This window comes from Paenibacillus sp. 2003 (genome assembly GCF_031455635.1).
GTDB lineage: Bacteria > Bacillota > Bacilli > Paenibacillales > Paenibacillaceae > Paenibacillus > Paenibacillus amylolyticus_B.
Window position 1 is genome coordinate 1 of record NZ_JAVDTB010000009.1, and the last position, 57,671, is coordinate 57,671.

Below are 57,671 nucleotides of genomic sequence, written 5' to 3' on the forward strand. Positions count from 1 at the left end.
TCATCGGCGGCGTTGGCGTAGCACGTGGGTACTTGAACCGTCCGGAGCTGACGGAAGAGAAGTTCGTAGATAGTCCGTTTGTCGCGGGCGAGCGGTTGTACCGCACAGGAGACTTGGCGCGGTGGATGGAAGACGGCAACGTGGACTTCATCGGCCGAATCGACAACCAGGCGAAAATTCGGGGCTACCGGATCGAGACGGGTGAGATCGAGTCACAGCTGTTGCGGGTGGAAGGTGTGCGCGAAGCGGTGGTGCTGGTTCGAAGTGATGCGAACGGGCAGAAGGCGTTGTGTGCGTATTATAATACGCCGGAGACCGGCGCGGAGCTGTTAGTGAACGATCTGCGCAGTGCGCTGGCGCAGGAGCTGCCAGGTTACATGATCCCGTCGTACTTCGTGGAGCTGGAACGCCTGCCTCTGACGCCGAACGGGAAAATAGACCGGAAGGCGCTGCCAGCACCGGAAGGGGAAGCGGGAAGTGGAACGGAGTTTGTCGCACCGCGCAATGAGCTGGAAATGAAGCTGGCGGTGATTTGGCAGGAGGTGCTGGGGCTTACGAAGGAGATTGGCGTTTACGACAACTTCTTCGACATCGGCGGCCATTCCCTGCGAGCGACGTCATTGGCAGGCAAGGTATTTAAGGAACTAAACGTCAACCTCCCGCTGCGCGACGTATTCCATCACTCGACGATTGCGGCGATGGCCGATGTAATCGCCCGGATGGAACGGCGGGAGCATGAGGCTATTCCTCAAGCGGAAGAGAGAGAGTACTACCCCCTGTCCTCCGCGCAGAAACGGCTGTTTATTCAGCATACGCTGGATGGAGCGGATCAGCTTTACAACATGCCGGAACTGATGCAGGTGGAAGGCAAGTTTGATTTAGACCGCTTGGAAGCCGCATTGCGGAAACTGATAACACGGCATGAATCGCTGCGTACCGGTTTTGAAATGGTGAAGGGCGAAGCGGTTCAGCGGATTTACCCGCAGGTCGGTTTTGCTATTGAGCATCATCAAGCGGATCCAGAGGATGCAGCTCAAGTCGAGCAGATTGTCCGCAACTTCGTTCGTCCGTTTGATCTCGGCAAGCCGCCGCTGCTGCGCGCCGGAGTCATCGAACTGGAGCCGAAACGGTATATTCTCCTTTTCGATATGCACCATATTGTGTCGGACGGCGTATCGATGGCGATTGTGATGGATGAGTTCTCGAGTTTATACGCCGGGGAAGAACTGCCGCCACTACGCATTCAATATAAGGATTATGCCGTTTGGCAGCAGTCGGAGGACCACCGAGAGCGGATCGGACGGCAGGAAGCGTACTGGCTGCAAACCTTTGAAGGCGAGCTGCCGACGGGGGATCTGCCGATGGACTACGAACGTTCTACAGTTCGCAACTACGAAGGCGCGCATCTGGAGTTCGATGTCGAAGTTTCTCTCTCTGCGCGGCTGCGTGAATTGGCGGCCGAGCGTGAAAGCACGCTGTACATGGTACTGCTTGCGGCATATACTGTGCTGCTGTCCAAGTACAGCGGGCAGGAAGACTTAATTGTGGGCACCCCGGTGGCGGGAAGAACTAACGCTGATTTGGAGCCGGTCATCGGCATGTTCGTTAATACACTGGCGCTCCGCAATCGCCCGTCGGGCAACAAAACGTTCCTGTCCTACCTGGAAGAAGTCAAGGAAACGGCTCTGGGAGCTTTTGAGAATCAGGATTATCCATTCGAAGAGCTCGTGGAGCGTTTGAATGTGAAGCGGGAGCCGGGCCGCTTCCCACTGTTCGATGCCGTTTTCGACTTGCAAAATATCGAAGAACGAGACGCCGAACTGGAAGGGGTCAGTCTGAAGAATTACGAGCTTGACCATTTGGAGGAAGCGAAGTTTGATCTGACCCTGTTTATGTATGAAAACGAACGGGCGCTGAGCGGGGGCTTTTTCTACGCCACCAAGCTGTTCAAAGAAACGATGATCCGCACCTTAACCGAGGATTACCTGTGGGTGCTTTCTCAAATTGTGGAAAATCCACAACTTGAGCTAAGTCGGATTGAATGTCATAAACCGGCGGCTAGCGCAAAGAGTGCCGTCGATACGATCGAATTCGCGTTCTAATATTACAAGCGCGCCTCCGCCGTCAAGCGAAAGTGGTGCGCATCCCATGGAAGACGGCGAACAACTTGCAAGTCCGTAAATCAAGCCCGTAAACGCGCAGGCCGAAAGCAAGTTTTTTCGGATCTGCGCCGGGGCACACGGTCACTTCATTTTTAGGGGAGGTACGAATGAAATCTTTATTTGAAAAGGAAGAACGGTACTGGAGCAGCAAGTTTGACAACGATGACAGCCTGAGCTTCCTTCCCTACAGTCAATCCTCCAAATTATCTGCAGGTGGCGAAGCTGCGGCAGAGCCGGGCTTGCTTCACCATACCCTGCCGAGTGAGCTCTCGGAGAGAATTATTCGCCTCGCCAATGGTTCGGATCTGGCTTTGTACATGATTGTTTTGGCAGGAGTAAAAAGCCTGCTGTTCAAATATACCGGGCAGGATCAAGTACTGGTCGGCATGCCTTCTTATAGCGGGGACCCGGACGTGACTCAGCCGCCGCATGACATCCTGGTGATCAAAACGTTCGTAAGCAGCCAGACTACGCTGAAAACGCTGCTCGGGGGTATCAAAGCTTCCATCGGAGAGGCGCTGGAGCATCAGCATCTGCCTTTTCGGAAAATGGTGGAGCCGCTCCATCTGGACTATACAGGGGAAGGAGTCCCAGTCGTCAACACCGTCACATCCTTCGCCCCGATTCATCCTGAACCGCTGGGTAACCGGGTGGCGGCCGATACGGTTTTTCGATTCGACCGCCAAAACGACTCTATCGGGCTGGCAATAAGCTTTGACGGGAATCGATACGAGCGGGCATTTGTGGAACAGGCGGCCGACCACCTTGTTCGGCTTCTGTCCATGCTTGTATTTCAGCCGGATCTGGAGCTTGGACAAGCCGATGTGCTTTCCCCGGACGAGAGGGAGACGTTGCTGAATCGATTTAATGATACCGAAACCGGGTTTGAGCGGGGGAAAACGATTCACGGTTTGTTTGAAGAACAGGCGGAGCTTTACCCGGACAACGTGGCCGTTGTCATGAACGAACGGCAGCTGACCTACCGCGAGCTGAACGAGCGATCCAACCGGCTTGCGCACAAGCTGAGGGAGACGGGAGTTGAAGCGGACCAGCTGGTAGCGATTCTGGCCGAACGCTCACTCGATATGGTTGTCGGCATACTGGCGATTCTCAAAGCGGGCGGAGCCTACGTGCCTGTCGATCCCGACTACCCGGAGGAGCGCATCCGCTTCATGATCGAGGATTCGGGTGCACCGTTATTGCTGATTCAAAAGCATCTGCATGAGAAGACCGACTTCGCAGGGACGCGCCTTGAAATAGATGATTTCGTTTGGGGCGACAGCGGGGCGGACTCGGAAGGTGCGCTGGACGCTTCGAATCTGGAGCCAATTTCCGGGCCGGAGAACCTGGCATATGTCATCTACACGTCGGGAACGACCGGCAAACCAAAAGGCACGTTGATCGAGCATAAAAACGTTGTGCGCCTTCTGTTCAACGACAAGAACTTGTTCGACTTCGGGCGGTTCGACACGTGGACGCTGTTCCACTCGTTCTGCTTCGATTTCTCCGTCTGGGAAATGTACGGTGCACTGCTGTATGGAGGAAAGCTGGTTATCGTACCGCCGCTCACGGCGAAAAATCCGACCGATTTCCTGGCACTGCTAGGCCGCGAACAGGTCACGATTTTGAACCAGACGCCAACGTACTTCTATCAGCTGCTGCGTAAGGTCTTGGCGGATCATCCATATGATCTGCGGATTCGCAACGTCATTTTTGGCGGCGAAGCGCTCAGTCCACTTTTGCTCAAGGGTTTCAAGACGAAGTACCCGGAGACAAAGCTGATCAATATGTACGGCATTACCGAAACGACGGTTCACGTGACGTATAAGGAAATTACGTGGGTCGAAATGGAGGCGGCGAAGAGCAATATCGGCAAGCCGATCCCAACGCTGAGGGTGTACGTCCTGGATGAAAACCGTCGCCCAGTGCCGATTGGCGTAGCGGGCGAAATGTACGTAGCCGGGGAAGGGCTGGCGAGAGGATACCTGAACCGTCCGGATCTGACGGCGGAGAAGTTCGTTGATTCCCCGTTTGCGGAGGGGGAGAAACTGTACCGCTCAGGCGACTTGGCGGCCTGGTTGCCGGACGGCAACATCGAATACCTGGGCCGAATCGACCATCAGGTCAAAATTCGCGGGTACCGGATCGAGCTGGACGAAATCGAGACGCAGCTTCTGAACGCCCGGGGTGTGGAAGAAGCGGTTGTACTCGCCCGGGACGACGCGAACGGCCATAAGCAACTTGTTGCTTATTACGTCGCGGAAACAAAGCTGGCGGCGAATGAACTCAAGGAGCAGCTCGCCAAGCAGCTTCCGGGGTATATGATTCCTGCGCATCTTGTGCAGCTTTCGCAGATGCCGCTGACCGCGAACGGAAAAATCGACCGCAAAGCGCTGCCAGTGCCGGAGGAAGCTGCGGCCAGAGGAGCGAAATATGTTGCGCCGAGAACGCTGCTCGAGATGAAGATCGTCCGTGTCTGGCAGGATACACTTGGCATTCCACAGGTCGGCGTAAAGGATAATTTTTTTGAGCTGGGCGGCAATTCCTTAAGTCTGATGAGGCTTGTTCAAGCCGTTTACGATGAAACGGGCATCGAGATACCACTGAATCGCCAATTCCATAGTGTAACTGTTGAAGCCATGGCTTTTGGAGAGGAGGATCTGGGTCTGGATAAAGGGGGAGACTCCTTCATTAAGCTGAATAAAACAGGGGATCTAAACGTGTTCTGCTTCCCTCCAGGCAGCGGCTTCGGCATTGGTTACCGAGCGCTTGCAAGCAGGTTAGACGGCCGATTCGTACTTTACGGCATTGATTTTATCGACGATGTCATCGATTACGAGGCCATGCTGAACCGTTATGTGGATGAGATTGTTCGCATCCAGCCTGAAGGACCTTACGTGCTGCTGGGCTACTGCTTCGGAGGCAACCTGACGTTTGAGGTAGCCAAAACGATGGAAAGAAGAGGGTATTCCGTAACGGATGTGCTCATGGTGGACTCATGGATTAAGGACACACTCACGCCTTATGAAACGACTGAGAAAGAGCTTGAAGAAATGTTTGCGGATTTCGACGAAGAAGAGAAGGAATTAATGAGCAATCCACTCGTGCGGGAGCGTGTTCATCGGAAGATTAAAGCCACCTTGACGTACGAAGCGCAGCTTATTAATTCAGGCACGATAACTTCCCGGATTTACGAACTGATTGCGAAGGACAGCGAAGCGTTCCGCCTGGAGCACCAGTTGCCGTCCTGGCAGAGGGCAACGACGCAAGCTTACGCCGATTATCGGCTGGAGGGCGCACACGAGGAGTTACTGGAACTCGCGCGCGTGGACGAAACGGCCGTTGTCATCCGTGACATCTTAGTGCAAATCAAGCGGCAGATCAAAGCGGAGGCCGGGGTCCTGCATGGGAGCTGACCGGCAGAATTCTGTTCAAGAACAAGGCACAGCGGCGCCTTCCAAGCGCCGAACCGCTTATGCCACCTGGAAAGCGTTCCGCTGGCTGATGTCCTATGTAAGTCGTCACAAAGGCTGGATGATCGTCGGTATCCTGTCCGCAATTGCCGCCGCGGTTATTGAGATATGGACGGGACGTTTGGTCGAGCAGCTGACCACACAAGCCGAGAATGGGGCGGGGCCAATCGTTCTGCAAATCGTGTACACGGTCTTTGTGGTCATCTTGATCGGTGTGCCGGCGAAGTTTTTTATGAGCTTCGGTGTGGAGCGAAGCAGCGCCTCTGCGGTGCAGGATATCCGCAACCATGTCATGCGTCATATCGGTAAACTTCCGGTCCCCTATTTGGAAAAACAACACTCCGGCGACGTGTTGTCGCGGATCAACAACGATCTGCAGCTCATCCAGCAATTTATGATTCGGGACCTCGCCCAGTGGTTTTATCATCCGTTATTGTTTATCGGCTGTTTCGCTTATTTGATGTATCTCCAATGGGAGCTGATGCTGTACAGCCTGCTGTTATTTCCCATAGCACTGCTGGTTTCCCAATGGATCGGCAAGCAGTTGGAACAGTTGACGGAGGAAGCCCAGGCGAACATGGGCCGAATGAACGTCAACCTCCAGGATACGCTTGGAGGGATGCCTATTGTAAAAAGCTACCTATTATCCGGTATGTTATCTCGCTCCTACCAAGTGCTGCTGCAATTGACGGCTCAAAAAAAGCTAGCCGTGAAAAAGCGGGAAGCTTGGGTTAACCCGCTGCTTTCTACGCTGATGATCAGCCCGATCATTTTCGCCGTCAGTTACGGTAGCTATTTGATCTACAACGGGCAGCTAGGCGCTGGAGAACTGATTGCCTTCCTGTACTTGCTTAATCTGTGTCTGGAGCCGCTGGAGCATATTCCCGAGCTCATTACGCGCACGTTCGAAATGAGCGGTGCCCTGAGAAGGGTCTCCGAAATCGTCGAGCAGCCGACCGAAACGGAAAATGGCCGTTTGCTTCCAAAAGCAAACGCCGCCCCCATCCAGTTTCAGAACGTAACCTTCGGGTATGAAGAGAGTTCCCCGATTCTGCGGAATGTTAGCTTCTCGGTGCCGGAAGGCAAGACGATTGCGCTTGTCGGAGCAAGCGGCGGAGGGAAGAGTACGGTGTTTAAGCTGGTATGCGGCTTTTATCCACTTCCGGAGGATCAGGGCGAGATCCGCGTGTTTGGAAGCCTGATCCACGGTGCAGATCCGGAGCAGCTTCGGTCGCATTTTTCCGTGGTAACCCAAGATTCATATTTGTTTAGCGGTACAATCGCCGAAAATATCGGCTATGGGCGGGAAGAAGCGTCGATGGACGAGATTATCGAAGCTGCCAAAGCCGCTCAGGCTCATTCTTTCATTATGCAGCTTGAGGGTGGCTACCAGACGTATGTCGGAGAGCGCGGCGGCTTTTTGTCCGGTGGGCAACGCCAGCGCATTGCAATGGCCCGGGCTTTTCTGAAAGATGCTCCCGTTCTGCTGCTGGACGAGCCCACATCGGCTCTTGATCCGGAGTCGGAAAGCGCGGTTCAGGAAGCGCTGGGCATATTGATGAAGCAGAGAACGACAGTGGTTATTGCCCACCGGCTTTCTACGGTACAAAACGCCGATGAAATCTGGGTTATGGAACAAGGAAATATTGTCGAAAAGGGCACTCATGAACAATTGCTCGAGAGGAAGGGACTGTACGCCCAGTCGTACTACCAGGAATTTACCGAGTCTGCCGAACGCATGGAGGTGTCGTACACATGAAAAAGGGCGGAAGGCTATCGCAAGTGAAAGAACTCGGCTACTTGCTGACGTTTATGAACCGCAAGCGCAAAACCCAGTACGCGATTGGCCTTGCTGTAACGGCGCTCACCCAGACATTGTTTCTGATCGCCTTCAGCTTGGTCGTACATAACTTGGTTGATTTCGCCGTGTCCAGAGATACGTCCCTGATGGTGGAAGCTTTTATTATCTTGGGCGCGGCCTTGTTCCTGGAAAATATAATTTCTCCCTGGTTCATTTACTTATACCAGCGCAGTGTCGAGCTGACTGTGCTGAATATCCGCAAACGTCTTTATGACAAGCTGTGCCGGGTGCAGCCGAGATTCCTGGAGCAGACGCACCATGGGGACTTGCTGTCGCGGGTGAATAACGACGTAACGACCGTTGAGTTTACTTTCTCGCAGGTTTACTTCGTTTTGCTGCTTCAAGTTGTCTTTTGCATCGGCTCCATTGCCTCCATGGTGGTGATCGATTGGCGGTTTGCTGGCGTATCCTTCGTCATTCTGCTGCTGTCCTCTCTGGTCAGCTTGAAATTTGCACGGGATATCCGCGCTTTGTCCGAACAAGGCTTGCAAACGCTCGGTAAAATGACCGAAAAATTCAAAGATTTTATGGGCGGCATTCAAATTGTGAAGCTGTTCCGCATCCGCACGGTTTACGGCCAGTACGAGGCGTTGAACGAACAAATGACGCAAACGCTTCGGCAAACGGCGAAAAAGAACGGTATGCAGGCTGCGGTGAACCATTTTATCAGCTACGTCACGTTTTGCGGCATCATCGTCATCGGCAGTCTTCTTTATGCCTACGGAATGATGGGAATGGGAAGTGTCGCCGCTCTGGCAGTTTTGCAAGTGAATCTGACGCACGCCTTGTTGAACTTGGGGATGGTTCTGTCGATGACCCAAAATTCGCTCGCGGGCGCTCACCGGATTCAAGAGGTACTAAGCGAGGAAGAGGAACCGGAGCGTCTGGGATCTTCTCGTAGCGAGCTTGTATCGGAGGCTGCGGTGGAGTTTCGCGATGTGGAATTTTCCTATCAGGCGGATAAAAAGGTACTTGTCGATATGTCCATGCAAGTGTTTCCTGGTCAGGTTGCTGCGATCGTAGGAGCAAGCGGCAGCGGCAAAAGTACACTGATCAAGCTGTTGCTCGGCTTTTATCCTGTGGACAGCGGAGATATCCTGCTCCAGGGCAAACCGTTCGGCCATTACACGCTGGACGAAATCCGCAGGCTGATTGCATACGTTCCGCAGGAGCCGTTTTTGTTTACCGGCACGATTGAGGAAAACATCCGCTACGGCAACCCGGATGCAACGGATGAAGAAGTGGTTGAAGCGGCCAAAGCGGCGTACGCTCACCATTTCATTCAGGAACTTCCTGAACAGTATAAAACGCCGGTGGGAGAGAGGGGAGCGTCGTTGTCAGGCGGACAAAGGCAGCGAATTGCGATCGCCCGGGCGATTCTCAAAAACGCCCCAATTTTGCTGCTGGACGAAGCGACTTCTGCATTGGATAACGAATCCCAGCACTGGGTACAGCAAGCCCTGAACGTATTGATGAAGGGGCGGACCACCATTCTGATTGCCCACCGTCTCAGCACGGTGGAACATGCGGATTTGATTTCGGTCATGAATCAAGGAACCGTAGTGGAACGGGGCCGCCATCAGGACCTGCTGGCGCTCGGAGGTTATTACGCACGGCTGTACGGATAGACCCACTTTACGGCGGGCGGCTTCCTTCTGATATCCAGGTAAAAAGCCTATCTACAAACAATCTCTAATACGGGAGTGTGTCGATGTGAGAGATAATACGAACAAGCAATATGGATTAACGCAAGCCCAGCGCCGGATATGGTTCATGGAAATTATGAATCCGGGCACATCCATCACGATGCTTTCCGCGACCTACCAGATTACGGGCGAGATCGACACCAAGCTGCTGGAGCAAGCGGCGGCAGAGATTGTCAAAACCTATGACGCTTTCCGAATCCGCATTAGCGGGGATTTGCAAAATCCAACGCAGTGGTTCGAAGAGCCGGAGAATGTCCAAGCCAGGATAAGCCACCTCGAAATAGGCACGACCGAACAATTCTATGCTTGGGTGAAAGAAGTAACCGAAAAACCGGCCAGCGTGTTCGACGAACACCTCTACCAATTTACGATGATCCATTTTGCGAACGGCCAAGTATGGCTTAATTTGACTGTAAATCATATCATTGCCGATGGCTTGTCCGTCACTGCTTTGCTGCATGCGGTGATGGAAAAATACCTGGAACTGCGCAAAGGTATCTTCAACAGTTGTCAGGCCCCTTCCTATCTGGATTATATTTCAACTGAGCATGAATATGAGCAATCGCAGCGTTATCAAAAAGGCAAGGAATACTGGCTGACCAAGTACAACACTTTGCCTGAAACGAGCGGCATTAAATCGGTTCCGCCATTCTCGATTGGCAGCGAATCGAATAAACGTTCCATCACTTTGGATGGTTCCCGGTACGACCGCATTCTGGCTTTTAGCGAACAATATCAGGTCAGTTTATATACGTTATTTTTGTCCGCCATGTACGTCTTATTGTACAAGCTGACCGACAGCACCGATGTGCCGGTCGGAACGGTTTTTGCCAATCGCACTAGCAAGAAGGAAAAAGAAACGATCGGTATGTTCGTCAGCACCGTGGCTACGCGGATTAGTCTGAATCCAGATGGGTCCGTGCTTTCCTTGATCCAAACGGTTTCCAAGGAAAATACGGCGGATCTGCGGCATCAGAAATATCCTTATAACCAATTGATCCAGGATTTACGCGAACAACACGGCCGCAACGATCTTTCCGAGTTGTTCCGCACGTCTCTGGAATATCTGCCTTTGAAAATCGTGGAGTACGAAGAAATCAAGGTACGTCTGGAGGCTCACTTTGCTAGGCACGAGATGGACGATTTACTGCTGCGCTTCGACCATATGCTGAATGAAGGCCATGTCATTCTCCATGCTTCCTATCGTACCGGCCTGTTCGAGACGACCGAGATTGATCGCATTATGGAACAGTATGTAACCGTTTTGGACCAGTTTCTTGAGACTCCCGAACTGCGGGTACGCGAGATTTCTCTACTGGGCGATGAGGAGAGACGCCGAATTCTGGACGTGTTTAACCCGCCGGTGGCAGCACTGAGCGAGGGAATAGCGTTTCACCGGTATGTCGAAAAGTTTGCCCGAGACATTCCGGATCACCCGGCAGTTGTTTACATGGACAAAAAGCTGACCTACGGCGAATTGAACAAACGCGCCGAGCGGCTGGCTTCGCTCCTTCGTGAACAGGGCGTGGGAAGGGAGACGATTACGGGGATCTGGGCGGAGCGCTCGGTGGAACTGCTGGTCGGTGTGCTCGCCGTATGGAAAGCCGGCGGAGCTTATGTACCGCTGGACCCCGATTATCCGGCGGAGCGGATTGAGTACATGCTCAGCGATAGCGAAGCATCGGTGCTGCTTACGCAGCGTCATCTGTTGGAGGGGGCCGGAGGTTGGTTGGCCGATGGCCGGCTGAAGCTTCAAGCTGTCTATGCGATGGACGATGAACAGATGTATAACGGGGATACCTCAGCCGTGGAATTTGAATCTGCTGACAGTGCCCCGCAAGACTTGGCTTATGTGATTTACACCTCGGGTACGACGGGACGCCCAAAAGGCGTCATGATTGAGCATGGTAGTCTCATGAATACAGCGGATGCGTACCGCCGTGAGTACCGGTTGGATCAGTTCCCGGTGCGTCTGCTGCAACTGGCAAGCTTTTCGTTTGACGTGTTCGTTGGAGACATCGCGCGGACGCTGTATAACGGAGGCACGATGGTAATTGTGCCAAAGGAAGACCGGATTGATCCGAACCGCTTATACGGCTGGATTCGGGAGCAAAACATTACGGTATTTGAATCGACACCTGCGCTTATCCTGCCGTTCATGCAGCATATTTATGAAGAAGGGCTGGACGTCAGCTCCATGCAGTTGCTGATTACCAGCTCGGATGCTTGCAGTGTCACCGATTACCGATTGCTGCAGGAAAGATTCGGCGGACAATTCCGCATCATCAACAGCTATGGCGTTACCGAAGCGGCGATTGACAGCAGCTTTTACGATGAGCCGCTGGACAAGCTCCCATCGTCGGGTCATGTGCCGATCGGCAAAGCTTGGCTGAACGCCCGGTTTTACATTGTCGATGCAGGGTTAAAGCCGGTTCCTGTAGGGGTTCCGGGTGAGCTTGTCATCGGCGGCGCCGGGGTGGCGCGCGGGTATTGGAACCGTCTGGACCTGACCGTCGAGAAGTTTGCAGACAGCCCGTTTGTGCCTGGCGAACGTCTGTATCGGACAGGAGATTTGGCCCGCTGGCTGGAAGACGGCAACGTTGACTTCATTGGCCGGATCGACTATCAGGTGAAAATTCGCGGGTTCCGGATCGAACTCGGCGAAATTGAAACGGCCCTGCTGCGTCTTCCGGACGTCAAGCAGGCTGTGGTGACCGACCGTACGGATGAGCAGGGGCAAAAGTATCTGTGCGGCTACGTGGCAGGGGATGCTTCCCTGCAGCTGAGTGATCTGCTGTCCCAATTGAAGCAAGAGCTGCCGGCACATATGGTTCCGGCCCGGCTGGTGTCTCTTGATCAGCTTCCGCTCACACCGAACGGCAAGATTGACCGTAAAGCGCTGCCTGAACCGACCGGAGAGGTAGAAGCGGGCCGTGAGTATATGGCTCCACGCACAACACTGGAAACAAGACTTGCTCTTATTTGGCAGCAGGTGCTGGGTATTGCGCGAGTTGGAGTCCATGACGATTTCTTTGACCTGGGTGGTCATTCCTTGCGGGCCTCCGCGCTTGTTTCCAAGATTCGAAAAGAGCTGCAAGTCGAGGTTCCACTGCGGGACGTTTTCCGCTACACCACGATTGAACAGCTGGCCCAAAGAATCAGCGGTTTAAAGCAGCAGGAGACGTATGAGATTACAAAGGCGGCAGAGGCCGAGTATTATCCGGTTTCATCCGAGCAAAAGCGTCTGTACGTCCTGCGCCAGCTTGACGCGGCCGAGCGTAGCTACAATATGTCGGCGGCGCTTCTTCTCGAAGGCAAGCTGGACCGCACGCGCGTAGAGTACGCGTTCCGTGAGCTGATTCAGCGCCATGAGACGCTGCGTACCGGGATCGAGCAGGTTCAAGGCGAGCTTGTGCAGCACATCTATGACGAGGTGGAGTTTGCCGTAGATTATTTCCAGGTGAGCGAGCGAGAAGTGGACCAAGTGGTCGAAGCATACTATCACCCGTTTGATCTGACCAAGCCGCCACTTCTTCGCATTGGTCTGATCGAAGTCGCCAAGGATCGCCACATTCTGCTGTTCGATATGCACCATATCGTTTCGGATGGTATCTCGACAGCATTGCTTTTCGACGAGTTCAGCCGCCTGTATCGGGGTGAGGAGCTGGCTCCGTTGCATATTCAATACAAAGATTATGCCGTTTGGCAGCATTCCGAACCCTACGGGCAGTTGGTCGAGCCGCAGAAGGAGTACTGGCTGGAACAGCTGTCGGGCGAGCTACCTGTATTAGAACTGCCAACAGACTTCCCGCGGCCTGCGGTGCAAAGTTTTGATGGCCGGACCGTGAAGTTTGATATTGGGAAAGAGCGGACGGAGAAGCTGAAAGAACTGGCCGCACGGACGGGTACGACCCTGTACATGGTGCTGTTGTCTGCTTACTCGATCCTTATGCATAAATATTCGGGTCAGGAAGATCTGATCGTGGGAACGCCGATTGCTGGAAGAACGCAAGAAGAAGTGCAGCCGATCGTAGGGATGTTTATCAACACGCTGGCTATTCGCAGCCATCCGGAGCGTTCCAAGCCGTACCTTAAGTATCTGGAAGAAATCAAGGAAATCACGCTCGGGGCTTTTGAACACCAAAATTATTTGTTCGAAGATGTGTTGGAAAGCCTTCACATTCCGCGCGCGACTGGCCGGAATCCGCTCTTTGATACGTTCTTTTCCCTGCAAAATACGGAGAATGAGCAAATTGTCATCGAGGGGCTGGAGCAATCGTTTTATCCGTTGGAAAACCGAACGTCCAAGTTCGAGTTGCTTCTGGACATTTCGGAGCTGGATGGTCAGCTCGAATGCCGGTTGGAATACGCTACGGCTTTGTATAAACAGGAGACCGCGGAGCGGTTCGCCAGACATTATGACAAGCTGCTCGAAACTATCGCAACAGCGCCGGAAGGGGATATTGCTTCGCTGGAAATGCTAACGGAGCAGGAAATCCGTGAACTGGTGTGCGGTTTCAATGATTCGGAGGCAGACTACCCGCAGCAGACGATTCATGGCTTGTTCGAAGAGCAGGCGAAGCTTTACCCGGATAACGTGGCCGCCGTCATGAATGAGTGGCAGTTGACTTACCGCGAACTGAACGAGCGATCCAACCGCCTTGCACGTAAGCTGCGGGAGACAGGAGTCGAAGGGGATCAGTTGGTAGCGATTCTGGCCGAACGTTCGCTTGATATGGTCGTCGGCATTCTGGCGATTCTCAAAGCGGGTGGAGCCTACGTACCTGTCGATCCCGACTACCCGGAGGAGCGCATCCGCTTCATGATCGAAGATTCGGGCGCACCGTTATTGCTGATTCAAAAGCATTTGCATGAGAAGACCAACTTCGCAGGAACGCGCCTTGAATTGGACGATTTCGTTTGGGGCAACAAAGGGGCGGACTCCGCTGGTGAGCTGGACGCTTCGAATCTGGAGCCGATTTCCGGGCCGGGTAACTTGGCTTATGTCATCTACACATCGGGAACGACTGGCAAACCCAAAGGCACGTTGATTGAGCATAAAAACGTCGTGCGCCTTTTGTTCAACGACAAGAACCTGTTTGACTTTGGGCCGTCCGACACGTGGACGTTATTCCACTCGTTCTGCTTCGATTTCTCCGTCTGGGAGATGTACGGAGCACTTCTGAATGGAGGAAGGCTGGTTATCGTACCGCCACTTACGGCGAAAAATCCGGCCGAGTTCCTGGCACTGCTGAGCCGCGAACGGGTCACGATTTTGAACCAGACGCCAACATATTTCTACCAACTGCTGCGTGAGGTTTTAGCGGACCATCCGTACGATCTGCGGATTCGCAACGTCATCTTCGGCGGCGAAGCGCTCAGCCCGCTGTTGCTCAAGGGTTTTAAGACAAAGTACCCGGAGACAAAGCTGATCAATATGTACGGTATTACCGAAACGACGGTTCACGTGACGTATAAGGAAATTACATGGATCGAGATGGAGGCGGCGAAGAGTAATATCGGCAAGCCGATCCCTACGCTGAGCGTGTACGTCCTGGATGAAAACCGTCGTCCTGTTCCGATCGGCGTAGCAGGCGAAATGTACGTAGCCGGAGAGGGCCTGGCGAGGGGATACCTGAATCGCCCGGATTTGACGGCGGAAAAGTTCGTTGTTTCCCCGTTTGCGGAGGGGGAAAAACTGTATCGCTCAGGCGACTTGGCGGCCTGGCTGCCGGACGGCAACATTGAATACCTCGGCCGGATCGATCATCAGGTCAAAATCCGCGGGTACCGGATCGAGCTGGACGAAATTGAGACGCAGCTTCTGAACGTGGAGGGTGTGGAAGAAGCGGTGGTGCTCGCCCGTCAGGACAGTGGGGGCGAGAAGGCGCTTGTTGCCTACTTTGTGGCGGACCGGACGCTGACGGTTAGCGAAATGAGAACCTCGCTGGCCCAACAAATGCCGGGATATATGATCCCGTCGTACTTCGTGCAGCTGGAACGCATGCCGCTGACGTCCAACGGCAAAGTGGACCGCAAAGCACTGCCGGAGCCGCAAGGCGGCCTGCAAACGGGTGTCGAATACGTAGCCCCTCGTAACTTTACGGAGTCCCAGCTTGTGAAAATCTGGGAGGAAGTGCTGGGTTACTCCGGCATTGGAATTCTGGACAATTTCTTCGAGCTCGGAGGACATTCCTTGCGGGCAACAAACCTTGTCAGCAAGATTCGGAAGGAAATGAACGTTGAACTTCCGCTACGCGATGTGTTCCGCTATATGACGGTAGAATCGATGGCCGGGGCTATTGCCAGCTTGGAAGAATCAGAGCACAGCTCGATTCCAAAAGCGGAAGAGAGAGCGTACTATCCGGTTTCCTCTGCACAAAAAAGGCTGTACGTCCTGCATCAGCTGGATAGCTTGGAGCTGAATTATAACCTTCCAAGCGCCTTGCAATTGGAAGGGGCTTTGAACGAGGCCAAAGTAGAAGATGTGCTGACTACTTTGATGGCCCGGCACGATATGCTGCGCACCGGTTTTGAAATCGTAAATGGGGAGCCGATTCAACGTATTCATCCGCTCGTCGCTCTCAAGGTCGAGAAGATTCAAGCAAGCGAAAATCAGGTTGCAGCCATTCTTGAAGGCTTCCTTCAGCCTTTTGACTTGACCCAGCCGCCTTTGCTGCGCGCCCTGTTGATTGAATTGGAGAAAGAAAAATTCCTGCTCGCGCTGGATATGCATCACATTGCTTCCGACGGCCTTTCCATGGATGTGCTGCTGCGTGAATTCGTGCGGCTATACAATGGGGAAGAGCTGCCGGAGCTGCGGATTCAATACAAGGATTACGCCGTTTGGCAGCAATCCGAGGAACAGCGTCAACGCATCAAACGACAGGAGGAATACTGGCGCGGGGTATTCAGCTCCGAGCTTCCGGTTCTTGAGCTGCCTCTTGACTACTCCCGTCCAGCCGTTCAGCAGTTTGACGGTCAAACGCTCACGTTTACGCTAGATGCGGAGAAAGGCGAAGCTCTCAAACAGCTTGCCAGCGATTCGGGGGCAACGTTGTACATGCTTCTGCTGGCTGCGTACTCCGTATTGCTTCATAAATACGCGGGACAGGAAGATATAGTAGTCGGCACTCCGATTGCCGCTCGTTCTCACGCCGACTTGCAGCCGATTATCGGCATGTTTGTCAATACGCTGGCCCTTCGCTTGGGTCCGACGGCAGAGCGGACGTTCATGGATTACTTGCAGGAAGTGAAGGAAACGACACTTGGAGCCTACGAGCACCAGGATTATCCGTTTGAGGAACTGGTAGAAGCTCTTCAGGTGAGCCGGGATTTAAGCCGGAATCCGCTGTTTGACACCATGTTTTCTTTGCAAAAGCACGAAAGCCTGGATTTAATTCTTGAAGGCTTGCAATGGTCACTGTTTGACATCGAGGAAAAGACAGCAAAGTTTGATCTTAGCTTGGATATCGTGGAAGAGGGTAACGAGTTGGTTTGCAAGATCGAGTACGCTACCTCGTTGTTTAGACAGGACACGATGGTACGGCTGGCGGGTCATTACGAGCAGCTTTTGGCGTCGATCCTGGCTCAGCCGGGTGCGCGGATTTCGGATTTGGATATATTGACGGACAGCGAAAAGGATAATTTATTGGTCGGGTTTGACGTGTCGTCTTCGGCTCTTGTGAAGCAACCCGCCGTAGAGGGTACAGGTCTGGAAGCGGATGAGTCATGGAGAGAGAGAACGTTCCACGAGCTGTTCGAGGAGCAGGCGAAACGCGCTCCGGGAGCGCTAGCGGTTGTATACGAAGACAGCAAGCTGACATATGCGGAGCTGAATGCCAAAGCGAATCGTCTGGCGTATGTACTGCGGGCACGTGGGGTGAAACCGGAACAGGTGGTAGGCATTCTGGCCGGCCGTTCAGCCGAGCTGTTGATCGGGGTGCTCGCCGTATGGAAAGCTGGCGGTGCTTATGTACCGCTTGACCCCGACTATCCAGCGGAGCGGATCGAATATATGCTCGCGGATAGCGGGGCGTCGGTGCTGCTTACCCAGACCTGCCTGTTGGAGCAGGCGGAAACTTGGCGCTGCAATGGAGCTTTAACGCTGCAAACGGTGCTTGCACTTGATGACGCCGCGGCGTACAGCCTCGGAGCGGCGGAAACGGCTGTAGGCGTACAAGCTTTGGGCGAAGCGGGCGCGGAGGCGGAGGCTTTGGCGCAAGAGGCAACGGCTGCAGCCGAAACGTCCGTCACGGCAGAAGCTGAGCAGAACGTACAAGCGGCGGATCTCGCATCAAATCCGGCAAATGTGAACAAGCCAGGCGATCTGGCTTATGTCATCTACACCTCCGGTACGACAGGCCGTCCGAAGGGCGTGGCAGTGGAACACCGCAGCTTGGTGAACACGGCGGCGGGCTACCGGCGGGACTATCGTCTGGATCAGTTCCCGATCCGGCTGCTGCAACTTGCCAGTTTCTCGTTTGACGTGTTCGTTGGTGACATTGCACGGACGCTGTACAACGGTGGAACTATGGTCATCGTGCCGAAGGAAGACCGGATTGATCCAACCCGCCTCTATGGCTGGATTCGAGACTACGCCGTGACAGTGTTCGAATCAACTCCTGCGCTGGTTGTGCCGTTCATGGAGCATGTGTATACCGAGGGTCTGGACCTCAGCTCGATGCAGCTGCTGATCACAAGCTCGGATGCCTGCAGTGTAGCGGATTACCGCACCTTGCAGGAGCGCTTTGGCACGCAGTTCCGTATTATTAACAGCTACGGCGTAACGGAAGCGGCGATTGACTCCAGCTTCTATGACGAGCCGCTGGAGAAGTTGCCGAAAACCGGCAGCGTGCCGATCGGGAAAGCGTGGCTTAACGCCAGATTCTACATCGTGGATACAAATCTGAAGCCGGTGCCGATCGGGGTGCTCGGCGAGCTGGTTATCGGTGGAGCGGGTGTGGCCCGCGGTTACTTGAACCGCCCGGATTTAACGGCGGAGAAATTCGTAGATAGCCCGTTCACCGCTGGGGAGCGGTTGTACCGGACGGGTGATCTGGCACGCTGGATGCCTGACGGCAACGTAGATTTCATCGGCCGAATCGACAATCAGGTGAAAATTCGTGGTTATCGGATCGAGCTTGGTGAGATTGAAGCGGCCATGAAAAATGTTGCCGAGGTGCGGCAAGCGCTTGTCATCGACCGGACGGACGAGCAGGGGCAGAAATATCTGTGCGGATATGTCGTAATGGATTCCAGCTTCGATCTGGAAGGGCTTGTGGCCCATCTGGACGCCGTACTGCCTTCTCATATGGTGCCTTCGCGCATCATGCTTCTCGATCAATTGCCGCTTACACCGAACGGCAAGATCGACCGTAAAGCGTTGCCTGTGCCGGAAGGAAGCATTCGTGCCGAGGCTGCATACACGGCGCCGCGTACTCCTGCCGAGAAAGCACTCGCTTTGGTCTGGCAGTCAGTGTTAGGCGTGGATCAGGTTGGCACCATGGATAATTTCTTTGCGCTTGGTGGCGATTCAATTAAAGCTTTACAGGTATCTTCTCGTCTATTGCAGTCGGGGTACAAGCTGGTCATGAAAGATTTATTCCATTACCCGACGATTTCCGCCCTTAGTTTGCGGTTGCAAACAGCGGAGAGAACGGCAAGCCAGGCCGAAGTGACGGGAGAGGTTATCCTGACCCCGATTCAGCGCTGGTTCTTTGAACAAAATCCGGCCGATGTGCATCATAGCAATCAGGCATTCATGCAGTTCTCCAAGCAAGGCTTTGATGAAAAAGCTTTACGCCAAGCGGTGCGTCAGCTTATCGTGCATCACGATGCTCTTCGTACGGTTTATCGTCAAACCGAGAATGGTTATACCGCATGGAACCGCGGCGCCGGGGAGAGCGAAGTGCTGTTCGATCTGGAGGTTGTCGATTTCAAGGGAGCCCGCGACGTGAAAAAAGCGGTAGAGGCTAAGGCAAATGACATTCAAGCGAGCATTGATCTGGAAAACGGTCCGCTGGTGAAACTTGGCTTGTTCCGCTGCGACGACGGCGACCATCTGCTCATCGCAATCCATCACTTGGTCGTAGACGGTGTATCCTGGCGGATTCTGCTTGAGGATTTTGCTGCCGCCTATGAGCAGGCGCTGCAAGGGCAGCCGATCCGTCTGTCGCTCAAAACGGATTCATTCCAAACGTGGGCGAAACAGCTCGCTGATTATGCGAACGGGCCGGCGATGGAAAGCGAGAGAGCGTATTGGCAGTTTATCGAGCAATTGGCCTATGAGCCGCTTCCAAAAGATTTTGATCAAGGCAGATCCAAACTGAAGGACAGCGGGCTCGTAACCGTTCGATGGACAGCGGACGAAACCGAACAGTTGCTGAAGCAGGCTCATCGTGCTTACCATACGGAAATGAACGATTTGCTGCTTGCTGCGCTGGGCCTCTCAGTACAAGCTTGGAGCGGTCAGGAACGCGTGCTGGTGAACCTCGAAGGGCACGGCCGGGAAGAACTTTTGCCGGATATGGACATTACACGCACGGTAGGCTGGTTTACAAGCCAATTTCCTGTCGTTCTGGAGTCGGGTCGCGCTCAGTCACTCGGTCATCAGGTGAAACAGGTGAAAGAAAACTTGCGCCGCATTCCGAACAAAGGAATCGGCTACGGCATCCTGCGTTATTTGTCGGCGCCGCGTGACGGCGAGTGCTTCACTTTGGAGCCGGAGATCAGCTTTAACTATTTGGGTCAGTTCGACCAGGATTACGAAAGCAGCGGCTCGCAGCCTTCTCCGTTCAGCCCGGGCTCCGATTCAAGCCCGAATGCATTGATGGATTTTGTCCTCGATATCAACGGTATGGTGTCAGAAGGAGCGCTGGAACTCACGATCCGTTACGGGGAAACTCAGTATAAACGAGAAACGGTTGAGCGCTTGGGGACCCTGCTTCAATCGAGTTTGCGTGAAGTCATCAGCCATTGCGTATCGAAAGAGCGGCCGGAGCTTACGCCTAGTGATGTACTGCTTCAAGATGTGACGGTGGAGGAACTGGAGCGGCTGTCCGAACATACGGCGGCACTCGGCGAACTGGAGAATGTATACACCCTGACTCCGCTGCAAAAAGGGATGTTGTTCCACAGCTTGCTGGATGCCGATTCGGAAGCTTACTTCGAACAGGTGACCTTCGATCTGTATGGAAGTCTGAATGTGGAAGCCTTCACCCGTGGACTGGATACGCTGGTGCAGCGGAATGAGGCGCTGCGTACCAACTTTATTACCGGCTGGAGAGACGAGCCGATTCAAGTGGTATTCCGCGAGCGGAAGTGTGAAGTGTACTTTGAAGATATTCGCTCGGCAAGAGATGAACACCCGGAAAAGACGATAGCCGATTTTGTCAGCGCGGATAAAGCGAACAAGTTTGATTTGGCCCAAGACTCTCTTATGCGTGTGACCGTTTTGCGCACAGGCGACGAGTCTTACCATGTGATTTGGAGTCATCATCACATTTTGATGGATGGCTGGTGCATGTCCTTCATGATCAAGGAAGTGTTCGACACTTACTTTGCGTTTCAGGAGAAGCGAACGCTAGAGCTTCCTCCGGTTACCTCGTACTCCCGGTATATCGAATGGCTGGAAGCTCAAGATGTAGCGAAAGCTTCGGGTTACTGGTCGGAGTATTTGGCGAATTACGATCAGCAGACCAAACTGCCGCAGGAGAGAACGCAGCTGAAACAGCATGCTTTTGAAATGGCTGAAATCGATGTGGAACTCAGCAAAGGACTGACTGGGCAGATTGAGCGTGTGGCACGCCAGCAGCAGGTGACACTTAACACATTTATGCAGACTGTATGGGGACTGGTCTTACAGATATACAACAACAGCGAGGATGTTGTATTCGGTTCCGTTGTATCCGGCCGTCCGGCGGAAATTCCGGGCATTGAAAGCATGATTGGCCTGTTTATTAATACGATCCCGGTCCGTATTCAAGGTAAAGCCGAGGAGACGGTAGCCGATATTTTGAGAAAAACCCAGGATGAAGCGCTGGCATCGGGAGCTTACGAAACGTTCCCGCTGTTCGAAATTCAGTCGCTGAGCGAGCAAAAGCGTGACTTGATCAACCATATTATGGTCTTTGAAAATTATCCGATGGAAGAACAGATTGAGCAGGTTGTCGGCGGAGGACAAGAAGCGCTGAAAATCGCTAATATCCAATCACCAGAACAAACGAACTACGACCTGGACATTACCGTCATTCCGGAAGAGCATATTTTGCTGCGATTTACGTACAATGCACTGACATTCAGAGAGCATGACATCAGGCAGATCCACGGTCATTTTGCCCGTGCATTGGAGCAGGTTGCGGCTAATCCGAATGTTCGTGTACATGAGTTAGAGCTTTTGACGGCGGCGGAAAAAGAAGAAATTGTCGGCGCGTTTAATCCGGTGCAGCCGGAAGTGGCTCCTGTGGCCGCCTTCCATCGCCTGTTCGAGCAACAGGTGGAGCGCACACCGGCAGCGGAAGCCGTCGTATACGAGAACGATCGGCTGACGTACGCAGAGCTGAACGAGCGGGCGAATCGCTTGGCGGCAACGCTACGCGGAAGCGGCATTGGCCGGGAGACTATCGTTGGCATTCTCGCCGAGCGTTCGGTTGATTTGCTGGTGGCCGTGATGGCCGTCTGGAAAGCGGGAGGGGCGTATGTACCGCTTGACCCGGATTATCCGGCGGACCGTGTGCGGTTCATGCTGGAAGACAGCGGAGCGAAGGTGCTACTGACACAAACGCTGCTGCGAGAGCGTGCCGAATCCTGGCTCGGCGAAGAGGAATTGGCACTGGAGACGGTGCTGTATCTCGACGACGAAACGTCATACAGCGAAGATCGGGTAAATTCCCCGATGGGCTCCAGCATGGTTTCAGGTCTGGTCTCCGGCGAGCTGACGAGTGCTGTGAAAGACCGTAATGAGAGTCACCCAAATGATGTTGTCGGTATGGGCAGCTTCCATGAAGCCCGTCCGGAGGATCTGGCGTACGTCATCTACACGTCGGGAACGACGGGTAAGCCAAAAGGCGTGATGATCGAGCACCGCAGCCTGGTGAACACGGCAGCGGGCTACCGACGGGAATACCGGTTGGATCAGTTCCCGGTAAGGCTGTTGCAGCTCGCCAGCTTCTCGTTTGACGTGTTCGTGGGCGATATCGCGCGAACGTTGTACAACGGAGGCAGCATGGTCATTGTACCGAAAGACGACCGGATCGATCCGTCTCGTCTGCACTACTGGATGGAGCGGGAGCAAGTGACGATCTTTGAATCAACGCCGGCGTTGATCGTGCCGTTTATGGAATACGTGCATGAGAACGGGCTGGAGTTAAGCGGTATGGAGCTGTTGATTACAAGCTCGGACAGTTGTAGTGTGGCGGATTACCGTACCTTGCAGGAACGGTTTGGCCCATCGTTCCGCATTATTAACGCCTACGGTGTGACAGAAGCGGCAATTGACTCCAGTTTCTATGACGAGGAGTTGGCGAAGCTGCCGCAAACAGGCCATGTGCCGATTGGCAAAGCGTGGCTGAATGCGAAGTTCTATATCGTGGATGCACATCTGAATCCTGTTCCAGTCGGCGTGCTGGGCGAATTGGTTATCGGCGGAGTCGGTGTGGCGCGCGGGTACTTGAACCGTCCAGAGCTGACGGAAGAGAAGTTTGTAGATAGTCCGTTTATCGTAGGTGAGCGGTTGTATCGCACGGGAGACTTGGCGCGGTGGATGGAGGACGGAAACGTGGACTTCATCGGCCGGATCGATAACCAGGCGAAAATCCGGGGTTACCGGATCGAGACGGGCGAAGTCGAAGCAAAGCTGCTGAGTGTAGATGGCGTGAAGGAAACGGTCGTTGTTGTCAGGGAAGATCAAGAGGGGCAGAAAGCGTTGTGCGCTTATTATACATTGGAAAAAGGCTTGACGGCGGCAGATTTGAAACGGGCGATCTCCAGCGAGCTACCGGGATACATGATTCCGTCGTATTTCGTCGAACTGGAGCAATTGCCTCTAACGCCGAATGGGAAAATTGACCGGAAGGCGCTGCTAGCGCCGGAAGGGGGAGCAGGCGGAGGCCGCGAATACGTGGCGCCCCGCACCGAACTGGAGGGAAAACTGGCCGCCATTTGGCAGGAAGTGCTTGCTCGGGAGAAGGCGGTAGGCGTAACGGACAACTTCTTCGATCTCGGTGGACACTCCCTGCGGGCGACAACACTTGTCAGCAAAATGCATAAGGAGCTGGGCATTGAATTCCCGCTTCGCGACGTATTCCGCTACTCGACAGTTGAGGAAATGGCTGTGGCTATGGAGCGGTTAGAGGTCGGCTCGTTTACGGCTATTCCGGCTGCGGAACCTAGCGAGTACTATCCGCTCTCTTCTGCTCAGAAACGTCTCTACATCTTGAACCAGCTGGAAGGAGGCGAGCTGAGCTACAACATACCGGGAGCTATGTTACTCGAAGGGCAGCTCGACCGGCAGCGGTTTGAAGAAGCATTCCGCGGGCTTGTAGCTCGTCATGAAACGCTGCGTACCGGCTTTGAGATGGTTGAAGGCGAAGCGGTTCAGCGAATTTACGAAGAAGTCACCTTCCAGGTGGAATATGTGCAGATCAGCGGGGAGCAGGCGGAAGAAACGGTGCGCCAATTCGTTCGTGCGTTTGATCTGGCAAAGCCGCCACTTCTGCGGGTGGGCATTGCCGAACTGGCGCCGGACCGACACATTCTGATGTTTGATACACATCATATCGTATCGGACGGCGTTTCAATGGACGTACTGATCGAAGAGTTTGTGCACTTGTACAGCGGGGGGATGCTCAAGCCACTCCGCATTCAGTACAAAGATTATGCAGTATGGCAGCAATCGGACAACCAGAAAGCTCAGCTAGCCAAGCAGGAAGCCTACTGGCACGACATGTTCCGCGGAGAACTGCCAGTTCTCGAAATGCCGACGGACTATCCGCGCCCGGCTATGCAGAGCTATGAGGGCCGCACGCTGCAATTGTTTATGAATATTGAGAAAAGCGAAGGCCTGAAACGGCTTGCAGCTGAGAACGGCGCAACGCTTTACATGGTTCTGCTTGCAGCGTATAACGTGCTTCTGCATAAATATTCAGGTCAGGAAGACGTGGTGGTAGGTACGCCGATTGCGGGCAGAAATCACAGCGACGTTCAACCGCTGATCGGGATGTTCGTTAATACATTGGCCATTCGCAGTTACCCGGCTGCCGGTAAGACGTTCCTTGACTACTTGAAGGAAATCAAGGAGACAACGCTGGGTGCTTTTGAACATCAGAATTATCCGTTTGAGGAACTGGTGGATAAGGTAAACGTAGCTCGTGATTTAAGCCGAAATCCGCTGTTTGATACGATGTTTGCTTTGCAGAATACAGAAAATGTGGAAATCCAGCTTCCGGGACTGCATTTGTCGACGTATGCCAGCGAAGAAATTGTTTCCAAATTTGATCTCAGCTTGGACGTCACGGAGATTGAGGACGGCTTGGAATATCTGTTTGAATACGCCACGGCTCTATATAAAACCGAAACGGTGGAGAAGTTGGCTGCACACTACTTGCAGTTGCTTGAATCCATTCTCTGCAACCCGTCAGCGACGATTTCCGAGTTGGATATTTTGACAGCGGCGGAAAAAGAAGAACTTGTCGGCGCGTTTAACCCGGCGCAGCCGGAAGTGGCTCCTGTGGCAGCGTTCCATCGACTGTTCGAGCAACAGGCGGTACACACGCCGGAAGCGGAAGCTGTCGTCTACGAGAACGATCGGATGACGTATGCGGAGTTGAACGAGAGGGCGAATCGCCTGTCGGCCACGCTGCGCGCAAGTGGAGTCGGCCGGGAGGAGATTGTGGGCATTCTCGCCGAGCGCTCGGTGGACCTGCTGGTAGCCGTGCTGGCCGTCTGGAAAGCGGGAGGGGCGTATGTACCGCTTGCCCCGGATTATCCGGCCGACCGCGTGCGGTTTATGCTGGAAGACAGCGGAGCAAAGGTGCTTCTGACACAAACGCTGCTGCGAGAGCGTGCCGAAGCCTGGCTCGGCGAAGAGGAACTGGTACTGGCGACGGTGCTGTACCTCGACGATGAAACGTCGTACAACAAGGAACGAAGCAATGCGCCAATGGACTTCGGCCAAGGCTCCAGCAGTGCTCCCGATCAAGTCAACGGCAAGCTAACGGGGGCTGTGAACGGTGGTGGCGAGAGCCATCCAAATGATGTTGATGTTGTAGGTATGGACAGCTTCCATGAAGCCCGCCCAGAGGATTTGGCGTATGTGATCTACACGTCCGGAACGACGGGCAAGCCCAAGGGTGTGATGATTGAGCACCGCAGCCTGGTGAACACGGCAGCGGGCTACCGACGGGAATACCGGTTGGATCAGTTTCCGGTAAGGCTGTTGCAGCTCGCCAGCTTCTCGTTTGACGTGTTCGTGGGCGATATCGCGCGGACATTGTACAACGGAGGCAGCATGGTCATTGTACCGAAAGACGACCGGATCGATCCGTCTCGTCTGCACTACTGGATAGAGCGGGAGCAAGTGACGATCTTTGAATCAACGCCGGCGCTGATCGTACCGTTTATGGAGTACGTGCATGAGCAGGGGCTGGAGTTAAGCGGTATGGAGCTGTTGATCACAAGCTCGGACAGCTGCAGCGTGGCAGATTACCGGACCTTGCAGGAACGGTTCGGCCCGTCATTCCGCATCATTAACGCCTACGGCGTGACGGAAGCAGCAATTGACTCCAGTTTCTATGACGAGGAGTTGGAGAAACTGCCGCAGACAGGCCATGTGCCGATTGGAAAAGCGTGGTTAAATGCGAAGTTTTACATCGTGGATGCACATCTGAATCCCGTACCCGTCGGTGTGCTGGGCGAGCTGGTCATCGGCGGCGTTGGCGTAGCACGTGGGTACTTGAACCGTCCAGAGCTGACGGAAGAGAAGTTTGTAGACAGCCCTTTCACCGCGGGTGAGCGGTTGTATCGCACGGGAGATTTGGCGCGGTGGATGGAGGACGGCAACGTGGATTTCATCGGCCGGATCGACAATCAAGCGAAAATCCGGGGCTACCGGATCGAAACGGGTGAGATTGAATCGCAGCTGCTGCGGGTGGTAGGTATACGCGAAGCGGTGGTGCTGGTTCGAAGTGATGCGAACGGGCAAAAGGCGCTGTGCGCGTACTACACAACGGATATCGAACTGACGGCGGCCGACCTGAAACGAGCGATCTCTAGCGAGCTGCCGGGTTACATGATCCCGTCGTACTTCGTGGAGCTGGAGCATTTACCTCTGACACCAAACGGGAAAATTGACCGGAAAGCGCTACCGGCGCCGGAAGAGGGAGCAAGTGCAGGGCGCGAATACGTGGGGCCGCGCACTGATCTGGAGACGAAACTGGTCTCCATCTGGCAGGGCGTGCTTGGGTCAGTTACGATTGGTGTGACGGACAACTTCTTCGACCTCGGCGGTCACTCGCTGCGGGCGACAACGCTGGTCAGCAAGGTGCACAAGGAGCTTCACGTGGACCTGCCACTGCGCGATGTATTCCGGTACTCGACTATTGAAGCGATGGCTGAAGTGATTAACCGATTGGAGCAGCAGGAATTCTTCTCCATTCCGGTTCTGGATAAAAGGGAGTATTATCCGCTTTCCTCTGTGCAAAAACGGCTGTACATCCAACAGCAGATGGAAGGTGCCGAGCTTAGCTACAACATGTCCGGCATGACGGTTCTCGTCGGGCGCTTGGAGCGGAATCAATTCGAGGCGGCGCTCCAAGGATTAATCGCTCGTCACGAAGTTTTGCGAACTGGCTTCGAGATGGTCGACGGCGAACCGGTACAACGGGTTTATTCGGACTTGGAGTTTTCCGTCGAGTATACAAAAGCGCCGGAAAGTGAAACAAAAAGCATTGCAGATGCCTTTGTACGTGTCTTTGATTTGGAGCGGCCGCCGCTGCTGCGTGTGGGCTTAGTTGAATGGGAAGCGGAACGTCATCTGCTTATGCTGGACATTCATCATATCGTCACGGATGGCATGTCGATGGGTATCTTCATCGAAGAGCTGCTGCGCCTGTATAACGGTGAGACGCTGGAACCGCTTCGGATTCAATACAAGGAATTCGCCGCTTGGCAGCAGTCCGAACCTGTAAAAGAACGGCTGAAAAGTCAGGAAGCTTACTGGCTGGACATGCTGGAAGGTGAACTGCCAACGCTTGAGCTGCCTACGGACTTTGTCAGACCCGCCGCTCGCAGCTTTGAGGGAGATGTGCTGCCTTTCAGTATCGACAAGCAGATGACCGACAGCTTGCAGCGTATTGCCGATGAGAACGGTGCTACCCTATATATGGTGTTATCGGCGGCCTATTCCATCCTGCTCAGCAAGTACTCGGGACAAGAAGACTTCATTGTAGGCACACCGGTTTCAGGCCGCACACATGCCGACCTGGAGCCACTCATCGGAATGTTTGTCAACACGTTGGCGATCCGCCATTATCCATCCGGGGAGAAGACGTTCCTTGTTTACTTGAACGAAGTCAAAGAAACGATGCTGGGGGCCTACGACCACCAGGATTATCCGTTTGAAGAACTTGTGAAAAAGCTGCAGGTGCCGCGCGATCAAAGCCACAATCCTGTATTTGATGTCATGTTTGCAGTGGAAACGAAGGAAGATAACGTTCAAAGCTTCGGGGATATCCAGATCGAATCTTATCCGGAAACGCATACGGTTTCCCAATTTGACCTTACCTTGATCATTTCGTTGCTGGATGAGGGTATGAATGGGCAGTTTGAATATGCCACCAAGTTGTTTACGCGCAATCTGATCGACAATTTCGCTCAGGACCTGCTCGTGATCATCACCCAAATTTGCGAACAGCCTTCGGTGCTGCTCAAGGATATTTCCCTGAACGGGCAATCCGAACAGGAGCAAGATGAGCTAGAGGCTATTGATATTATTTTCTAATCCTTTATCCGGCTTGGGTGAAAATGGATCATTTAAGCACGTTATATGCGACATTCGGTATATTGAGGAAGTGGTAATGAAAATTTGTGGTGGTTTCACGACTTTTTTATCACCTGACAAAAGTATTTAAGTTATGTAACAAAGGGTCCTGATGACAGTTGTCATCAGGACCCTTTGTTTATGAACGTATAATTAATGTTCCTATGTCCAAATCAGTATGAGGTTATTATAATGAAAGCCTTTAACTGATATAGGATGAGTACTCTGGTATTATGGGGTGCACAGTGATTTTCATCTATTTTTCAGACTTAGTGTTTACTTATGGTTGTTATATTCACTTAACTATTTAATACATGAGATATTACTTCATTATGTCTCTAATACTCAAGAATAGCATCATCCATAGTCATTTTATTCTTGAGAGTAGCTGTTGATTATGCCCAAGTTGTAATCGTTTCAACCGGGAGACGATAGGAAGGATAGCCATCTTTGGCTGCTTTACCTATAGAGATCAACATCACGGGCTGGAACCGTTCTTTATCCAGGCCGAACGCTTCGGCGATCTGACCTTTGTCATAACCAGCCATAGGGTTCGTATCATAGCCATGAGCACGGGCAACGAGCATGAGTTGCATGGATATGAGGCCTGAATCAATGAGGTTCATATCACGCAGTTCGGATGGATTTATGTTCGCATAATAAGGTTGTACCTGCTGCATCTGCGTATCCATGATGTCTTGTGGCATGTATCCAAGTTCCACTGATTTTCTGAAGATCTCTTCCATGTATTCAACGTTGTTAGCATCGTAAAATACGGCAATGACAGCGGAAGACGTTAGTGCCTGTGTCTGGTTAAAAGAGGCCAGTGGTGCAAGTTTCTCTTTGCCTTCAGCACTGTCGATAACAAGAAAACGCCAAGGTTGCATGTTAATGGCCGAAGGGGCACGTGAAGCTTTCGCCAGTATTTCGGTCATCTCCTCGCGACTGATTTTCACTTCAGGGTCGTAGACTTTAACGGAATGGCGCTCCAAGACGATGGTATCAAAATCATTTGTTTTGTTGAATTGGCCGGTAATTGTATTCATATCGATTTCTCTCCTCATATCTATATTGGTGAGAGTGGGTATAGGTTATATCTCCATCTGTCTCACTATGAGGATTGTAAACTATGAAGTATACTTTATAGCAAGAAGAGGAAACGGGGGAAATCCATATGAAGATTAGTGAAGTAGCGAACCATGTAAACCTTCCGATATCCACGATTCGTTACTACGAGAAAATAGGTATTATCCCGGATGAACATATGCTGAGAGATCATAATAACTATCGAATATATGCGCAGAGCATTATTCAGCATCTGGAAGTGGTCAAACAATGTTTAGCTGTTGGTTTTACGATCCATGAGATCCAATCTATGATCTCTAAACATGGGTTTTCAAGTGATGATCAAGCAAGCATTATCCAAGCGAAAATATCAGAAATTGAAGAAACACAAAATAAATTAGAGAATTCCAAACAAAATCTGTACGAAATTCTTAAATCGGATATCACGTGTGAGGATGGTTTTGGTAAGTATTAAGCCGGAAGTCCCTCTTGAGGTTTTCATTCAGTACGTTCTTACATCATATCGATTCAATCGAGTACATATCGTCCTGTAAATGAAGATTACCGGGCTGCCCAGTTTCCACCTTCACCTCCGTAGCAAATACACCGGGCATACGCCCGTCTGGGAACCAGGGCTTCTGTTTATCAATGACAATAAACATGCCTTCTGCATCACCCGTGGGTGAGAATTGTTTTCCGTCTCCGGCAAATGGTTCAAGTTGATAATGCCCATTCAATATGTTCATCATCTCAGGAACATCATCGACGGGCAGACCGATTTCACTAATGCATAACAGATGCTTCGCTTCGAAAGCTTCATCAACTGCATTATCGAGTGAATGGTGAGCGATAAATTCCATCAAGTTGCCGCTTGGATCATAGAAATAGAAGGCTGTTGCATCCCAGTAGGGGAAATAAAATTCATCTTGTCCATCTTTGGAGAGCAATGAAATGTTACGGTCTTGAGCCCACCTTTTTGCATCAGCAAGTTTATTCGTTGGAATCGTAAATGCTACATGATAGTAGGGCTTCTCTTGTTCTGGCGCCTTCTTGAAAGATAGGACCGAGTTCCCCGCACGGAATGTAACACATGTTGCATTATCCTCCACAAGATCCAGTTCCAGTAGTGTACCGTAAAACTCTTTTATGGCCTCGACCTGATGTGTCAACAAACCAACTTCTCTTATTTTCATTTCAAAATCCTCCTTTTCATCTCACCTTTGGTTGAAATACTCGATTGTTTTCTCAATAAATGCCTTGGCCGATTGCGTTAGGTAACGGTCGGACCGATGGATGATCTCAAAGTGCCGGTATGGCGGATCGTCTGTAATTCGGATGCAACGTAGCGTAGGCTCATTCATGGCTTTGATCAGAGGAAAAGGCAGCAGTGTTCCTCCGACGTTGGCTTTGACCAGGCTAATGATGGAGGTTGCCGAACTGGTCTCCATGATGGTATTTAGGGTAAATCCATATTTACGGCAATAACCGTCAACCAATTCTCTACCCGTAAATCCTTCGGGGAACATCACCGTTTGGATATCACGTAGCTCTTGAATTTCAATGGTGCTTCGTTCAGCCCAATCATGATTCTCGGAAACAACGAGTACATATTCTTCACTGCACAAAGGAGTGCGCACAAGCCGCCTATCAGGGGCAGACGTGATCTCGATGCCGATGTCGACTTCATTTTCCAACACTTGATTTACGACATAGATCGAAGAGATAACCTTCAATTGCACCTTGGGAAATCGGGCATGAAAATCAACGAGCAGCGGAGTGATACGGTAATCCAAATCGGATGGAAGAACACCAATAACCAATCGTCCCCGCTGATCATTCCGAAATTCAGCCAACGCATCTTGGGTATTCTGTAAATGCCGGATCATCTGTACACAGTGCTCCAGAAACAGAGTGCCTGCCTGGGTCATCACAATTTTTTTGCCGACACGGTCAAACAAAGGAACACCAAGTTCATCCTCCAATCCACGTATCTGTTGACTCAACGTAGGTTGAGATATGCCAAGTTTCTCAGCTGCCCGCGTAAAATGAAGCTCCTCGCACATTGTAATAAAGTTTTCCATTTGACGAATCTCCATGAGTTCACCTCTAATCATTGGTTTTAGTAATCATTTTAATAGAAATAATAGTATTGTTCAATCATTCTAATGATTCTATACTTAATCGTGCACCACCCGAAGATCTTGTCATTAACAAATGGGATCTTTGGTGAAGGCAACGATACTACTACCATGAGGTGATCCATAATGAAATTTTTTTATATTGTATTGGCGCTTATTCTGGCTTCACTGAACTTAAGACCACCGATTACTTCCATTTCACCTCTGATGAGTACCATACAGAATGATCTGGGTTTGAGCGGCATGACCGCCAGTCTGTTAACTACACTACCGGTATTATGTATGGGCATATTCGCGCCATTCTCTGTAAGACTAAGTAGAAGGTGGGGGAACGAAGGTGCCATTGTACTGGCTTTAATCCTTATTGGGATAGGTACGGGATTACGATTGTTCGTAAGCGCAACTCCGTTGATGATGTTCACTTCTTTTCTGTCAGGTGTAGGGATTGCATTGGCAGGGCCGCTGTTGTCCAGTTTCATTAAGCAGTATTTCCCTAACCGAGTGGCAGCCATGGTCGGCATCTACTCTACAGCAATGGTGATGGGGGCCAGCATTAGTGTGGGATTATCGGTTCCGCTTCAGCATACGTTGGGGGGATCTTGGAGAGGTTCTTTGGCTACATGGGCATTACTCGCTGCCATTGCATTGCCGATCTGGTTAAAATTAGCTTGGTCTGCGCGTACAGAGCGACAATCCGGACAAACCTCGGCTGTCATTCATGCACCACTTCCGGTGAAGAACAGGCGTGCATGGGTGCTGACACTGTTCTTCGGACTGATGGCCGCGATCTTCTATTCATTAACCGCCTGGCTTGCGCCAGCCATTCAAAGCCATGGATATAGCCAAGAGACTGCTGGCAACATCCAAACGTTATTTACATTGATATCACTGCCCTCAACGTTATTCATTCCCATGCTTGTACACCGATACCAAAGACGTGTCTTCTGGCTTGTTGGATGTGCGATGTTGGAGTTAACAGGTGTCCTGATGCTGAATCTCTCTGTCAGTCCGTGGCTCGCGGCAATCCCGCTCGGTATTGGTGCAGGCGGACTGTTCCCGATTGCACTCATGTTGCCGATTGATGAGACAAACAATGCTCAGGAAGCTAGCAGTTGGTCGGCGATGACTCAATCTGGTGGCTACATTCTGGGAGCACTTGGGCCGCTGGCGATTGGTTGGCTCCGCGATCTAACAGGCAGCTTCGTGCAAGCATTTTATGGCTTGGCTATCATCATCGTGTTGCAGATTATCGTTCAATTGGCTATTGGCAATAAAAAAAGGTTAAAAGTTAGCCAGGAGCAGAGCTAAAAGGCATGTGAAGTAAAATGATAGAAGTATGATCTTTATACATGATCCAACAAGTCCAGATAGTACTGCCTTAATGCTTTCTGTAAGATGAGGGGCTCTATAATCTTAATCGATTTACCATAGCCCGCAAGATATCTTACTATGAAATCAAGCTCGTGAGGTTCATACGAACCGACAAGATACATGTATCCCATCTTCTCGATGATCTGCATAGATGGGAAATGTTCTTGCTGGAATAGCTCCATCCCGGCTTCATCAATCAGGCATTTGAATGGAATTGCTTGTTCCGATGGTTTCCATAGAGACTGGGCATCCTGTGAATAGAGTTCCTTTACATGAGTTAAAGGTTCAATCTCCGTTGTTTCGGCTGAAGTGATACGGTCGCAGCGGAATACACGATACGCTTGTTTATGCAGATCATAGGCCTGACAATACCAGTAGCCTTTCCTGGCATAGAGCGCGATGGGTTGAATGGTGCGGATATTGGTGTTTGCAGAAGATGGCCTTTGATCAGAGGATCTACGCTGATTAGCGTACGTAATCTGGATCACTATATTCTGCACAGCAGCCATCAACAGAAACTCCAAATGTGCACTATCGCGGATCTGCTCCGTATGTTGGAAGTAAACCCGGTGTTGGATGTTCTCAATATCCTGTCGTTGCTTGTCGGATAACGCGCTCATAAATTTCTCATGAATGGTACGGAAAGAGACTTGAAAGGGTAAGCTGGAGAAGCTGCGGAGAGCCTGCATCGCAAAATAAAGGGCATGAAGCTCACTCGTATTAAACGAAATGGGAGGCAGTTGCATCTGTTGCAGCAGTCGATATCCGCCGTAGCGTCCATATTCGACATAGATGGGCGCACCTAACTCTTCCAATGAGGCGATATCTCTTAACGCAGTTCGTTTGGAGATCTGGAACTCCTGCATGAGATCTTGCAGGGTGAACTGTTGCTTTTGATTAATGAAGCGCAGCATCTGGTTCATACGTTCTGATTTTTTCATATCAAACCCTCTTAATGGTGCCAAGGATTGGCACCTTTCGTTGTTATAGTGATAAGTGTAATCCAATAGGAACAAGGAGGCAACATAATGAATTTTGAAGTGATACCATTTTTGTCGATGAACGGGGATGCGGCGGCAGCCATTACTTTCTATGAGGAGTTTCTGGGCGCCAAGGTGATATTCAAGAAAAGTTATAAAGAGATGAAGGAGATGAACCCGGGTTTTGAGTACCCTGCCGGTCAAGATGAGTATATTACACATTCGGTGCTGGAGATTGGGGTTAACAAAGTCATGATTGCGGAAGAAGCAATGGACACGGAGAGAGCATGGCAGCTGGGGAACAGCAATTCACTATGTATTCAATCCAAGGATAAAGATACAATCGATCAACTGTATCATTCTCTGATGCAACATGAGGGTGTGAAGGTACTGGTACCGTATGAACAAAATGAATTCAGCCCAGGTTATGGCATTGTACGGGACCCATTTGGCATTGCGATTCAGCTATGTGTAACTGTGCATGATTTTTAAAATGAGTTCAGGCCCCCGGTTAAGCACTCGGTATGTAAACCTGTAACTAACTTAAAAACATCAAAGAAAGAAGAGCCATGGATATCATGCGCTCTTCTTTTTTCGGTTTCTATACAAGGTCGTGTGTACAACCATCAGGATAAGTGAGACAGCTCGATGGTTATAGCGGACCTCTTTTCGTGTAAATCAGATAGGTACGGATGTCGCTGTGTACAAGCAAATTCAACGGATAAAGGAAGGAACAACTATATATTTTGACTGAACAGGATTGCAATAAAGTGCAGGGATACTACTACAGCAAGCCATTGTCAGCGGATGAGGTGGAGCAGATTTTTCTTTGAAAAAAATAAATGACAACAGATGATCCAAAATGCTGCAAATCGGGTATCAATAGTAGAGCCATCTAGAACCTGATGATTACATATGTTGTTATGATCGTTTTTTGCTAGTAAAGGCTGTCTATTATGGAATGAACTGTGGGGGTTATCAAGTGTCTATATTAGATATGGAAAAGAAAGATGTTGTCACCGATGCAATGGTCATCAAGGCGATGGAGAAAAGTCTTGCTATCATTCGATTTGATCTGGATCGCCGGGTAACCTACGTGAATGAAGTCTTTGCCCAGACGATGGGATATACGGTAGATGAGATGTACGGCATGAAGCATCAGCAACTTTGCTTCGGTCATTTTGCGAATACCCCGGACTATGATGCTTTTTGGAATAGCATATTTAATGGTGTCAGCTTCCAGGACAAGGTTGAACGCAAGGATGCAAAGGGGAATTCCGTATGGCTTGAGGCGACATATATGCCGGTGTACGATGAGACGAATCAGAAGATACTTGGTGTCTCCAAAATCGCCACCAACATTACCAACCGTCAGAACAACATTTCGGTCGTAGTGAATGAGCTGAAAACGATGTCTCATCAACTAAATGGGCAGGCAGATGTAGGTATTGAACGCAGTCAGGAATTGATGTCCAGTATCTCCTATATCTCAGAGGTGTCGGCTACTAACCGTGCAACGTTGACTCATTTGCAGGAACAAGCCGGATCGATTCAGGGCGTGGTACGAACGATACGCGAGATTTCGTCTCAGACGCAACTGCTCGCGTTGAATGCTGCCATTGAGGCTGCACATGCAGGAGAATTTGGGCGAGGATTCGATATCGTGGCCAAGGAAGTTAAGAAACTATCCGCAATGGTGGAGAGTTCGATTAATGAGATTCGTGATAGCGTTACCGGAATAACAAAGGAGATTGGTAATATCACAGGCGGTACCAAAAAAGTAGAAGAATATGTGGAGCAGAGCCAGAAGCAGATTGAGATCGCTCTGAATGATTTTACAGCAATTGCTGCTTCAGCTCACTTGTTGGATGCCAAAGCGGAGCATGTGACCAGAATCGTATAATTATAGAGCAAATAGTGGTTCCTAATACAGGAACCGCTTTTTTTTGCTGTTCTGTACACAAAAAAACGGGAATTATTGTGATCAAACGGGGACACAATACTTGGGAATACCTGCAGCTTTGTCATGCAGAGAAATGTTGGGGTGGGAACATGTGGTCAACAATTGTATCCTACGTGCCGGATTGGTCCATATGGATCCAGGCATTCTTGGTCTTCATCATTCCAATTGGTATTACCTTGAGCACGCGCTGGATCAATGCTGCCATTAAGCGCGGAAGCTTCTCTCGTTCGAAGCAATCGTCCGTATCCTCGAAGGATATCTCGCCAGCAGCCAAAGGGCAGGGTGAAGGGACCGAAACAGGCCAATATGCCAATATTAAATTAACCGGCAAGTACAATACGGATCTGACCAGTGTAAGAGAAAGCTTTGGTCAAAATGCTGACGTGCATATTCGGGAATTTACGATTAGGGGAACGAATACACGGGCAGCCGTCATATATACCGAAGGCCTGGTAGATCAAGATTTAATCGATGATCACCTGATTACACCATTAATGTTGGAGGGCGTTCCAGAGCTTAAGCGGGAGGGTTTCCTCCATCCGGATAATGCACATTTACTGTCGGCCTACCTGCAAGATCAGCTACTACCTGTCAGTCTGATTGAGGAGACCCAGTCCCTTCAAAAGGTCTCAGTTGGCGTGCTTTTTGGCAAGAATGCACTGTTGGTCGATGGATTGCCGGGAGCTCTATTAATTGGAGCTCATAAGATCAAAACACGTGGTGTAAATGAACCGTTGTCAGAGGGATTGCTCCGTGGACCTCGTATTGGTTTTACAGAGCAATTAAGCGATAATACAGGCATTTTGCGTCGTTATGGAAGTGATCAGAGCCTGTTTATTAAGAAGTATGAAGTGGGTTCACGGATCAAAAAAGATTTGGCGATAGCCTATATTCAGGATATTGCCGATCCAAATCTCGTGGCTGAAGTATGCAAGCGAATTGAAGAGATGGATATGGATTCGATGTTGGAATCAGGTTATGTGGAACAACTCATCGAAGATAATACGCTGAGTCCTTTTCAGCAGGTACTGAATACAGAAAGACCTGACCGGGTAATGGGTGCTTTGCTGGAAGGGCGAGTGGCTATTTTATTGGATGGGACGCCATTTGTCTTAATTGTGCCAGTGACTTTTAGCATGTTGCTCCAATCTCCCGAGGATTACTATGAACGCTGGATTCCTGGAACATTCCTGCGAATGCTGCGCTTTATGGCTGCCATGCTGGCACTGCTGGCACCTGCGCTATATATTTCGTTTATCTCTTTTCATCCGGGACTTATCCCAACCAAGCTGGTACTTACGATTATTGAAACACGGACGGGAGTGCCGTTTCCTTCAATCATCGAAGTACTGATCATGGAACTGTCGATCGAGATATTGAGGGAGGCTGGCATTCGTTTACCTAAGCCAATTGCACCCTCGCTGGGTATTGTTGGAGGTCTGATTATCGGCCAGGCGGCCGTACAGGCAGGAATTATAAGCCAATTCCTGGTCATCGTTGTTGCGGTTACCGCCATATCCTCCTTTACAATACCCGTCTATAGTGCAGGCATAACACTGCGAATTCTGCGATTTGCTGCCATGTTTAGCGCGGCTGTGCTCGGATTGTTCGGCGTGGTTATGTTCTTTCTCCTCATATGTACCCATCTCGCGAGACTCTCGAGCTTTGGCGTGTCTTATGTTGCACCGGCTGTACCTTATCATTTTGGGGAATGGAAGGATTTCATTATCCGTGCTCCGCTAAATATGATGAGGAAGCGTCCCGAGATGTCTAGTCCAATAGATAAAGACCGAAAAAATAAATGAAATAAATCACGAGGTATGAGGTGAGATGAAGTGAACAGCTCCGAAGGGAAAATTAGCACAAGACAGGCCGTCGTGATTATTGTCAATTACATGCTTGGCGCAGGGATTTTGACGCTCCCTCGGACGACGAGCAAAGCTGTCGGAACGCCGGATGTATGGATCTCCATCATTCTATCTGGACTGATTATTACGGGTGTCGGAATTATTCTGGTTACCCTGTGTCGCAGATTTCCGGAGAAAACAGTGTTCCAGTTCACTCGTGAGATTACGGGGAGCTGGATTGCTTACATATTGGGATTCGCCATGATTATGTATTTTATGGTGATTGCCGCATTCGAAATTAAGGTCATGGCTGATGTGACAGGAATGTACTTGCTCGAGCGCACACCAAAATGGGCTATCGTGATGGTGTTTATGTGGATTGGCATATATTTGATCTCTGGCGGACTTGCTGTCATTTTGCGCGTATTTGAGATTATTTTGCCGATTACACTGATTATATTTGTGATTGAGATCTTGCTTAGTAATCAGTTGTTTGAGATCGGCAATCTGAGACCGGTACTCGGCGAGGGTATCATGCCAGTCCTCAAAGGGTTGAAACCTTCGCTGCTGGCTTACACGGGGTACGAAGTCATGTTTGTCATGACTGCTTATATGAAAAAACCCAAAAAGAGCAATGTAGCCATGAGTTGGGGCATCATCATATCGACTATGATTTATCTGATTACCGTTGTGATGGTTGTAGGCAGTCTGTCACTCGATGGCATCAAAACACGTACTTGGCCCACGCTGGATCTCGTAAGAAGCTTCGAGATTCAAGGTTTGATCTTTGAACGGTTTGAATCCTTGCTACTGGTCATCTGGATTATGCAGATCTTCTCGAGTTTCACGATCACACACTATTGTGCTTCGGTAGGGATTCGGGATTTATTTCGTATGAAGAAGATCAAGGTCATTATGTACGCCCTTCTGCCGTTGATATATCTAACGGCAATGATGCCGAAAACCGTGGATGAAACTTTTGCCCTGGGTGATATGTTGGGCAATCTATCCGTGCTTCTATTTGCCATTTTACCTCTGTTGCTGCTGATAATAAGTCTGATTCGCAAAAAGGGAGGCAAACATGCATGATTCGTTTTTTTATGCTTTTACGTGTAGCCTTTGCTTTGTCCGTCCTTCTGGTAATATCCGGATGCTGGAGCAGTAGAGAGATCGAGGAACTAAGTGTCTATGTTGGTCTCGGGATCGATATCGCTAAAGAAACAGAATTTGAGAAGGACATCGCTGCTCAGGGAGGAAGGTATCCAAAGAATAATTATATAACGGCTACGGTGCAGATTGCCCCGGGCAGTTCCAACAGTAAACAGAGCGGACAATCCGGTTCACCTGCTTCGGGAAAGACGTCCTATTCCAATGAACAGCTTACTGGAGATTCCTTGCTGCAAATCTTTCGTCAGTTTGCACTAAGGCGAGATCGTCCACTTATCGGACATCATCTGAAGGTTATCGTTGTCTCCAAGGATATTGCCAAAAAGTATGGTCTGGACCAGCTGCTGGATTTTGTACTTCGGGATAACGATATTCGTCCAAATTGTCTGGTGCTGATAAGTCATCATCGTGCCGTGGATGTCCTGACTTCGGATGATCCCTCCCGGATTCCAGCATTTTATCTAACAGGAATTACCGGTAATTCGTACTTGTCCAACAAAATCCTGGACCCTGTTTTGCTCTCCAAATTAGATGCCCAAATGCAATCTGGTTCCAGTTTCTTGCTCCAGAATGTACTGTACTCCAATGGAGAGGGCAAGTTCTCAGGTGGCAGCATATTCGATGGGAAAACAACTAAGTTTATTGGAGAACTGAGTCAAACGGATCTGGAAGGTTTATCGTGGATCAAGCCTAAAGAAAAAGGAGGCGTCTTGAAGACTTACAACAAAGAGGGATTTACTGTTGTATATGAAATGAAAAAGAAGAAAACAAAAATAATTCCCAAGGTTGTTGGCAATGATATTTCATTCCATGTAAAGACCGAATCCGAAGGCTGGTTAATGGAGGATTGGCGTGCTCCCGAACGAGAGGAAAAAGGGGCTTATCGCAGGGAACTGGAAAAAGAATTCTCAGATCTGGCGGAACAACAGATTCGTCAGGTGTTATACAAGCTACAGCATACTTACAAAGTTGATGTTGCGGATTTTCGGGACAGCTTGCGTATTAAAGAACCCAAAACATGGAAGAAAGTCAAAGATGATTGGGACAACATTTTTAGTACCGTGCCAATCACGTACGATGTGAAGATTACCATTACCAATCCGGGCTCTTCCACCGAATAGCGATGTGTTTTATCATTTATGATTTAAATGTTGACACATTCATGATAGATCGCTATATTAGTAAAAAATCATTTTCTTATCCAGAGAGGTGGAGGGACTGGCCCTTAGAAACCTCAGCAACAGATCTGAAGGATACTGTGCTAATTCCAGCGGGTGAAAGCCTGATAGATAGGAGCGTTTGTTTTTATTTGTCAGTAACGGCGCACTCTTTAGGCAGAGTGGGTCTTTTTTGTTTTTTCTGGATGAAGAAGTAGGGGAGCAACAGGTATGGAAAACAACAACGACAAAGGGCATTTTCAGCGGAAAATGCAGGCACGGCATGTGGTCATGCTCTCTCTCGGAGGAGTCATTGGAACGGGACTATTCCTCAGCTCAGGTTACACCATTCAGCAGGCGGGACCACTGGGAACCATTCTGTCCTATCTAATCGGAGCCATCGTTGTATATCTGGTGATGCTCTGTCTTGGTGAACTGTCTGTTCATATGCCAGAGACGGGAGCATTTCATAGTTATGCAACCAAATATATCGGACCGGCAACAGGCTACACGGTGGCTTGGTTATACTGGTTAACCTGGACTGTTGCGCTTGGCTCCGAATTCACAGCCGCTGGATTGCTGATGCAGCGCTGGTTCCCATCGGTGAACGTATGGATATGGAGTGCGCTCTTTGCACTGATGATCTTTCTGTTTAATGCATTAACGGTGAAATTATTTGCGGAATCCGAGTTCTGGTTCTCATCTGTAAAAGTAGTGACTATCGTAATCTTCATTATTATCGGTGGCGCAGCCATGTTTGGGTTCATTCCCATGGCGGATTCTGAACCGGCTCCATTTCTATCGAATATTACCGCATCCGGGTGGTTCCCTCATGGGGCTACAGCCATATTGATGACCATGCTTGCTGTAAACTTTGCCTTCTCAGGCACCGAGTTAATCGGCATTGCCGCCGGTGAGACGGAGAACCCGGAAAAGACGATACCGAAAGCTATTCATACAACGCTGTGGCGTTTGGTTATTTTCTTCATCGGAACGATTATTATCTTGTCGGCCTTGTTGCCCATGTCGGATGCCAGTGTACTGGAAAGTCCGTTTGTAGCGGTAATGGAGCGGGTGGGTGTACCCTATGCAGCAGACATTATGAACTTTGTTATTCTGACGGCGATTCTCTCTGCTGCCAATTCGGGCCTATATGCATCTTCACGGATGCTCTGGTCTCTGGCTGACAAAAAAACGATCTCTCCGTGGTTTGCCAAATTGACCAAAAGCGGGGTACCGCTGAATGCACTTCTGATTAGTATGGTGGGTGGTGCGTTGGCCTTGCTGTCCAGCATCATTGCGCCAGGTACCGTGTATATTACACTGGTTTCCATTTCAGGTCTGGCTGTCGTTGCGGTATGGATGAGTATCAGTGCCTCCCAATACATGTTCCGCAGACAATATATCCGGGAAGGACATGCCGTCAAAGATCTGGTCTACCGTACACCACTGTATCCGGTGGTACCAATTGTTTCATTTATATTATGCCTGGCTTCATGCATAGGTATTGCCTTTGACCCGACACAGCGAATTGCGCTGTATTGTGGGGTTCCGTTTATTGCAGTGTGTTACGCTGCTTATTATCTGACAGAACGTGTGAATAAGAAAAGAGGACAAGTACATGACGCAAGCACAACAGACTAACCCCTTAGAACGGATCCTGCGTGAACATCCGGTCATGATTCTGGATGGAGCGCTGGCAACGGAACTCGAACAGCATGGATGTGATCTCGATGATCCACTATGGTCTGCTCGTGTGTTACTTGAGAATCCGGATGTTATCGTTCAGGTCCATGCAGATTATTTTCGAGCAGGAGCCGACTGTGCGATTACATCCAGTTATCAGGCGACGGTGGATGGTTTCCGCAAGAGAGGGATCGATGAACAGGAAGCACTGGAGCTGATCCGCAAGACGGTGGAACTGGCTGCACAGGCGAGAGATGACGTGTGGGCAGAAGTGCAGAGTAGACTAGTAGGGAGAGAAAGCTCGACAAGTCAGCTTGTAGAAGCTTCTTCGGTACGTGCTGAGACGGTGGAGAATGAGGAGTATATAACAGATCGTACAGGGGATCGCGAAGGAAATTGTCTTCGTCCACGTCCAATTATTGCCGGGTCCGTTGGTCCGTACGGCGCTTATCTGGCGGACGGTTCAGAGTATGTCGGTCATTACGGCGTGTCGGATGAGACGCTTGCCGCATTTCACCGTCCGCGTATGGCGGCGCTGATTGAAGCGGGTGCTGATATTCTGGCGTTTGAGACGATTCCTTCCTTGCAGGAAGCACAGGTGCTGGTTGATTTACTGAAGGAGTTTCCTCATGCGTATGCCTGGTTATCTTTTTCTTTAAAGGACGGGACAAGCATCAGCGAAGGCACACTGCTTGAGGTATGTGCACAGACGTTTGGCTCCGAGCCGCAGGTTGCGGCGATTGGCCTGAACTGTGCTCCGATGGAAGTGGTGACGGAAGCAGTGGGTATTTTGAGCCGTACCAGCTATAAACCTGTTATTGTGTATCCGAACTCGGGAGAAGTATACGATGCAGCAACGAAGACGTGGAGTGGACAGGGTATATGTGGCAGTATGAGTGATGCTTCGGAACAGTGGGTTGCTGCGGGCGCAAAAATTATTGGTGGCTGCTGCCGAACTACGCCACATCAGATTGGCGAACTTGCGAAGAAGTGGCGGAATTAAAAGACTTGATGTAGAGTTGTACCCCGAAAAGCTAGAGATACAACCAAATATGAAGAAGCCCTCACGATCCATTACTGGATTGGTGGGGGCTTCTTCATGGTGATTTAGCGTTAACATCAACATGAGAACTTTCCTCTTCTGATACTTCTGATTAAGCTATTTAATTAACTGAGTGCTAACTAAAGTCCGACCTTCGTCGCTTAGGATGTACAGACCCGTTGTGTTATTTAAAAATAGAAATTCCTTTTCAAGATCAAATTCGCCTTTCTTGTAGGTGAACAAAACCTTCAGATTGCTTGTGTCCATAATAACAAGTTCTTCATTGCCATTCTTTTTAGCTGTAAACATAAAACTTGTACCATCAATTGCCATATGAAGAGGCATCCAATAGCTGTTATAGGTGGTTGGTATCGGCAGATATGCCTTCTCAGCGATTAACTTACCCGCAGATGAATATAATTTAATTCGTTTATTTTTAGCATCCACAAACAAAAAACGATCCTTCAATGCAACAATTTCTGTTGAATAATCAATATAAGGAAGTTCTTTTGTCCATCTGATTTTCCCCGCACTGTTGTATGCTTTTAGCGTCATAGTTTTTTTGTGAATACTATAATGCAACAACGTATCATCAGATACACTCATAATCTGGTTATACCCTTTTCCGCCAGCAATCGTTTTTATTTTTTTTCCCGTGGTCAGGCTGCTCATGTAGAAATCGGGATGATCACTAAATTTTTTGCCGATGATCACATTTCCTGTAATCTGTTCAATTAAATATGGAACTTTGAACTTTTGGATTAAAGTTCCTTTTGTATCGTAATAATAGAGTGTACTACTTTTTGAATCGTCAGCGTGCATAACCACATATAAACTTCCATTTTCTCCTGGATAGGCTAACTCAGCCCCGTTTCTCAAAAAATCTTCTTGCGTGCCGGGCAAAGGTGCTGTCCAACGGATTTCACCTGTGGCTATATGCTTGGCACTCACTTGATTATCGTGAAAAATAAACATATATCCATCATCGGAAAGTGTGTACTCGTTGTCCGTTGGAATCGACCAAAGGAGCTCCCCTGTTTTGGCATCTACACTGTCGATATAATAATCATTATTCTTGTTTACTTTAGTTACGAGCAGACTTTCATTCCCCATGGCATCTGTAACACTCTTCATTGAATATGAGCTTGTTGCACTCTGTCCACCGTTGGTAATATCATACCCCCATTGCAATTGCAGCAGATCTTTAGCCAGAGCTGGCTCGGATGGGATTGCAAGGAAGAAGCATAGGCTAGCTATAAGCCAATAGTTGATTCGTTTTAAACTCATGATTGGTAGACTCCTTATGTAATGTTCTCTGGATTATGGAAGTAACTGATACTTTCTTATTGTCTGCCCGTCGGAAGGTATGAAAAATAGTTCATTTTGCTTATTAAGGAACAATTCATCTCGATTAAACCTTACATCGTTCCAATCGTTCTGTGACAGCCGATAGAGCTCTCTCAGATTATTTGAATCTCTAATCACGAGTTCTATTCCCTGCTCGGTGTATTGAATATACATAAAACTCTGTAAATCGATTGCCATTTTTAGAGGACTATTTGGCTCACCTTGCATGTAGAAGGGCTTTTCATTAACTCCTGTAATGAATTTTCCATCCGAATTCATAAGCATGATGTTGCCTGCGGTTTGTTCCAGATACAGCACACGATCATGGATGATAAATATCTCGGGAGGCCCCTTTTTAAAAGAAAAATCATACTTCCATTTCAAAGCTCCCGTAGGCGAGTATGCCCTCAACTCAAGTTCACGGTTATTGATAAATTTCCGGGTTATTAGGGTTCCATCGTCCGTAACCCTATTCCCGTAGGGCAAGGTTGTTTCATTGGTCAGCACCGTCAGCTTCTTACCTGTAGAAAGATCAAAAACATGAGTATACGGACTTTTGTTGCCCGGTTGACCTAAAATAAAATTGCCTTCTATTGTGTAGTATTGCATATAGGGGAGAATAAGCTTTTTGCTTCGATTTCCCTTTTCATCATAATAATAAAGAGTTACATATTTGAGTTTGTGATAAGTGAAAGAATAAACTGTTCCGTTTTTGGTGGAATTTGAGGACTGACCTTCATGAAAGTAGGGGTTTATTGAGGACCATATCGGTTTACCGGTTGTCAGATCCGAGAACGTAATAATATCATCAAATCTTCTTTCATAGTCATCAGTTTCAGCAGGTTTAAAAGTATACATGTAACCATCGCTGGTTGAACCATAATCTGATTCTGGCTTGGACCATCGGATGTCCCCGGTTTCACCATTAATATTCTCCACGTATGTGAGATCCTCGTTCACTACCTTTCTCACCAAAATGTTTAGGTTGCCGGACGAATCCAGTCTGAAGTAATGCGGAGTAAATCCATCCCCCCATTTGCCAGAATCGACCTGCTTGACCCATTCAAGCTGTGGCACGGTCTTGGCTTTAGCCGACGCTGAGGGTTTGTCTACTGACAACAATCCTAGACTCAGGATGCTGATCAACAAACAAAATCGAATACAAAACCATTTCAAAATAAACAGCTCCTTAACAAAGATCGAGTTCAAACTTAATCTGGACCTACCGTTTCATTTTTAATATCCTGCACCAAACGTATGATCTCCGCAACACCTAGTAACAATAATCCTGCTACAATGCCGTTCATCATAACTGGGAGAGCCAAAGACCATTGAAAGCCATTGAACTCATTTTGCCCAACGAGGATACCGGCAATAATGGATAGAATGATGCTAATCCAAGCGATCCACTTCAACAATTTACTCGTTTTATTTTTGTTGTACAAAGAAATTAACTCCTTTACCATAGTATGCCATTAAGTCTATCATATCTATTGTTGCTAGGTATATAGGACTATTTCTATGTCAGATTTAGAGTTTTGTTGAAATATATTGTCTTTTGTTTAAGTGTCTGTTTTCTACATGTTATTCAATGACAAGAATGCGCGGCGATGCCTGACGAATCACCTTGGATGATCTCCATGAGCCAAAAGCTGCTGCAAGGATACTCAGACAAGAGAAAAGTATAATCCCCCACCAATTCAGAACCAACGGAATTTGTACGATACCGTATCCCGAGAGCACCTTTTCAAGCAACAACGGAAGAAGGTACACGCCAGCAATAACCCCAAACATTGCACCGATCAGGGATAACAATATAACTCCCAGTGTAATAGAGGACCGAATACTGCCGGATGTCATACCAACCGATTTGTAGATGCCGTACGTCTTATTTTCTTTGCGAATGCTGATCCGGCAGGTACTGAAGATGATCATAAACGTAACTATGATGAATAGAAGACCGATCAGGGCCATGGGATATATGAGAATATTTGCAGCTTCTGTATAAACGGAATCCAGCAGCGTTTTTTGCGTGACAATGGATGCAGAGTATTTGAACTGCTCATTTAACTGGGCTGCAACTGCCCCTGCTTGTGAAGGATTGATGACATTAATAAATGCAACATCTATATCACTGTATCTCGGATTTACACTTCGAACCGCTTGAACGGTGATTCTCCCGGATACCGACATGTTGGAGATCGCTTGATAGATACCCGAGATGATGAACGTACGCTTTTCTCCCTCAATGTAGATATCGATAAGGTCTCCCAGATCCTTGTTTAACATCTTGGCAGCACTAACCCCGATTGAAATCTCATTTTCTCGTTCAGGGTTATTTCCTCTCAACGTCTCGAAGCCGAAATCCTCATAGCTTCCATCCAATACGCCTAGGTAAAGGCTAATAGACTGACTGGCTGGATTGCGCGAGGAAACATCTGAGGGAATAACTCCGGTAATGTTTCCTTGCCAGCCTACATTTTGGATGCGGGGATCTTCTTCAAGCACGTTTTGCAGCTCTGCTCTGGGAAACGTTGTTTTGTTCACCACCACAGCAGCAATGTTTGCATTGTCATAACCCCATTTAGCTGCAGTCTGATCGATTCCGGTAATGCTGGTCAGAACAACATATCCGAAGACAAGCACGGAAGCAGCTATGGACGTCAGCAATATTATTAAAACAGAGTTTTTGCTGTTTCTGATTAGACTGCGTAGGCCGATTACAAAAGAGATAGGCAGTCGACCAAACGAGGCCACATTTGCGAGTGGTGAATTCATTCGCTTTGCCATGGCTACGTTCTCATCCTCTGACATACCGTAGCGAATGGCCTGAACAGGCTCGATCATACGGGCTTTTTTGGCATAAAATATAACAAATACAATCACAAGGATGAATAACAGCAAACCTACAAGTATAGCTGCTCCAACACCCTCAACCGGAAGATCACTATTGCCTGTTCGCAGGGACGATACAGAGATGTTGATGATGAATTTAGACACCAACATACTCAGCGCAAACCCGGGAAGAACAGCGATGATGGACAGCAGGGAATATTGAATGACATAGGTGCCGATCGTTGCACGGGAAGTGAGTCCCAGCGACTTGAGGATACCTATCGTTTTGTAGTTAGCCAGAATAGCATCAGAGATGGTGAAGCCAATGGTGATGAGTGCAATCATCATCATGACGGCTCCTAGGAAAATCATGATGAAACCGACGATCTGGTTAATAATCAGATAAAAGGATGAAATACTTTCGAATTCCATTTTGGTTTCCAGAAGCGGAGCACCCGCCTCGTTTTTATAACGGTTCCAGTAACTGGAACTCATACTGTAATCGTCAAAATGGATGCCCATCATGTAATGCTCTTTTCCTGCAAGCGTACTAAAATCATGTTGGTAATCCGTACTGTTCATCCAGATTCTTGCCGTATTGGTGAACGGTGCGCCATAAGGAACATCAACAACAACAGCTGATACAGCGAGGTCAAGCGTGGTTGAGCCGGTTTTGAATTGAATGGTATCGCCAACAACAATGTTATGGCTATTCGCCAGGGACGTAGGAATCCATACGCTACCTTGTGCGGGAGATGAGCTTTCTTTTCCGGCAGCAAATACGAGTTTATCTACATCCCAAGGCGGCGGCGGGGTGTTCATCATATAGAGGTAAATGTTAGGAATATCCGTGCCGTCAAAGGTGATGCCTGATAAAGTTTGGTAAGCAAGTAAAGTCGAGATCTGAACACCATTCTGGGCGGCCCACCAGTCATGTACCGTTTGGGGATCATTCAGCCCTTTGTCGAACGTCAAGATCTGATGCGACCCGTTGGTTCGGCTGTGCATCTCATTGAACTGGTTGCCCGTATTAGCCAAAATGATGATGGAAGTACACACCAGAAGTGTGGACAACAAAATAAGCAGGGTAATAAACAGGTTTTGAACTTTATTTTTACTCAGATACGACAAGCTAAGTTTAAACATGACCACCATTGTTATTCCTTCCCCGTAACCAAAGCGAAGATAATCGCTTCACGATCCTGAATTTGATGTTCGTCATAGGTATCAAACTCAAGGATTCCGCCAATCTTGCCGTCCAAAATGTAGATCAGGCGATCTGCTCGACAGGCGGCCTGGATATCATGCGTCACCATAACAACGGACTGTCCTTTCCTGTTGAGATTCGTAAGGATATCGAGAACAGCTGTGCCGTGTTCCATATTTAAGCTTCCGGTTGGTTCATCCGCAAAAATGATATCCGGCGAATTGATCAAAGCCCGTGCAATGGCAGCTCGCTGCTGCTGTCCTCCAGAGGTTTGAGAGGGGAGGCGATCACGTTGTGCATTAATATCCATCGCACTCATCAGCTCATCAGCTCGGGATTGGATGTCCTTCGTTTTGTTTCCTGCAATATATCCCGGTAAAGCAATGTTCTCTTTGATGGAAAGGTCTGGGACCAGATTGATGCTCTGATAGATATAACCAATCCGGCGGGTACGGAAGTTGGACATTTCCCTTTCACTGTAAGCGTCAATCCGCTGGTCACGAAAATAGACCTCACCTGCAGTGATCTGGTCCAGTCCGCTTAGCAGATATAGGAGAGTTGATTTGCCAGAGCCAGAGTTACCCATGATGACCGTGAATTCCCCTTCATAGATATCGAGATCAACATTACGGATGGCATGATATTGTTCACTTCCGCTGTTGTACGTTTTGCACAGATTCTGTGCACGGATAATCACTTTTTTGGACAAGTCGAATCACTCCCAAGTGCAGTATAGGATTCATTCTAGAGGAGGGATGTTGAGGAAGCCTTATCAAATTATGAATAAAGTATTACAGCTGTGGAGTGTGGGCTCAGCAGATCGGCAGATAGAACCGGAAGGTTGTACCTTGTCCTTCTTTGCTAGTGAAGGAAATACGGCCTCCATGTGCTTCAATAATGCTTTGGCAGATGGAAAGCCCCAGTCCAGTACCCTCCTGCACACGTTGGTCTGCCTGGCTAACCTGGCCTCTAAAATAACGCTGGAAAACAAACGGCATATCCTGCACACGTATGCCCTGACCCGAATCGGCGATGGTCACTTTCAAGTGCCCGGATTCCAGTTCCGTGGCTATACGTATCGTGTCTCCCGGAGCTGTATGCTTGAGAGCATTGGCGACAAGATTGGAGATCACCTGTTCAATTCGGATAGGGTCGATAGCGATTAACGCATTGGGAATGTGGTTGGACTTGGGCCCGTCATAGACGAGACCTCTTGTAAGTATTACATGTTCAATCGGTTTCAACATGGCATCGAGTACAGGACCACTGTACATTTCACGGGGTTCCACCGAAATTTGCCCCAATTCCTGAAGTGCATGAACCAGCAGATCCTCCACAAGGCGTGCCGTTTTATCCGTATGGGTCCGCATGACTCCCATATATTCCATCAGCGTCTCCTGATCGTTGCATAGTCCTTCCTCAATAGCTTCTATGTATGCTTTTATCGTGGTAATTGGTGTTTTAATGTCATGAGATATATTGGTGATGAGTTCTTTTTGTGCTTGTTCCTGCTGAATACGCTGCTCGCTCATATGTTTAATCTCCGTGCGCATTAGATCAAACATGGCATATACTTCGAGCAATTCATCGTTCCGGTTATACTGGATTTTTTCTTCATAATTGCCTTTAAGCATGGATTCCGCATGTTGCTTCAATTGATGGATGGGAGAGAGCAGGTGTTTGTCCAGTTTTCGTTTCATCCAGAATAGAAATAAGCTCAGAACCAGTGACAGGAGCATGAGTGCGCTAATCAATATAACCGGAAAAGTCATCGGTTGCTGAACCGTAACCATCGCTTGGGGGATGGAAAAGATGGCATTGCCGATCTGACTTCCCATCGGTCCGTCCATCACGGGAAACGCAATATCAAGCGTATCGTTACCGTCCGCGGCCTGCGTGGCATGATGCAGATCATAATGGAGAGCTGAACGCAGATTAACTTGCGTCCCTTCAGAGGTGGGGTCGGAGGACAGAATGACTTTTCCATCCAAGTTTAGATAGGTAAGCAGAACCCCGGTCTCTCTGGCGGTGGAACGTATGACTTCACGAATATTTTGTTCATTAAGATGCTGATGATTTTGCTCCAAAGCGAGTAAGATCGGATTGACCTTGAGTCGAACCTGATTCAGGGACAGATTGGATTCGCCTGAATTTCGATCTTGTAACAGCATCATCGACAGTGCAAGGATACTTAAAACGATAATAATGAGAAGCCCAAGTGTTGTTAACAACCAGCGTTTGGACCAGCTGTTCAATGACATGTGGGTGCCTCCAATCTCACTTATTCGTAATTGAATTTGTAACCGACACCCCATACCGTCTTCAGAACGGTTGGATGCGAGGCATCTGCCTCAATTTTTTCACGCAGTCTGCGAATGTATACGGTTACGGTATTTTCATCGCCGTAGGTTGCATATCCCCAGATGGCGTCGAGCAACTGGGCTTTGGAGAATACCTGATTCTTATGGCTTGCCAGATAATGAAGTAATTCGAATTCCTTGGCAGACAGAGAAACTTCCGATCCGTTCAATGTAACTTTATAGGCTTTTTTATCAATCACCAGGTTTCCAAGATGCAGTAGATCTGTTCTGTCTCCAACGGATGTCATGCTGTCATAACGCCTGAAGTGGGCATTAATCCGTGCTAACAGTTCGCTCAGCGAGAAGGGCTTGGTCATATAGTCGTCTGCTCCAAAGCCAAGTCCAAGTACCTTATCGGTATCACTGCCTCTGGCACTTAGAATAAGGATGGGGATATTGTTGCGCCTTCTGATCTCTCGACAGACCTCGATCCCGTCCATGTCCGGAAGCATAATATCCAGAATGATGTAGTCTGGTTGAATAAGCTCCATAATCTGAAGTCCATCTTGTCCAGTGGCTGCCACGGCGGCTTCATATTGATTTTTGGTTAAATAATCTCGTAGAATGCGCGAAATATCTGATTCATCCTCGATGATGAGGACTTTGCGCTGGTGGGTTAGCATATGTATCGCTCCATTATGATAGATGTGAATGGGTAAGATGACAGTCTTTATAATTGTACAGTCTTGTTCTGTGGGAGTCACATGAAAAAATATTGAAGTGAACTTCATTCATGTAAAAAACGTTCTAGCTTCCAGTCGTACTGAGAGTTGGTCACAGTTTAATGTATCAAAATAACCCATGAACCTCTTAAGGTCATGGGTTTCTGATACTGAACATCATACATGCTCCAGATCATCGATAGGCTCATGCTGTCTGGATTTGAGATACTCCGCCGGAGACACACCGAAGTGCGCCCGGAATACCCGGTGGAAATAGGAGTAGCTCGCAAAACCACAGGATTCCGCAATATGCTCTAGTGTCATTTCACTGTATTTCATTCGTTCCAGCGCCGCATTCAGACGGATCTCAATCGCATATTGAATCATGGTCTGATTGTAGTGCTCCTTAAATAAACGGACTGCACGTGACAGGCTGAGGCCCGCATAACGAGCCGCTTCATCAAGCTTGAACGTAACCGTGGCATGCTCCTCAATAAAACGTTTTAACTTCAGCGCAGAGGAAACTGCACGATCGGTCTGAATATTCTCTTTAATTGCCCGGTCGATATACAGACATAATCCGCGCAGTAACGCATCCTTTAGCTCTGCATTTTCCTCAAGAGGTCCGCGACGTTTCTCAAGTAACATATTTCTCCACAGGCTGATGAGTTTATCATCAAGTCCAATTCGGCTCACGGTTGATCGATGCTGTCGTTTCCACCAGTTCTCGATCCAGCTGCCCTCGCAGAACAGATAATAGTCTCCACTAGACAAGCGTCCTTCCTTATGTGGTTCATCTACAACGAGATGATAGTCGTCACCAGGCTTTAAGAGCAGCAAGTCCCCGCTCGTCATCCTGAATTCTTCATCTTGTACATACACCTTGCACGAGCCTTCAGTCTGCAGACGGAACAGATAGGTTTGCAACTCGCCCCTCATATTATGTGTGAACGCCTTATAGTGGTATGAGTAGTCACAGATCAGTACAGATGTCTCTAACGTATCCAAATAAAATCCCCCAATATGTACATCCTTTTACATCATAAGTTTAACTTAACATTTACACGAAAACGGAGAGGACAGAAAGAACCTGAAGAAACGAAGTTAAAAGCTTTCTGAAAGAAAGCTGCATCGGAAGCATAAACTCGCCTTTATCTCCGGATTTTATCCTTTTGAAAAGGAAATCAAAAAAATCTGGGGATAACAGCGATCGGAAGGTTGCTCTGTCATCGGAGTGCCAGTGTAAATATCTTCAGTTGAAATGGGCTACATTCAATTGATGCAAAATGATGGAAATAAAATTTGATCAGATAGTTCATGTTCTGACTATATTGTATATGTTCATTCTAGCCTGTTTTGCGTTAGGATGATACCAGATAGAGCAATGAAAGCAAATTTGAGAACAGAGGTGTATCCTACATGAAAAAACTTAATATTGGTTTGCAATTGTTTACACTCCGTGATGAAACTGCAGCAGATTTTCGTGGTACGTTGCGTAAGGTAGCGGCCCTTGGATATGAAGGTGTGGAGTTTGCCGGATATGGCGATATTCCAGCTGAGGAAATGAAAGCGCTACTAGATGAACTTGGACTGAAAGGATTCAGCAGCCACGTTTCACTACATGCGATGCGCGAAGACTTGCAGAAACAAATCGATTACCTGAAAACAATTGGTGCACAATATATCATTTGCCCTTACCTGATGCCAGAAGATCGTCCTGAGAATGCAGAAGGTTGGACCAAGCTATTCGCTGAGTTACAACAATATGGAGCTGAAGCAGCGAAACAAGGATTGATCTTCGGTTACCATAATCATGACTTTGAATTCCACGGCCAGGTTGGCGATGCCAATGCCTTTGATGCCATGTTCGCTCAAACATCACCGGAAGCGGTAAAAGTGGAAATGGACGTATGTTGGGTACAATTTGCGGGACAAAATCCGATCGAGTATATTAATAAATATGCGGGTCGCTTGCCGCTGCTTCATCTGAAGGACTTTAGCAAAGACGAACAGGGCCAGATGAAAACACTGGAATTGGGACAAGGTTCGGTTGACCTGCCAGCTGTTATTGAAGGGGCTACGAATGCAGGCGTGGAATGGCTGATCGTGGAACAAGACGTATGTCAGAACCCTCCGCTTGAGAGCGTATCCAACAGCTACAACTGGTTGAAACAGAACTATTTGAACCAATTTTAATCTAGCATTTTGCATAATCCAAAGAGAGAATTGAATCGAATTATGAAAAATGCTGAATCTTATTTGTCAAAGGAGACTTATGTACATGAGTAAAATTAAAGTTGCTGTATTCGGCTGTGGAGCCATTGCCGAGCGCAGACATATTCCAGAGTACGCTGCCAATGAGAACGTAGAACTTGTCGCTTTTGCCGATCCGATTGTGGAGCGTGCGGAGAAGATGGCTGAGACTTACGGAGGTAAAGCGTACTCCAGTTACGAAGAATTGCTTGCAAACGAAACGGTGGATGCCGTTAGTGTGTGTACACCAAACTATCTGCATGCGCCAATGGCGATTGCTGCTGCAAATGCAGGCAAGCATGTGTTGGTTGAGAAACCAATGGCAGTATCCACTGAAGAAGGCGAGCAAATGATCGAAGCTGCCAAGAAAAATGGCGTGTATTTGATGGTTGGACACAACCAGCGTTTGATGCCTCCTCACGTAAAAGCAAAAGAAATTCTCGACTCCGGCAAACTCGGTAAAGTCCTTAATTTCCGTACATCATTTGGTCACCCGGGTCCGGAAGGCTGGAGTGTGGACGGAGCTGAAAGCTGGTTCTTCCGTAAAGAAGAAGCGATTATGGGCGCAATGGGCGACCTGGGCGTGCACAAATCCGACTTCATCCGTTATCTGCTGAATGATGAAGTATCTGAAGTGGCTGGTTTCATCAGCACACTGCACAAGGAAGGTACTAAAGTTGACGATAACGCAACTTGTTTGCTGCGTATGAAGAGCGGAGCGATCGGAACGCTAGTAGCAAGCTGGACACAATACAGAGCTGGAGACAACAGTACAGTTCTGTGGTGCGAGAATGGTGTTATGAAGATCGGAACAGTGGAAGGCGATGAAGTTATCGTTGAACTGACCAATGGTACAGTTGAGACGTACAAAGTTGGTGCCATGGCTACCAACGAGAAACAAGTGCCGAGTGGTGTAATTGACGCATTTGTAGAGTCGATTGTAACCCAAACACCTCCAGCGATTTCTGGAGAAGAGGGCTTGCGTTCCCTGCAAGTGATCTTGGCAGCATTCGAATCCGAGAAAACAGGTCAGATCGTTAAACTGTAATCCATACGAAGGATAGTGCAATTTCTAACATTCTATATGGCTTAATCTATGATATAAAGGACTTATCTTCAGAGAAGTGTTCTGGGGTAAGTCCTTCTTTATTTGTTCCCAGACAAGTGGGAGAAAGTGAACAGGGATACGGTAATTGTGCAATAGGGTTTACAATAGTGGATCGCTTTTACACAACAGAAAAGGCTGATATTTTGCGCTATCGCGTAATATCAGCCCCTTAGAGTCATTAAAATTAATGATAGAATGATTAACTTTCTTTAGATGCCAGCCGGTACATCACTGCCCAGATCCAGCCATGTTATTTCAGCAGGAGTCAGCGTGATGCGGGAACCTTCGTCACAGGACAGCAGCTCCGCCTGATTCTGGGCACCGATCAGGGCACAGGTTGGGAACGTTTGATTCAATACATAAGCGAGTGCAATCTGAATGGGTGATGTTTTCTTCGAATTAGCCAATTGTTCAGCCCGATGCAACCGTTCCCAGTTGTCATCACTGTAGAATACACGCACCAAATCTTCGTTATCCCGAACTTCAGGTGTGAATCTTCCAGTGAAGAAACCACGCGCTTGGGAGGACCAGGATAGCAATGGTAGTTTGGTTTGTTCATGCCATGCCAGCGTCTCTGCATCTGCTGACACACAGCCTTCCCAGAACGGTTCGTTTGCTTTGGCGAGACTGAGATTTGGACTACTGAAGGTGAAGCCTTTCAGGCCATTTGCCGCAGCGTACGCATTGGCTTCCTCGAGCCGCTGCCAAGTCCAGTTGGAGGCGCCAATTGCGCCGATTTTACCGGATTCAATATGTTCGTTCAGTGCTTCAAGAATGACACTGACAGGGGTATTGGGATCATCCCGGTGCAAGGCATACATCTCTACGTGATCTGTCTGAAGACGCTCCAGACTTTCCGTCAGGTCACTGCGGATGGCATCAGCGTTCACACGTGGTCCATTCTGGTCATGATGCGCGCCTTTGGTGAGAATGACGATCTGGTCGCGGTTACCACGTTCCTTCATGTAACGACCAAGGACTTCTTCACTCTGTCCACCACAATAGATATGTGCTGTATCTACAGTGTTACCGCCAATCGACAGAAAAGCATCCATGTTCGTAGCTGCTTTATCGTAAGCACTATGCACGAAATAATCGGTTCCTTTAATCAATCGGGAGACGCGTTTGCCTGCACCAGCAATTTCGATATATTCCATAAGTCAGTTCATCCTCTCAATTATAGTGTAATTCGTGTACGTTCTTCCGCTGAACGAAGGCAAGCTTCCAGCACTTTCATATTAGCTACCGCATCAGAAGGGGCGAAGCGCAGATCCTTGCCCTGAAGTACGGCACGTGCTATGTCATCTCCCTGTAGAGCGTAGTGGTTCACTTGCGGAACTTCAATCTCTTTGCGTTCACCGCCAGCCGTTACATAGAAGTTGGAACTGCGGTCCTGACGACCGATAAAGGCCGACGGCACCTCAATGATGCCATCAGAACCTAGAACTTCGAGCGTGTTGCGGAAGGCTGCCCACATGCTGCTGTCAAACGTCACGCCAACGTGATTGTCGAATTCCAGCAGTCCGGAAGCCATCATATCGACCTGATCATGCTGTGGGGAGAACATGCCAATAACGGTAACTGCACTTGGTTCCTGACCAAGTAGCAGACGTGCTACGCTGATGGAATAACATCCGATATCATACAGTGCACCTCCACCCCACTCCTTCCGAAAGCGGACATTGCCGGATGCATTGGAGTTATTAAATGAAAATGTGCTGTGCATACCACGGATCTCACCGATCTCACCGCTGGCGATGATATCCCTGATCTGCTCATAACGTGGATGATGACGGTACATGAATGCTTCCGCGAGATGCACACCTGCATCTGCACAAGCTTGAACCATCTCCTGAGCTTCCTGTTCTGTCAGAGCCAGTGGTTTTTCGCATAAAATATGTTTGCCTGCTTCAGCAGCCCGGATCGTCCATTCCCGATGCAGATGATTCGGCAGTGGGATATATACGGCATCAATGGAATCATCAGCGAGCAAAGCTTCATAACTGCCATAAGCCTTGTCGATCCCAAGTTGTTCGGCCGTCTGTTTGGCTTTATCTTCGTCTCGACTGGCAATCGCGGTTACTTCATTCAACTCGGATTGCTGCAGGCCTGGAATGACGGATTCCACAGCAATGCTAGCGCTACCAAGAATGCCCCAACGCAATTTTTGAACTGAATTCATGTGTTGTATCCTCCTGTGTATGAATGTATATTGTGATTATAAAGAATAGACCAATGAATTAAAATGATAATATATTGAGGTTAGTTAACACAATATTGTTGATCAAGGAGAACCGGCTATGATGAGACAAACCGTATTGCTTACCCTGCAGGATATTCCATATTTTTGTTATCCCGAGTCCGTTGGACATTATATGGACCATGTCCAGCATTCCGTGTTGCGTGAGGCTGGCGCACTGAACAACTTTAATATTCACTACGTTGCTTCGGGCAAGGGATATGTGGAAGTGGACGGGGTGGTGCATGAGCTTCGCGCAGGTCAGGCGTTTCTCTATTTCCCGCAGCAGCGGCAGCATTATTATAGTAGTGAAGATGATCCATGGGATGTACGATGGGTTCATTTTTACGGTGAACGTCTGCATGATTATATGATCGAGCGGGGGTTACACCGCAATCTATTGTGGACACTGCGGCAACGCAGCTCTTGGGAAGAGGCTCATCTGGCCTTGCTCACTGAAGCGGAACAGAACACAATGCTGCGTCCGGCTCAGCTATCCACACTGACCTATGCCGTACTCGCCGAGTTCGTGCAGCATGCAGTACCTTTAAAGAGCACACGTACCACAAGTAAGGCGGAGAGTCGGGTTCTTGCACTTCTTCCACAGATGCAACAAGAGGCCTGTCAACCTTTCCTGTTACAGGACTGGGCGGATCTCGCAGGTGTGAGTTCGTATTACTTTTGCAAAATGTTCAAGAGTGCTGTGGAGATGACGCCCATGGAATTTATCACTCGTTCACGACTACAGATGGCGAAGCAATGGTTACTCGAACGGCCTACGGCCAACATTGGACAAATCGCGGAGGAAGCGGGGTATCCCAATGCCAGTTATTTTAATCGCCAGTTCATGGCCCATGAGGGGATGACACCTACGGATTACCGCGGATTGTATCACAATTAAACCGTATCCTTTCGATGTTGCCAGCGCTTTAGGTATAGTGGTTTGACAGAGAGCTCAATCAAGTCTATTATGGATAAATTAAATCCGTGTATAATGAGGTGCCCT

Annotated in this window: 31 protein-coding genes and 1 riboswitch; of the genes, 17 read left to right on the top strand and 14 right to left on the bottom strand. The window is 49.3% G+C overall.

Annotation, left to right across the window (positions count from 1 at the left end; genetic code table 11):
• The 5 genes from J2X75_RS25310 to J2X75_RS25330 form a co-directional block, all read left to right on the top strand.
• Positions 1-2,102: condensation domain-containing protein (locus tag J2X75_RS25310; protein ID WP_310341419.1), on the top strand; the 2,102-nt coding region annotated here is incomplete at its 5' end.
• Between the two features lie 167 nt (positions 2,103-2,269).
• A complete protein-coding gene (locus J2X75_RS25315; RefSeq protein WP_310341422.1) occupies positions 2,270-5,578 on the top strand; it encodes a non-ribosomal peptide synthetase in 3,309 nt (1,102 codons plus the stop codon).
• A complete protein-coding gene (locus tag J2X75_RS25320; RefSeq protein ID WP_310341425.1) occupies positions 5,568-7,394 on the top strand; it encodes an ABC transporter ATP-binding protein in 1,827 nt (608 codons plus the stop codon). Before J2X75_RS25315 ends, J2X75_RS25320 begins: the two co-directional genes overlap by 11 nt.
• Positions 7,391-9,124: an ABC transporter ATP-binding protein gene (locus tag J2X75_RS25325; protein ID WP_310341428.1), complete on the top strand. Its 1,734-nt coding sequence runs from the start codon at positions 7,391-7,393 to the stop codon at positions 9,122-9,124. The genes J2X75_RS25320 and J2X75_RS25325 overlap by 4 nt, the downstream gene beginning before the upstream one ends.
• Positions 9,125-9,209: 85 nt before the next feature.
• Complete coding sequence (locus tag J2X75_RS25330) at positions 9,210-28,199, top strand: non-ribosomal peptide synthase/polyketide synthase (protein WP_310341431.1); 18,990 nt, start codon at positions 9,210-9,212, stop codon at positions 28,197-28,199.
• Between the two features lie 434 nt (positions 28,200-28,633).
• On the opposite strand, the gene J2X75_RS25335 is transcribed toward J2X75_RS25330, so the two are convergent.
• A complete protein-coding gene (locus J2X75_RS25335) occupies positions 28,634-29,284 on the bottom strand; it encodes a nitroreductase family protein (RefSeq protein WP_310341433.1) in 651 nt (216 codons plus the stop codon).
• 128 nt (positions 29,285-29,412) lie between these two features.
• On the opposite strand from J2X75_RS25335, the gene J2X75_RS25340 reads away from it, so the two are divergent.
• The gene (locus J2X75_RS25340; protein WP_307541955.1) at positions 29,413-29,778 is read left to right on the top strand and encodes a MerR family transcriptional regulator; all 366 of its coding nucleotides are present in this window, start codon (positions 29,413-29,415) and stop codon (positions 29,776-29,778) included.
• A gap of 43 nt (positions 29,779-29,821) precedes the next feature.
• Here J2X75_RS25340 and J2X75_RS25345 read toward each other — a convergent pair whose 3' ends face one another.
• Positions 29,822-30,496, bottom strand: a complete 675-nt coding sequence (locus tag J2X75_RS25345; RefSeq protein WP_310341442.1) for a VOC family protein — start codon at positions 30,494-30,496, stop codon at positions 29,822-29,824.
• A gap of 21 nt (positions 30,497-30,517) precedes the next feature.
• Positions 30,518-31,399: a LysR family transcriptional regulator gene (locus J2X75_RS25350; RefSeq protein WP_310341445.1), complete on the bottom strand. Its 882-nt coding sequence runs from the start codon at positions 31,397-31,399 to the stop codon at positions 30,518-30,520.
• A gap of 168 nt (positions 31,400-31,567) precedes the next feature.
• Here J2X75_RS25350 and J2X75_RS25355 point away from each other — a divergent pair, with 168 nt between their 5' ends.
• On the top strand, positions 31,568-32,749 hold the full coding sequence (locus J2X75_RS25355) for an MFS transporter (RefSeq protein ID WP_310341448.1): 1,182 nt from the start codon (positions 31,568-31,570) through the stop codon (positions 32,747-32,749).
• A 35-nt stretch (positions 32,750-32,784) separates the two neighbouring features.
• On the opposite strand, the gene J2X75_RS25360 is transcribed toward J2X75_RS25355, so the two are convergent.
• Positions 32,785-33,753, bottom strand: coding sequence for a helix-turn-helix transcriptional regulator (locus J2X75_RS25360; protein ID WP_310341452.1), 969 nt, complete (start codon positions 33,751-33,753; stop codon positions 32,785-32,787).
• Between the two features lie 87 nt (positions 33,754-33,840).
• Between J2X75_RS25360 and J2X75_RS25365 the strand changes: the two genes are divergently transcribed.
• The 7 genes from J2X75_RS25365 (at position 33,841) to mmuM (ending at position 42,615) form a co-directional block, all read left to right on the top strand.
• Positions 33,841-34,284, top strand: a complete 444-nt coding sequence (locus tag J2X75_RS25365) for a VOC family protein (protein ID WP_310341455.1) — start codon at positions 33,841-33,843, stop codon at positions 34,282-34,284.
• A gap of 490 nt (positions 34,285-34,774) precedes the next feature.
• Positions 34,775-35,695 (top strand): methyl-accepting chemotaxis protein, encoded by a 921-nt coding sequence (locus J2X75_RS25370; RefSeq protein WP_310341457.1) that lies wholly within the window; start codon positions 34,775-34,777, stop codon positions 35,693-35,695.
• A gap of 149 nt (positions 35,696-35,844) precedes the next feature.
• Complete coding sequence (locus J2X75_RS25375; protein WP_307541966.1) at positions 35,845-37,560, top strand: spore germination protein; 1,716 nt, start codon at positions 35,845-35,847, stop codon at positions 37,558-37,560.
• A gap of 30 nt (positions 37,561-37,590) precedes the next feature.
• Positions 37,591-38,691: a GerAB/ArcD/ProY family transporter gene (locus tag J2X75_RS25380; RefSeq protein WP_310341460.1), complete on the top strand. Its 1,101-nt coding sequence runs from the start codon at positions 37,591-37,593 to the stop codon at positions 38,689-38,691.
• Entirely contained in the window at positions 38,688-39,890 is a 1,203-nt protein-coding gene (locus J2X75_RS25385) for a Ger(x)C family spore germination protein (RefSeq protein WP_310341462.1), read from the top strand. The genes J2X75_RS25380 and J2X75_RS25385 overlap by 4 nt, the downstream gene beginning before the upstream one ends.
• 73 nt (positions 39,891-39,963) lie before the next feature.
• A riboswitch (SAM riboswitch) is annotated at positions 39,964-40,065 on the top strand.
• Between the two features lie 92 nt (positions 40,066-40,157).
• Complete coding sequence (gene mmuP / locus J2X75_RS25390; protein WP_310341463.1) at positions 40,158-41,570, top strand: S-methylmethionine permease; 1,413 nt, start codon at positions 40,158-40,160, stop codon at positions 41,568-41,570.
• Positions 41,548-42,615 carry a homocysteine S-methyltransferase gene (mmuM, locus tag J2X75_RS25395; RefSeq protein ID WP_310341465.1) on the top strand — a complete coding sequence of 356 codons (1,068 nt, stop codon included), beginning with the start codon at positions 41,548-41,550 and terminating at the stop codon, positions 42,613-42,615. Before mmuP ends, mmuM begins: the two co-directional genes overlap by 23 nt.
• 156 nt (positions 42,616-42,771) lie before the next feature.
• Here the strand turns inward: mmuM and J2X75_RS25400 are convergent, their stop codons facing one another.
• From J2X75_RS25400 to J2X75_RS25435, 8 genes are all read right to left on the bottom strand, one after another.
• A complete protein-coding gene (locus tag J2X75_RS25400) occupies positions 42,772-43,941 on the bottom strand; it encodes an outer membrane protein assembly factor BamB family protein (protein ID WP_310341467.1) in 1,170 nt (389 codons plus the stop codon).
• A 33-nt stretch (positions 43,942-43,974) separates the two neighbouring features.
• Positions 43,975-45,177: a hypothetical protein gene (locus tag J2X75_RS25405; protein ID WP_310341468.1), complete on the bottom strand. Its 1,203-nt coding sequence runs from the start codon at positions 45,175-45,177 to the stop codon at positions 43,975-43,977.
• 35 nt (positions 45,178-45,212) lie between these two features.
• Entirely contained in the window at positions 45,213-45,446 is a 234-nt protein-coding gene (locus J2X75_RS25410) for a hypothetical protein (protein ID WP_310341469.1), read from the bottom strand.
• Between the two features lie 139 nt (positions 45,447-45,585).
• Positions 45,586-47,991 (bottom strand): ABC transporter permease, encoded by a 2,406-nt coding sequence (locus J2X75_RS25415; RefSeq protein WP_310341470.1) that lies wholly within the window; start codon positions 47,989-47,991, stop codon positions 45,586-45,588.
• Positions 47,992-47,993: 2 nt separating this feature from the next.
• On the bottom strand, positions 47,994-48,752 hold the full coding sequence (locus tag J2X75_RS25420) for an ABC transporter ATP-binding protein (RefSeq protein ID WP_310341472.1): 759 nt from the start codon (positions 48,750-48,752) through the stop codon (positions 47,994-47,996).
• A 103-nt stretch (positions 48,753-48,855) separates the two neighbouring features.
• A complete protein-coding gene (locus J2X75_RS25425) occupies positions 48,856-50,304 on the bottom strand; it encodes a sensor histidine kinase (RefSeq protein ID WP_310341475.1) in 1,449 nt (482 codons plus the stop codon).
• A gap of 20 nt (positions 50,305-50,324) precedes the next feature.
• The gene (locus J2X75_RS25430) at positions 50,325-51,026 is read right to left on the bottom strand and encodes a response regulator transcription factor (protein WP_036668131.1); all 702 of its coding nucleotides are present in this window, start codon (positions 51,024-51,026) and stop codon (positions 50,325-50,327) included.
• Between the two features lie 216 nt (positions 51,027-51,242).
• A complete protein-coding gene (locus J2X75_RS25435) occupies positions 51,243-52,073 on the bottom strand; it encodes a helix-turn-helix domain-containing protein (protein ID WP_310341478.1) in 831 nt (276 codons plus the stop codon).
• A 411-nt stretch (positions 52,074-52,484) separates the two neighbouring features.
• Here J2X75_RS25435 and J2X75_RS25440 point away from each other — a divergent pair, with 411 nt between their 5' ends.
• On the top strand, positions 52,485-53,261 hold the full coding sequence (locus tag J2X75_RS25440) for a sugar phosphate isomerase/epimerase family protein (RefSeq protein WP_210110083.1): 777 nt from the start codon (positions 52,485-52,487) through the stop codon (positions 53,259-53,261).
• Between the two features lie 85 nt (positions 53,262-53,346).
• Positions 53,347-54,366 (top strand): Gfo/Idh/MocA family protein, encoded by a 1,020-nt coding sequence (locus tag J2X75_RS25445; RefSeq protein ID WP_124118195.1) that lies wholly within the window; start codon positions 53,347-53,349, stop codon positions 54,364-54,366.
• A 269-nt stretch (positions 54,367-54,635) separates the two neighbouring features.
• Here the strand turns inward: J2X75_RS25445 and J2X75_RS25450 are convergent, their stop codons facing one another.
• Together J2X75_RS25450 and J2X75_RS25455 are read right to left on the bottom strand one after the other, a co-directional pair.
• Positions 54,636-55,583: an aldo/keto reductase gene (locus J2X75_RS25450; RefSeq protein ID WP_310341484.1), complete on the bottom strand. Its 948-nt coding sequence runs from the start codon at positions 55,581-55,583 to the stop codon at positions 54,636-54,638.
• 20 nt (positions 55,584-55,603) lie between these two features.
• A complete protein-coding gene (locus J2X75_RS25455) occupies positions 55,604-56,608 on the bottom strand; it encodes a Gfo/Idh/MocA family protein (RefSeq protein WP_310341485.1) in 1,005 nt (334 codons plus the stop codon).
• Positions 56,609-56,726: 118 nt separating this feature from the next.
• Here J2X75_RS25455 and J2X75_RS25460 point away from each other — a divergent pair, with 118 nt between their 5' ends.
• Positions 56,727-57,566 (top strand): AraC family transcriptional regulator, encoded by an 840-nt coding sequence (locus J2X75_RS25460; protein ID WP_091019159.1) that lies wholly within the window; start codon positions 56,727-56,729, stop codon positions 57,564-57,566.
• The last annotated feature ends 105 nt before the right edge of the window (positions 57,567-57,671 follow it).

Bases quoted from the DNA above. Each gene is read 5' to 3' on its own strand.
- J2X75_RS25335 (WP_310341433.1), bottom strand. From the start codon at position 29,284: ATGAATACAATTACCGGCCAATTCAACAAAACAAATGATTTTGATACC.
- mmuP (WP_310341463.1), top strand. From the start codon at position 40,158: ATGGAAAACAACAACGACAAAGGGCATTTTCAGCGGAAAATGCAGGCA.
- J2X75_RS25455 (WP_310341485.1), bottom strand. From the start codon at position 56,608: ATGAATTCAGTTCAAAAATTGCGTTGGGGCATTCTTGGTAGCGCTAGC.
- J2X75_RS25375 (WP_307541966.1), top strand. From the start codon at position 35,845: ATGTGGTCAACAATTGTATCCTACGTGCCGGATTGGTCCATATGGATC.
- J2X75_RS25385 (WP_310341462.1), top strand. From the start codon at position 38,688: ATGATTCGTTTTTTTATGCTTTTACGTGTAGCCTTTGCTTTGTCCGTC.
- J2X75_RS25430 (WP_036668131.1), bottom strand. From the start codon at position 51,026: ATGCTAACCCACCAGCGCAAAGTCCTCATCATCGAGGATGAATCAGAT.
- J2X75_RS25360 (WP_310341452.1), bottom strand. From the start codon at position 33,753: ATGAAAAAATCAGAACGTATGAACCAGATGCTGCGCTTCATTAATCAA.
- J2X75_RS25460 (WP_091019159.1), top strand. From the start codon at position 56,727: ATGATGAGACAAACCGTATTGCTTACCCTGCAGGATATTCCATATTTT.
- J2X75_RS25325 (WP_310341428.1), top strand. From the start codon at position 7,391: ATGAAAAAGGGCGGAAGGCTATCGCAAGTGAAAGAACTCGGCTACTTG.
- J2X75_RS25320 (WP_310341425.1), top strand. From the start codon at position 5,568: ATGGGAGCTGACCGGCAGAATTCTGTTCAAGAACAAGGCACAGCGGCG.
- J2X75_RS25450 (WP_310341484.1), bottom strand. From the start codon at position 55,583: ATGGAATATATCGAAATTGCTGGTGCAGGCAAACGCGTCTCCCGATTG.
- J2X75_RS25315 (WP_310341422.1), top strand. From the start codon at position 2,270: ATGAAATCTTTATTTGAAAAGGAAGAACGGTACTGGAGCAGCAAGTTT.
- J2X75_RS25425 (WP_310341475.1), bottom strand. From the start codon at position 50,304: ATGTCATTGAACAGCTGGTCCAAACGCTGGTTGTTAACAACACTTGGG.
- J2X75_RS25445 (WP_124118195.1), top strand. From the start codon at position 53,347: ATGAGTAAAATTAAAGTTGCTGTATTCGGCTGTGGAGCCATTGCCGAG.
- J2X75_RS25345 (WP_310341442.1), bottom strand. From the start codon at position 30,496: ATGAAAATAAGAGAAGTTGGTTTGTTGACACATCAGGTCGAGGCCATA.
- J2X75_RS25350 (WP_310341445.1), bottom strand. From the start codon at position 31,399: ATGGAGATTCGTCAAATGGAAAACTTTATTACAATGTGCGAGGAGCTT.
- J2X75_RS25400 (WP_310341467.1), bottom strand. From the start codon at position 43,941: ATGAGTTTAAAACGAATCAACTATTGGCTTATAGCTAGCCTATGCTTC.
- J2X75_RS25355 (WP_310341448.1), top strand. From the start codon at position 31,568: ATGAAATTTTTTTATATTGTATTGGCGCTTATTCTGGCTTCACTGAAC.
- J2X75_RS25440 (WP_210110083.1), top strand. From the start codon at position 52,485: ATGAAAAAACTTAATATTGGTTTGCAATTGTTTACACTCCGTGATGAA.
- J2X75_RS25415 (WP_310341470.1), bottom strand. From the start codon at position 47,991: ATGGTGGTCATGTTTAAACTTAGCTTGTCGTATCTGAGTAAAAATAAA.
- J2X75_RS25340 (WP_307541955.1), top strand. From the start codon at position 29,413: ATGAAGATTAGTGAAGTAGCGAACCATGTAAACCTTCCGATATCCACG.
- mmuM (WP_310341465.1), top strand. From the start codon at position 41,548: ATGACGCAAGCACAACAGACTAACCCCTTAGAACGGATCCTGCGTGAA.
- J2X75_RS25365 (WP_310341455.1), top strand. From the start codon at position 33,841: ATGAATTTTGAAGTGATACCATTTTTGTCGATGAACGGGGATGCGGCG.